This is a genomic window from Collinsella sp. CLA-ER-H2, from assembly GCF_040092405.1.
Classification (GTDB): Bacteria; Actinomycetota; Coriobacteriia; order Coriobacteriales; family Coriobacteriaceae; genus Collinsella.
In genome coordinates this window covers 1-57,671 of sequence record NZ_JBBNLO010000003.1, presented here as the reverse complement: position 1 = coordinate 57,671, position 57,671 = coordinate 1, and the positions used below count along the sequence as shown (strand labels likewise).

At 60.7% G+C, this 57,671-nt stretch carries 41 protein-coding genes (1 of these 41 running past the window's edge); 8 read left to right on the top strand and 33 right to left on the bottom strand.

Features of this window, described 5'->3' with window-relative positions; all coding sequences use genetic code 11:
- The 3 genes from AAAX59_RS01595 to AAAX59_RS01585 form a co-directional block, all read right to left on the bottom strand.
- Positions 1-641, bottom strand: partial view of a hypothetical protein gene (locus tag AAAX59_RS01595; protein ID WP_349070212.1) — the 5' portion only. The gene continues 397 nt to the left of window position 1, outside the view; the window shows 641 of its 1,038 coding nt (coding positions 1-641); it begins with the start codon at positions 639-641; the stop codon falls past the left edge of the window.
- 213 nt (positions 642-854) lie between these two features.
- The gene (locus AAAX59_RS01590; RefSeq protein ID WP_349070211.1) at positions 855-2,753 is read right to left on the bottom strand and encodes an ABC transporter ATP-binding protein; all 1,899 of its coding nucleotides are present in this window, start codon (positions 2,751-2,753) and stop codon (positions 855-857) included.
- Positions 2,746-4,566 carry an ABC transporter ATP-binding protein gene (locus AAAX59_RS01585; RefSeq protein WP_349070210.1) on the bottom strand — a complete coding sequence of 607 codons (1,821 nt, stop codon included), beginning with the start codon at positions 4,564-4,566 and terminating at the stop codon, positions 2,746-2,748. Before AAAX59_RS01585 ends, AAAX59_RS01590 begins: the two co-directional genes overlap by 8 nt.
- Before the next feature lie 260 nt (positions 4,567-4,826).
- Here AAAX59_RS01585 and AAAX59_RS01580 point away from each other — a divergent pair, with 260 nt between their 5' ends.
- Positions 4,827-6,173 carry an MATE family efflux transporter gene (locus AAAX59_RS01580; protein ID WP_349070208.1) on the top strand — a complete coding sequence of 449 codons (1,347 nt, stop codon included), beginning with the start codon at positions 4,827-4,829 and terminating at the stop codon, positions 6,171-6,173.
- Between the two features lie 86 nt (positions 6,174-6,259).
- Here AAAX59_RS01580 and AAAX59_RS01575 read toward each other — a convergent pair whose 3' ends face one another.
- The 6 genes from AAAX59_RS01575 to AAAX59_RS01550 all read right to left on the bottom strand — a co-directional run bounded on the left by AAAX59_RS01575 (position 6,260) and on the right by AAAX59_RS01550 (position 13,992).
- The gene (locus AAAX59_RS01575) at positions 6,260-6,439 is read right to left on the bottom strand and encodes a hypothetical protein (protein WP_118270446.1); all 180 of its coding nucleotides are present in this window, start codon (positions 6,437-6,439) and stop codon (positions 6,260-6,262) included.
- Complete coding sequence (gene ligA, locus AAAX59_RS01570; RefSeq protein ID WP_349070207.1) at positions 6,439-8,667, bottom strand: NAD-dependent DNA ligase LigA; 2,229 nt, start codon at positions 8,665-8,667, stop codon at positions 6,439-6,441. The genes AAAX59_RS01575 and ligA overlap by 1 nt, the downstream gene beginning before the upstream one ends.
- A 448-nt stretch (positions 8,668-9,115) precedes the next feature.
- Entirely contained in the window at positions 9,116-10,576 is a 1,461-nt protein-coding gene (locus tag AAAX59_RS01565; protein WP_349070206.1) for a trypsin-like peptidase domain-containing protein, read from the bottom strand.
- 208 nt (positions 10,577-10,784) lie between these two features.
- Positions 10,785-11,447, bottom strand: a complete 663-nt coding sequence (locus AAAX59_RS01560) for a response regulator transcription factor (RefSeq protein WP_349070204.1) — start codon at positions 11,445-11,447, stop codon at positions 10,785-10,787.
- A gap of 50 nt (positions 11,448-11,497) precedes the next feature.
- The gene (locus AAAX59_RS01555; protein WP_349070202.1) at positions 11,498-12,835 is read right to left on the bottom strand and encodes a glutamine synthetase family protein; all 1,338 of its coding nucleotides are present in this window, start codon (positions 12,833-12,835) and stop codon (positions 11,498-11,500) included.
- Between the two features lie 134 nt (positions 12,836-12,969).
- Positions 12,970-13,992, bottom strand: coding sequence for a LacI family DNA-binding transcriptional regulator (locus AAAX59_RS01550; RefSeq protein WP_349070200.1), 1,023 nt, complete (start codon positions 13,990-13,992; stop codon positions 12,970-12,972).
- Between the two features lie 235 nt (positions 13,993-14,227).
- On the opposite strand from AAAX59_RS01550, the gene AAAX59_RS01545 reads away from it, so the two are divergent.
- A complete protein-coding gene (locus AAAX59_RS01545; protein ID WP_195644606.1) occupies positions 14,228-15,262 on the top strand; it encodes a sugar kinase in 1,035 nt (344 codons plus the stop codon).
- 254 nt (positions 15,263-15,516) lie between these two features.
- Positions 15,517-16,158: a bifunctional 4-hydroxy-2-oxoglutarate aldolase/2-dehydro-3-deoxy-phosphogluconate aldolase gene (gene eda / locus AAAX59_RS01540; protein ID WP_117855327.1), complete on the top strand. Its 642-nt coding sequence runs from the start codon at positions 15,517-15,519 to the stop codon at positions 16,156-16,158.
- Between the two features lie 379 nt (positions 16,159-16,537).
- Here eda and AAAX59_RS01535 read toward each other — a convergent pair whose 3' ends face one another.
- Positions 16,538-17,269, bottom strand: a complete 732-nt coding sequence (locus AAAX59_RS01535; protein ID WP_349070198.1) for a GntR family transcriptional regulator — start codon at positions 17,267-17,269, stop codon at positions 16,538-16,540.
- 429 nt (positions 17,270-17,698) lie between these two features.
- On the opposite strand from AAAX59_RS01535, the gene AAAX59_RS01530 reads away from it, so the two are divergent.
- Both AAAX59_RS01530 and AAAX59_RS01525 read left to right on the top strand, forming a co-directional pair.
- Positions 17,699-18,508 carry a gluconate 5-dehydrogenase gene (locus AAAX59_RS01530; RefSeq protein WP_273375631.1) on the top strand — a complete coding sequence of 270 codons (810 nt, stop codon included), beginning with the start codon at positions 17,699-17,701 and terminating at the stop codon, positions 18,506-18,508.
- Positions 18,509-18,774: 266 nt separating this feature from the next.
- On the top strand, positions 18,775-19,416 hold the full coding sequence (locus AAAX59_RS01525; protein ID WP_161155664.1) for an RpiB/LacA/LacB family sugar-phosphate isomerase: 642 nt from the start codon (positions 18,775-18,777) through the stop codon (positions 19,414-19,416).
- Positions 19,417-19,554: 138 nt separating this feature from the next.
- Here the strand turns inward: AAAX59_RS01525 and AAAX59_RS01520 are convergent, their stop codons facing one another.
- The 4 genes from AAAX59_RS01520 to kdpA all read right to left on the bottom strand — a co-directional run bounded on the left by AAAX59_RS01520 (position 19,555) and on the right by kdpA (position 26,252).
- The gene (locus AAAX59_RS01520) at positions 19,555-21,504 is read right to left on the bottom strand and encodes an NAD(P)/FAD-dependent oxidoreductase (RefSeq protein ID WP_349070197.1); all 1,950 of its coding nucleotides are present in this window, start codon (positions 21,502-21,504) and stop codon (positions 19,555-19,557) included.
- A gap of 245 nt (positions 21,505-21,749) precedes the next feature.
- A complete protein-coding gene (gene kdpC / locus AAAX59_RS01515; protein ID WP_349070195.1) occupies positions 21,750-22,340 on the bottom strand; it encodes a potassium-transporting ATPase subunit KdpC in 591 nt (196 codons plus the stop codon).
- A gap of 12 nt (positions 22,341-22,352) precedes the next feature.
- Positions 22,353-24,413: a potassium-transporting ATPase subunit KdpB gene (gene kdpB, locus AAAX59_RS01510; protein WP_349070194.1), complete on the bottom strand. Its 2,061-nt coding sequence runs from the start codon at positions 24,411-24,413 to the stop codon at positions 22,353-22,355.
- A gap of 15 nt (positions 24,414-24,428) precedes the next feature.
- A complete protein-coding gene (kdpA, locus tag AAAX59_RS01505) occupies positions 24,429-26,252 on the bottom strand; it encodes a potassium-transporting ATPase subunit KdpA (RefSeq protein WP_349070192.1) in 1,824 nt (607 codons plus the stop codon).
- Positions 26,253-26,585: 333 nt separating this feature from the next.
- Between kdpA and AAAX59_RS01500 the strand changes: the two genes are divergently transcribed.
- Both AAAX59_RS01500 and AAAX59_RS01495 read left to right on the top strand, forming a co-directional pair.
- Positions 26,586-29,321 carry a sensor histidine kinase KdpD gene (locus AAAX59_RS01500; RefSeq protein ID WP_349070191.1) on the top strand — a complete coding sequence of 912 codons (2,736 nt, stop codon included), beginning with the start codon at positions 26,586-26,588 and terminating at the stop codon, positions 29,319-29,321.
- Positions 29,314-30,018 (top strand): response regulator transcription factor, encoded by a 705-nt coding sequence (locus AAAX59_RS01495; RefSeq protein ID WP_349070189.1) that lies wholly within the window; start codon positions 29,314-29,316, stop codon positions 30,016-30,018. Before AAAX59_RS01500 ends, AAAX59_RS01495 begins: the two co-directional genes overlap by 8 nt.
- A 97-nt stretch (positions 30,019-30,115) precedes the next feature.
- Here AAAX59_RS01495 and AAAX59_RS01490 read toward each other — a convergent pair whose 3' ends face one another.
- The 19 genes from AAAX59_RS01490 to AAAX59_RS01400 form a co-directional block, all read right to left on the bottom strand.
- Positions 30,116-31,333: an FAD-dependent oxidoreductase gene (locus tag AAAX59_RS01490; protein WP_349070187.1), complete on the bottom strand. Its 1,218-nt coding sequence runs from the start codon at positions 31,331-31,333 to the stop codon at positions 30,116-30,118.
- A 51-nt stretch (positions 31,334-31,384) separates the two neighbouring features.
- A complete protein-coding gene (locus tag AAAX59_RS01485) occupies positions 31,385-32,290 on the bottom strand; it encodes a sugar phosphate isomerase/epimerase family protein (RefSeq protein WP_349070186.1) in 906 nt (301 codons plus the stop codon).
- A gap of 1 nt (position 32,291) precedes the next feature.
- Positions 32,292-33,530: a glycoside hydrolase family 88 protein gene (locus AAAX59_RS01480; protein ID WP_099432661.1), complete on the bottom strand. Its 1,239-nt coding sequence runs from the start codon at positions 33,528-33,530 to the stop codon at positions 32,292-32,294.
- Between the two features lie 107 nt (positions 33,531-33,637).
- The gene (locus AAAX59_RS01475) at positions 33,638-34,306 is read right to left on the bottom strand and encodes an SGNH/GDSL hydrolase family protein (RefSeq protein ID WP_273375620.1); all 669 of its coding nucleotides are present in this window, start codon (positions 34,304-34,306) and stop codon (positions 33,638-33,640) included.
- A gap of 68 nt (positions 34,307-34,374) precedes the next feature.
- Positions 34,375-36,540, bottom strand: a complete 2,166-nt coding sequence (locus tag AAAX59_RS01470; RefSeq protein WP_349070185.1) for a pectinesterase family protein — start codon at positions 36,538-36,540, stop codon at positions 34,375-34,377.
- A gap of 131 nt (positions 36,541-36,671) precedes the next feature.
- Positions 36,672-38,267 carry a glycoside hydrolase family 28 protein gene (locus tag AAAX59_RS01465; RefSeq protein ID WP_349070183.1) on the bottom strand — a complete coding sequence of 532 codons (1,596 nt, stop codon included), beginning with the start codon at positions 38,265-38,267 and terminating at the stop codon, positions 36,672-36,674.
- A gap of 114 nt (positions 38,268-38,381) precedes the next feature.
- On the bottom strand, positions 38,382-39,941 hold the full coding sequence (locus AAAX59_RS01460) for an MFS transporter (protein WP_157758022.1): 1,560 nt from the start codon (positions 39,939-39,941) through the stop codon (positions 38,382-38,384).
- A gap of 379 nt (positions 39,942-40,320) precedes the next feature.
- Positions 40,321-41,805, bottom strand: a complete 1,485-nt coding sequence (locus AAAX59_RS01455) for an altronate dehydratase family protein (protein ID WP_117817686.1) — start codon at positions 41,803-41,805, stop codon at positions 40,321-40,323.
- 78 nt (positions 41,806-41,883) lie between these two features.
- Complete coding sequence (locus tag AAAX59_RS01450; protein ID WP_349070182.1) at positions 41,884-43,398, bottom strand: tagaturonate reductase; 1,515 nt, start codon at positions 43,396-43,398, stop codon at positions 41,884-41,886.
- A gap of 96 nt (positions 43,399-43,494) precedes the next feature.
- Positions 43,495-44,922 carry a glucuronate isomerase gene (uxaC, locus tag AAAX59_RS01445; protein ID WP_349070181.1) on the bottom strand — a complete coding sequence of 476 codons (1,428 nt, stop codon included), beginning with the start codon at positions 44,920-44,922 and terminating at the stop codon, positions 43,495-43,497.
- Positions 44,923-45,381: 459 nt separating this feature from the next.
- Positions 45,382-46,461, bottom strand: a complete 1,080-nt coding sequence (locus tag AAAX59_RS01440; RefSeq protein WP_055309672.1) for a substrate-binding domain-containing protein — start codon at positions 46,459-46,461, stop codon at positions 45,382-45,384.
- A 144-nt stretch (positions 46,462-46,605) separates the two neighbouring features.
- Positions 46,606-46,806, bottom strand: a complete 201-nt coding sequence (locus AAAX59_RS01435) for a hypothetical protein (RefSeq protein ID WP_006234772.1) — start codon at positions 46,804-46,806, stop codon at positions 46,606-46,608.
- Between the two features lie 204 nt (positions 46,807-47,010).
- Positions 47,011-49,338: a ferrous iron transporter B gene (locus AAAX59_RS01430; protein WP_349070179.1), complete on the bottom strand. Its 2,328-nt coding sequence runs from the start codon at positions 49,336-49,338 to the stop codon at positions 47,011-47,013.
- Positions 49,339-49,461: 123 nt separating this feature from the next.
- A complete protein-coding gene (locus AAAX59_RS01425; protein WP_006234774.1) occupies positions 49,462-49,683 on the bottom strand; it encodes a FeoA family protein in 222 nt (73 codons plus the stop codon).
- 39 nt (positions 49,684-49,722) lie between these two features.
- Positions 49,723-49,965, bottom strand: coding sequence for a FeoA family protein (locus AAAX59_RS01420; RefSeq protein ID WP_022094360.1), 243 nt, complete (start codon positions 49,963-49,965; stop codon positions 49,723-49,725).
- Between the two features lie 188 nt (positions 49,966-50,153).
- A complete protein-coding gene (locus AAAX59_RS01415) occupies positions 50,154-50,402 on the bottom strand; it encodes an HPr family phosphocarrier protein (RefSeq protein WP_158558725.1) in 249 nt (82 codons plus the stop codon).
- A gap of 422 nt (positions 50,403-50,824) precedes the next feature.
- Complete coding sequence (locus tag AAAX59_RS01410) at positions 50,825-52,288, bottom strand: amino acid permease (protein ID WP_349070177.1); 1,464 nt, start codon at positions 52,286-52,288, stop codon at positions 50,825-50,827.
- Between the two features lie 153 nt (positions 52,289-52,441).
- Positions 52,442-52,897 (bottom strand): hypothetical protein, encoded by a 456-nt coding sequence (locus tag AAAX59_RS01405; protein WP_349070175.1) that lies wholly within the window; start codon positions 52,895-52,897, stop codon positions 52,442-52,444.
- Positions 52,898-52,900: 3 nt separating this feature from the next.
- Complete coding sequence (locus tag AAAX59_RS01400; RefSeq protein WP_349070174.1) at positions 52,901-55,909, bottom strand: glycoside hydrolase family 2 TIM barrel-domain containing protein; 3,009 nt, start codon at positions 55,907-55,909, stop codon at positions 52,901-52,903.
- 375 nt (positions 55,910-56,284) lie between these two features.
- Between AAAX59_RS01400 and AAAX59_RS01395 the strand changes: the two genes are divergently transcribed.
- Positions 56,285-57,301, top strand: coding sequence for a LacI family DNA-binding transcriptional regulator (locus AAAX59_RS01395; protein ID WP_349070173.1), 1,017 nt, complete (start codon positions 56,285-56,287; stop codon positions 57,299-57,301).
- Positions 57,302-57,671: the final 370 nt, after the last annotated feature.

The following is a 57,671-nucleotide window of genomic DNA, read 5'->3' as shown; positions in this document are numbered from 1 at the left end:
ACGACCATGATTGCGGTGGCAGTCTCCATGGGCGACCGCGCGCCATCGTGCACGCGTTTGAGCACGGCAGTCGCACGTGTAGCCCCCTGACGAGATCGGTTCTCATCGCAATAGGCGACCAAGTCGGCAACGGTATACCTCTGCCCCATCTCGATATAATCGCCTGTCGCCAGATGATTCAAATGGTATCGGGCGCAGATTTCATACCCATATTCCAGCTGTTCGGGTTCACTCATCCACGAACCCGCCTGTACGAAGCACATGGCCTCATCAACCACCAGAAGGCCTTCTGCTACCTCGATAAGATGATCCGAGGGTATGGGCGCCCCAAACACATGGCGTCGGAGACCCGCCGGCCGAGAGCGTTCAAAATCGAAGCTGACCAGCGTGTCGATACGATCGAGCTCCTCATGCGGAATGCCAAGTGAGACCAGGTAGTCGGTAACGATCCCGACCGCCGCAGATATTCTCAGCCCCTTGGCATCGAGTCCCAATTTGGGCAGGCCCGCAGTCGGCTCCGCTTCGCCGGCAATCGAGTCCTCATCGTATAGACTGCTTGCTCGCGAGAGCGGCTCGGACGGTCGCGCCACGTTGTGGTACAGCCAGGCAGTCTTATGGGACAGGACGATCGGCAGGTCCATGAGCCCTCCAATGGGTCGGATAACCAACCTTATTCCCCTGCTCGCGGATTCGCACACCTTCGCATGCAAGTTAGCGATTCCACCTGATCGGATGACAGAAAAACCGTCCCAGCATTCGATGCTTTTTCTCAAAATCGAGAAAAACGTCGAATGTTGGGACGGTTTGAAGCGGGGTGAGGAGCATGGAGAGCCAAAGCACCGTGCTCAAACGGGTTAATCCAGCTCCTTTAAGCCATGCGCCAACTGCCAGTACTCGCCGTGTTGGGCTAGGAGCTCCTCGTGGGTGCCGCGTTCGATGATGCGACCGTGCTCGAGGACCATGATCGCGTCGGCGTCGCGGACGGTGGACAGGCGGTGCGCGATCATAAACGTGGTGCGGCCGCGCATGATGCGGTCCATGCCGCGCTCGATGAGCTTTTCGGTGCGCGTGTCGATGGAGCTTGTGGCCTCGTCCAGGATGAGTACCGGCGGATCGGCAACGGCCACGCGCGCGATGGCGAGCAGCTGGCGCTGGCCCTGCGACAGGTTGGCACCGTCGGCCGTGACCGGCGTGTCGTAGCCTTGCGGCAGGCGGCGAATAAACGAGTCGGCGCAGGCGGCCTCGGCGGCGGCGCGCACTTCCTCGTCGGTCGCGTCGAGCTTGCCAAAGCGAATGTTCTGCGCAATGGTGCCGCTAAACAGGTGCGTATCCTGCAGCACAATGCCGAGCGACCCGCGCAGGCTAGCCTTGGCGATGTGCTTGACGTCGATGCCGTCGTACGTGATCTCGCCGTCATCGACCTCGTAGAAGCGGTTGATGAGGTTAGTGATGGTCGTCTTTCCGGCGCCCGTCGAGCCCACAAACGCGATCTTTTGCCCCGGCTTGGCAAACAGGTTGAGGTCCGTGAGCACACGGGTGCCCGGCACGTAGGAAAAGTCCACGGCATGGAAGCGCACGTCGCCGGCAAGCGGGACCAAGCCGCACGTGAGCTCGGTACCGTCGGCAGCCACCGCGCGGCCCGACCCATCAACGGCAGCCACATCATGCAGGTGCCCGTACGAGCCCACGCCCTGGCCCTCGGGAATCTTCCACGCCCACGCGGCATCGCCCGTCTGCACCAGCTCCACGCAGCCCTCGTCAACCTCGGGCTTAAGATCCATGGCAGCAAACAGGCGCTCGGCACCGGCCAACGCGTTGAGCAAGAAGTTGCCCAGCTGCGTGAACTGGTTGATGGGCATGGCAGCCTGGCGTACAAAGACCAGGTAACTTGCAAGCGCGCCCACGTCGACGAGCCCCTTGATGCAGAGTATGCCGCCTGCCACCGCAACGATCGCATAATTGACGTAGCCAATCACGACGGTCATGGGCACCATGGAGTTGGCATAGCTCACAGCGGCGGTGCCGGTGCGGCGAAGCTCGTCGTTGCGGCAGGTGAAACCGGCGACATTCGCCGCCTCGTGATTAAAGACCTTGATGACCTTTTGGCCCGAGACCATCTCTTCGATATATCCGTCCAGGTCGCCAAGCGATGCCTGCTGGGCGGCAAAGAAGCGCTTAGAGCGCGCGCCCGAGTAGCGCGCATACAGCACAATGGCCGCATCGCACACGAGCGTGATAATCGTGAGCTGCCAGTTAAGGATGATGAGCATGGCCGTGGTGCCCACAACCTGAATGGCGGCCTGAATCACGTTGGCAAAGCTGTTGTTGAGCGCCTCGGAGACGGTGTCAACGTCGTTGGTGAAAAAGCTCATGATGTCGCCCGAGCGCGTGCTGTCAAAATAACTGAGCGGCAGCGTCTGGATGTGCGCGAACAGGTCGCGGCGAATATCGGACACCACGCGTTGGGCCGCGCGCACCATGATCTGTGAGTAGCCCAGGGCCGAGAGCACGCCCGCGGCGTAGATGATCGCCGTCAGGATGACCTGTTTGGCGAGCAGTTCCTCCCCGCCCGTGGCCAAACCGTTAACGATGGGGCGCACCATGTAGGTGCCGGCGAGGCTCGCGATGGCGGCGACGGAGGCGAGCACGCCCACCGCGAGCAACGAGAACTTGGCATGCCCCATGTAGGAGAGCAGGCGGCGCACCGTGCGCTTGAGGTCGGCCGGGCGTGCTTGGGCTGCGGTCTTAGGCATGGCGCTCACCCCCTTCCAAGGGCGATCCGCTGGGAACGGAGGAAAACGGATCATTCGCGCAGCCATCGTCGCTGGCGTCCGCGTTCCCCGTAAACTCCATCTGCGAGGCGTAAATCTCCTGGTAGATGTTGTCATCCGCCAGCAGTTCCTCGTGCGTGCCCACGCCGTGGACACGACCGTCGTCCAACACCACAATGCGATCGGCATCCATGACGCTCGCGATGCGCTGGGCGATGATGAGCACGGTCGTATCGGGAATCTGCGCGATGTGCTCGCGAATCTTAGCGTCGGTCGCCATATCGACCGCGCTGGTGGAGTCATCAAAAATGAGCACGCGCGGATGCTTGAGCAGCGTGCGCGCGATGCACAGGCGTTGCTTCTGGCCACCCGAAACACCGGCGCCGCCTTGGCCCAACTCGCCGTCCAACCCGCCGATGCGATCAAGGAACTCGTCCACGCACGCCGCGCGGCAAGCCGCGAGGAGCTCATCGTCCGACGCCTGCGGATTGCCCCACTGCAGGTTCTCGCGCACGGTGCCCGTGAACAGCACATTCTTTTGCAACACAATGCCCACGGCATCGCGTAGGGTCGCGAGGTCGTAGTCGCTCACATCGTGTCCGCCCACAAGCACGGCGCCCTCGGTGGCGTCGTACAAGCGCGCAATCAGCTGCACAAGCGAGCTCTTGCCCGAGCCCGTGCCGCCGAGGATGCCCACCGTCGAGCCGCTCTCGATGCGAAGGTCGATATGCTCGAGCACATCCTCGGCTGCATCCGCGCGGTATTTAAAGGAAACGTCGCGAAACTCGATACTGCCGTCCGCTGGCTCCGCAGTCGCGAGGTCTCCCGCAGGGTTGGCGATAAAGGGCTCCTCATCGAGCACCTCTGCGATACGGCCCACACTCGTGAGAGCGCGCGTGAGCAGCAAAAACACGTTGGAAATCATCATGAGCGAGTTCATAATCAGCAGCACGTAGCTCATAAAGCCCGTGAGCGAGCCCACGCCCAAGCGGCCTTCGATGATCATGCGGCCGCCAATCCACAAGATCGAGAGCGCAGCCACGTACATCGAGAGTTGGAACACCGGCAGGTTGAGCACAGCGGTGCCAAAGGTCTTGGTCGCCGTGCCAGCGAGCTCGGTATTGACGGTGTCGAACTTGTCGCACTCGTGCTCGGCGCGCACGTAAGCCTTCACGGCGCGCACGGCGGTAAGGTCCTCTTGCACCACGCCGTTGAGGTGGTCCATCGAGGTCTGGAGTTGGCGGTAGAGCGGGCTCACGCGCACGGTAATGATACCGAGCACGATGGCGAGCATCGGCAGAATGACGGCAAAGACCGCCGCGAGCTCGCGCGAGAGCACAAAAGCGTAGACGAGGCCCATGACCAGATTTACCGGCCCGCGCACCATGGGGCGGAAGCCGTTACCTACGGCGTTTTGAATCACGGTGATGTCGGTGGTCATGCGAGTGACAAGCGAGCTGGCGTCGTAGTTGTCCAGATTGCCAAAAGCGAGCGTCTGGATCTTGCGATACTCGGCCTCGCGCAGGTTAGCGCCCAGCCCCGAGGCAACGCGGGCGGACGTGCGTGCATAACCCAAGCCAAGTACCAGCGAACATGCGGCGCATACCAGCATATACGTGCCCTGCAACAGCATGTAGTTGATGTCGCCCGCGGGCACGCCCACATCGATGATATTTGCCATGATGACCGGGATAAACAGCTCGAGCGCCGTCTCGGCAGTCACAAAGAACACGCCGAGCATGGCGTCGCGGCGGTATGCCCCCAGATAGGAAAACAAAATCTTGAGATTGCGCACGCAGGTTCATCCCCCATCAAACGTTGTTCGCAAACCCACGTATTATGGCGCGCCGTGCGGCGGTGTCAAGTGTTCCGAAATCGATTTCTGCAAGGCTAGTGCAGGCGCTAAGCTCGCAAGGTGCATCTCTGTATTCAATTGGAAATGAACGCGAGCGCGACTTTTTTCGCCCCGCTGCCAACATAAACCTTGACTCAACAATCGTTGTAGGGTTTTCACTACACTGGTAGCAAAACGAACCCAGCCAGAAAGCCCCGCCCATGGAACACGACCTCACACGCGGCAATGTCCTCAAGACCATCGCGGTCTTTACCCTGCCCTATATGCTCTCGTACTTTTTACAGATGCTCTACGGCATGGCCGACCTGTACATGATGGGGCAGTTTAGCGGCGCCGCCGGCATCACCGCCGTGGGCAATGGCGCGCAGACGCTCTATATCATTACCGTAACGCTCGTGGGCCTGGCCATGGGAACGACAGTTATCGTCGGCCACGCCGTGGGTTCGCGTCGGTTTGACCGCGCCGAGACCGCCATCGGCAACACCATCACGCTCTTTATGGGTGTCTCGGTGGTGCTGGCCGCTATCTTGCTCGCACTGTGCCCGCAGATCGTGGCGCTCATTGGCACGCCGGCCGAGGCGGTCGAAGGAACCGCCGCCTACCTGCGTATCTGCTTTATGGGCATTCCCTTTATCGCCGCGTACAACATCCTCTCGGCCATCTTTCGCGGCCTAGGCGATTCGCGCTCGCCCATGTACGTGATTGGCGTGGCATGCATCATCAACATCGCGCTCGACTTTCTGTTTATCGGCCACATGGGGCTCGGCCCCGTAGGCGCGGCGCTCGGTACGGTGACCGCGCAGACGGCCAGCGTTGCCCTCGCGCTCGTGTGGCTCAAGAGCCGCCGTACGCACATTCACCTCAAACGCAGCGACCTGCGCCCCCAGCCCGAGGTGCTCGGCAGCATTCTTAAAATCGGCGTGCCCGTGGCTGTGCAGGACGGCTGCATCCAGGTGGCGTTTATGTTTATCACCGTCATCGCCAACCACCGCGGCCTGGTTGATGCCGCCGCCGTGGGCTTGGTCGAGAAGATGATCAGCTTTTTGTTTATCGTGCCGAGTTCCATGGGCGCTACCGTCAGCGCGCTCACGGCGCAAAACGCCGGCGCGGGCAAGGGCGACCGCGCGCGTCAGGTGCTCAAGGATGCCATGACCATCTCGGTGGTGTACGGTTGCCTAATCACGGTGCTGATGTGGCTGGTGGCACCGGCGTTTATCGGCTTTTTTGCCAAGGACCCCGCGGTGGTCGCCGCCGGTACTGGCTATATGCACAGTTATATTTTCGACGCGATTTTTGCCGGCATCCACATTTGCTTTAGCGGCTTTTTCGCTGCATACGGCAAGAGCTACATCGGCTTTGCGCACAACGTGCTGGCCGTGGCGCTCATTCGCGTGCCCGGCGCATGGCTGCTGTCGAATGCCTATTCCGACACGCTGTTTCCCATGGGCATCGCCTCGCCGTGCGGATCGATTCTGTCGGCGGTCATCTGCGTGATTGCATTTACCATGCTCAACCGCCGTGGGGCTTTTGACAAACTGGTAGCGTAGCGGGGCGACGCAAAATCGCCCTGATCGACGACATCATCAGCGACGACCCAGCAACCTACGTGACGCAGATCACGGTGCCGGTCTCTCTAGGCTAGACCGAGCCTCGCCTCTAACTCGGTCAACGCCTCAAAGGCATCGCGAGATGCACCCGCCGCGCGCTCGCGCTCGGCAACGCAAATTCGCATCATTAAGCGCTCTTTTGCCTGCACTTGGGAATGCCTCGCGCGCCCTTCCGCCTGCGAGCAATTGCGATTCTCGATATCCATTACGCCTCCGGCACCTCACCGGTCGCCAGGATCTGCTCGAGTGCGTCCTCATCCAGCACGGGCACGCCCAGCTGCTCGGCCTTGGTGAGCTTGGAGCCCGCTTTGGGGCCGGCGACCAGATAGCTCGTCTTCTTTGACACACTGCCCGAAACCTTGGCGCCGAGCACCTTGAGCGCCGCGCCCGCCTCGTCGCGCGTACGGTTGACGAGCGTGCCGGTGAGCACGAAGGTCAGACCCGCGAGTGGCTGTGCGTCGGCGAGCTCGCCTGCCACGCCGGCATCGGCTGCGGCTTGCGCGTGTGCGGCACCCAGGTCGACCTCGAGCGACAGGCCCGCCTGACGCAGGCGCTCCAGCACGGCAAGGTTTTCGGGCACGGCCAGGAACTGCTTGACGCTCGCCGCAATCTTGGGACCGATGCCCTCGCACTCGGCGATGTCCTCTTCGCTCGCCAAGATGAGCTTGTCAATCGACAGGAATCGCTCGGCAATGACCTCGCCCACGCTCTTACCTACGTGGCGGATGCCCAGGGCAAACAGCACGCGGCCGAGCGGCTGACTCTTGGACTTGTTGAGCTCGGCGATGATTTTCTCGGCCGTCTTGAGACCCACCGGAATGGGATCGCCCTTCTTGACGCCCTTTTTGCTGTTGGAGCTGGCATAGGTGCGCCCCGTGTCCAGGCCTGCGATGTCGTCGACCGTGAGCTGGTAGAAGTCCGCGACATCGTGGATCAGGCCGGCGGCGATCATCTTGTCGACGATCTCGTCGCCCAGGCCGTCGACGTCCATGCAGCCGCGGCTCACCCAGTGGAGCAGGCGCTCCTTGAGCTGCGCGGGGCAGTCGATGGACACGCAGCGGTAGGCCACCTCGCCATCCTCGTGGACCACGGGGCTGCCGCACACGGGGCAGACCTCGGGCATGTGCCAGTCGACCGAATCGGCCGGGCGCTTGTCGAGGACCGGGCCCACGACCTCCGGGATTACGTCGCCTGCCTTGTGCACGATGATGGTATCGCCCTCGCGCACGTTTTTGCGACGGATCTCGTCGATGTTATGCAGCGTGGCGCGCGCGATGGTGGAGCCGGCGACCGTCACCGGGTCGAACTCGGCGACCGGTGTGAGCACACCGGTGCGGCCCACCTGGATGCGAATTTCGCGCAGGACGGTCTGCTTTTCCTCGGGCGGGAACTTAAAGGCAATGGCCCAGCGCGGCGCGCGGGCGGTAAAGCCCAGGTCGAGCTGCTGCTGAAAGCTATCGACCTTTACGACCACGCCGTCGATGTCGTAATCGAGGTCACCGCGGTGCTCGAGCGCCTGGGCGCAGAACTCGTGGACCTCGGCCGGCGTGGCGCAACGTGCCACGTTGGGGTTGACGCTAAAGCCGGCACTGCGCAGCCAATCGAGGAACTCGCGCTGGCTGTGGACGTGCAGCGGGTCGGTATCGGCGATGGCATAGATAAAGGTGGCCAGGTCGCGGCGCGCCGTGACCTTGGGATCCTTTTGGCGCAGGCTGCCGGCGGCGGCGTTGCGCGGGTTGGCGAAGGGGTCGCGGCCCTCGGCATCGGCCTCTTCATTCAGACGAACAAAGCTGCCCTTGGGCATATAGACCTCGCCGCGCACCTCAATGGTGCGCTCGCGGTCGGCACCCATGTGGACAAGCGCCGGCTCGGACAGGTGCATGGGAACATCCTTGATGGTGCGCACGTTGAGCGACACGTCCTCGCCCGTGGTGCCATCGCCGCGTGTAGCTGCACGTACGAAGGTGCCGTTTTGGTAGGTAAGGGCCACGCCCAGGCCGTCGATCTTGAGCTCGCAGGTATAGGTGACGCTACCGGCGCCGAGCGCATCCTCGGTGCGTTGGAGCCACGCGTCGAGCTCGTCCACGTCCATGGCATCGTCCATGGAATACATGCGTGCCATGTGCGTTACCGGCGTAAACTGCTCGCTCACGTAGCCGCCCACGCGCTGGGTATAGCTGTCGGGCGTCACCAGGTCGGGATAGGCCGCCTCGAGCTCCTGCAGCTCAACGAGCATTTTGTCGAAGGCGGCGTCCGTGATCTCGGGTGCATCGAGCATGTAGTAGCGATAGGCGTGGTAATCGAGCTCGTGGCGCAGCTCGGCCGCGCGCGCTGCCGCCTGGGCATGGGCGTCGGTCGGTGTAGCGGTATCCGTGCTCGCGGGCGTTTCGGTATCGATGTCCACGCCGTCACCAAACAGGCTCGATTGCTCCATAGCGGCACTCCTTCGCTCGATTTCAAACGGATACTAGAGTACCACCGGTCACGATGGGGCCGAATAACCCTTTCGAACCGCACCGAATCGGCAGCCGCCAGACTGGGGTGGACAGTTAGTTCAGATACGTATAAATCCTAGAACTGAATCAGGCACGAACACCTCTGTTTCGACTAATTTTGACTCCTCGAGACCATGTAAACGTCCCACTCTCCCTTCCAAACACCCATCCGAGCCCCATCCCAATCAATAATTGCTCAAAACGCATCCCAAGCTGCCCCAGATTTATACGTATCTGAACTAACTGTCCAGACCATTACGAACCAGGCCTCTTGCCAGCCACAAGTGATCCGTTTTCCTCCGTCCCCAACGGATCAATAAGAAAAGAGGAGCTGTCCCGTGCATGGCGGGACAGCCCCTCTGGCATCAGTATGTGCGAAATGGCTCGTTAGTAGCCTTGGCCGTAGCCTTGACCCTGGCCCTGCTGGCCCAGCAGCTCCTCCAGGTACTGGCGCAGCTGCTCGTCGGTAATACCGCCGTTGCCGGTGTCGGTCGAACTGTCGTCCTGCTGCTGGTTCTGCAACTCCTCATCGGAGCCCAGCTCGACGGTGACCTTCTTCTCTTCCTTGCCGCGCATGAGCGTGATCTCGACCTTCTCGCCCACCTCGTGGCTGCGCAGCGCGATGATCAGGCCATCGGCGCTCGTAATCTCGTCGTCGCCCAGCTTGGTAATGACATCGCCCTCTTGGATGCCGGCCTTGGCGGCGGGACCGTCCTCGGCGACGCTCTCCACGTACGCACCACTATCGGTGCTCAGCTTGTTGGTGCGAGCGTTAAGCGCATTGACGCTCGAAAGCGTAGCGCCCATGTACGGATGCACCGGTGTCTTGCCGTCGATAATCTGGTCGGCAATGTTCTTGGCGTAGTTAACCGGAATGGCAAAGCCCACGCCCGAGCTGGAGCCCGAATAGCTCTCGATAAGCGAGTTGATACCCACGAGCTCGCCGTTGTCGTTGACGAGCGCGCCACCGGAATTGCCCGGGTTGATGGCGGCATCGGTCTGGATCATGTTGGCGTAGATAGTGTTACCGCTGGTAGAGCTCATGGCCGTGGAGCGATACAGCGCCGACACAATGCCCGTGGAGACAGACTGCTCGTTGCCGAACGGCGAGCCGATTGCCATAACCCACTCGCCAACGTTGAGCTTGGAGGAGTCGCCGATCTCAATCGGCGTGAGCTTGGAGGCGTCGGCGTCCTTGAGCTTGATGACGGCCAGGTCGCTCGAGGCGTCGTTGCCCACGAACTCGGCCTCATAGGTGGTGCCGTCGTCCATGGTCACCACGTACTGGTCGTAACCATCGACCACGTGGTTGTTGGTGAGGATGTGGCCCTCGGTATCGAGCACAACGCCCGAACCGACGCTGCCCGAGCTGTCCGACTCGTCGGCAGACTGCGAAAGCGAGCCATTCTGGCTGCCGCTCGAAGTGGCAGTAATGGAAACCACGGAGGGCAATGCCTTGGCAGAAACGGCCTCGGCCAGCGTGGTGTCCTCGGAGTCGATCGTAATCTTTTGCGTCGACGAACCCGAAGCACCCGCCGTCACGGCATTCTTGCCGCCACCGATATTGAGCGTACCGCTCATAATGAGCGCAATGACCAGCAGGGCGCCGCAGGCACAGCCGGCGAGTGCCGTAATAAAAATCGGCAGCTTTTTGGTCTTGGTCTTGACCACTGTGTGCTTGTTCACGACCTGCGCACCGCCCAGCGGCTTGCCGGTCTGCGTGTCGTAGGCCTGCACGTAGGGAATGTTGCTACCGGCAGGCGTCGACTCCACCTGCACGCGCGGCTGCTGCTGGGTCTCGCCGGCGTTGCCCGCATCCTGGGGACGCTGGGAATCGTACTCGCTCATGGCTGCGATCCTTTCGTCAAATAACCAAAGGCCCGCCAAACATATGGCGGGCCATCATTGTTCACGTTGAGTTGTACCCCAATATGCGGGCGCAAGTGTATGAGAACGCAATCTTTTAGGAAGGCTTAAGTTCTGTTGCAGGCCCGAAAGGAACCCGCACCTGCGTCAATACCACCACGAAGGTGCGTGTCCCCTTTGTGGCGGAAATCTAGTCCTTAAACAGATAGCCCACGCCGCGGACGGTGGTGATGTGTGCCGCGATCTGCGGGCCCACCTTGGAGCGGATACGTCGAATGTGCACGTCAACGGTGCGCGTGCCGCCGCAGTACTCAAAGCCCCACACGCGGTGCAGCAGCACCTCGCGGCTGTAGGCGCGGTTGGGGTGCGTTGCCAAAAAGCTCAGCAGCGAGTACTCCATCAGCGTCAGGTCGATAGGCTCGTTATCGAGTGTCACCTGGTAGGTTGCCAGGTTAATCTCGAGGTTATCGATATTGAGCACATCGTCGGCGGCGACGGTCTCCTCCTCGCCCATCAGACGCTGCGCTCGAGCCTTAAGCTCGTTGGGCGTCGCCGTGGGGCATACAAAGTCGGCATGCGCGTGATTAGGCAGGCGCAAGGTAGCGAGCGCCTCGTCGTCGACGATCACCAGCATGGGAACGCCGCCGCGATCGTCGAGCCATTTGGCAATCTGATCGATGCGGTCGCTGCGGATGCCATCGGAATCGAGGATCAGCAGGTCAAAGTCGTGCGCCGCAGTCGGCGAATCGGGGGTTGCCAGGCTCACCTCGACACCCAGGGTGGTCGTCAAGCTGCGGGCAAACTCGTGGAAGCGCGTCGTGCGCGCCATGAACAGGGCACTCTTTTCGGACATATCGGCCTCCAAGGAAATGAGCTCAATCGTACTGGAACGAGTCAGCGCGATTAGGAGTTCGCCAGGTAGTGCTTGATCTCCCACTCGGTAATCGTGGACTCAAACTTATGCCACTCGTCGCGCTTCTTTTTGAGGAAGAAGCTGTGGATGTGCTCGCCGAGGGCATCCTTCATAAACTGCGAGTCCTCAAACACGTCGAGCGCCTCTTTGAGCGAACGCGGCAGCGGCGTGTAGCCGGCCTCGACCATCTGACGGTCGGTAAGCTTGAGCGTCTCGGCCGTGGCCTCGGGCGGGAGCTCCAGCTTGCGCTCGATGCCGTCCAGACCAGCCGCAAGCGTGACGGCGTTGACCAGGTACGGATTGGCCATGGGATCGGGGCTGCGCAGCTCGATGCGCGTGGACAGCTGCTTGCCGGGCTTGTAGACCGGGATGCGGACCATGCTCGCGCGGTTGCGCAGGCCCCACGTGGCGTACTGCGGCACGGAGTCGCCACCTGTGGTGATGCGCTTGTACGAGTTGACCGTGGGGTTGGTGATGGCGCTGATCTCGCGCGCGTGCGCCAGGATGCCGGCCATATAGTGCTTGGCGATATCGGAGAGATGGTACTTCTCGTCGTCCTCGCCCCAAAAGACGTTGTTGCCGTCGTGGTCGAACAGCGACTGATGCAAAAACATGGCGCTGCCGTCCTCACCCGCCAACGGCTTGGGCATAAAGGATGCGTGGCAACCGCTCTCGTAGGCCTGCTGCTTAATGATGAGTTTGGCCGTGGTGATGGCGTCGGACATGCTAAGGGCCTCGGCGTGGCGCAGGCTCATACCGTGCTGCGAGCGGCCGGCGGCGTGAAAGGTGTACTCCACGGGCACGGACATCTTCTCGAGCGTGAGGACCGTGTTACGACGCAGGTCGCGGGCGGCATCGCTCACCGAAAGATCGAAGTAGCCCACGTTGTCGAGCGGCTCGGGGGTGTGCTCGTCGGGGAAGTAGTAATACTCCAGCTCGGCGCCCACGTTAAGCAGATAGCCAGCCTTCTCGGCCTTGCGGAACATGCGGCGCAGGGCATCGCGCGGGTCGCCGGCAAAGGGCTTGCAATCGGGAGTGCACACGTCGCAGAACACACGGGCGACGCCGTTGTGGCTCGGGCGCCACGGCAGAATCTGGAAGGTCGAAGCATCGGGAAACGCCAGCATGTCGGCTTCCTCGGGCGTGGCAAAACCCTCGATGGCCGAGCCGTCAAAGCCGATACCCTCCTCAAAAGCGACCTCGAGGTCCTCGGGGCTAATGGCAAAGTTCTTGAGGCGGCCGAGAATGTCAACAAACCACAGACGCACAAAGCGGATGTCACGCTGCTCTACAGAGCGGAGTACGTAATCGATGTTCTGCTGGTTCATGTCGCTCCCCTTTCTTTCGGGCGGGTTTCGACTGGTCTATATCGCAGATACTATCGCAGAAAAATGTTTCCGCAGGGTTAAAGCGTATCAAGCGCTCAAAAAACGTGCGCGAACAGGCCGTTGCGAACGAGCGACTAGCGAGAGGTCGAGGCGCGGTGTTCGATGTGGCCGGGGATCTCGATGCGTTTGGGCGCCAGCTTTGCGGCCTCGCCCACGGTGGTGGTAACGACGTCGATGCGCTCGGACAGGCGCTCGACTACGCGCTCGGCAATGGTAAGGGTGTCTTGCGCTGCCGTGGTCACACCGCCAAAGAGCACATGGTTCCAGGGGTAGTCGTCAAACGTCGCGATTTTGAGCCCCGCCGGCAGCGAGGGACCAAGCTGCGCCAGCGCCTCGGTCAGGCGCAGGAAGACCAGGCCGTTGACAGCAATGAGGCCGAGCTTTTTGCCTGCATAGCCGCGGATGGTCTCGTCCAAGCGGCCGACGCCCGAGGCGCCACCGTCGGCCAGAGTGACGACCTCACCCGCAAGGCCGCGTCGCGAAAGTTCGTCGGCAAAGGCCTCGGCACGCTCGCGACGCACGGGGCTGTCGTCGCTTGCCTCGGTGAGCAGGCACAGGCGCTCGCTGCCAGCGGCGGCGAGCTCGTCTACCAAGCCGGCGACCAGCTCACGGTTGTTAGATGTCACTAGATCGACACCGCCGTCGGCAACGTCGCGGTCGAGCAGCACGACGGGCAGACGTCCCGCTGCCGCGGCGATCGCCTCGTCATTGCCTCCGCAGGTGTTGACGACCAGGCCGTCCACGCCAGCATCGATAAGTCTGGTGAGCGACTCTGCCTCCTTGGCGGGGTCGTTGCCGCTAATGGCCGTCATGAGCGAGCAGCCGCGCGCGGCGGCGCTGGCGGAAAGCCCTTCGAGCATGGCGCTGGAGAACGGGTTAGCAATGTCGGCCAAGATCACGCCGATGAGGTTGGTACGCGAGCTGCGCAGATTGCGCGCGGCGGCACGTGGACGATAGCCGGTGCGCTCGATAACTGCCGCGATGCGAGCACGGGTTTCCTCGGTCATCTGCCCGGGGCGGTTGTTGAGATAGCGCGAGACCGTGGCCGGGCTCACGCCCGCCTCGGCAGCAATGTCCTTAATCCTCATCTGCGCCATAGCGCACCCCGTTTCCCAATTGTCGGCAGTCTGAGCCATTTTAGGCATTTTTTTAAAAATCTCGCTTGCAAAACGCTGTAGGTGAGTATACTACAACTCGAAACGAAACCGATTTCGTAAACCGATTTCGGCAAGCGTTGGCACGGAGGTGCAAAGATGCACCCTACCGTCTTGGCACCTCCGTGCCAACGCCATATCAAAGGTGTACGCACGAGCAAGAAGGAGCTGCGCGACCATGGGTAAAACGGTTCTTACCTTCGGCGAGATCATGATGAGGCTCTCGCCCAAAGACCATCTGCGCATTGAGCAGGCGACCGAGTTTGATGTCCGCTACGGCGGCGCCGAGGCCAACACCGCGCTTTCCCTGGCCTACCAGGGTGACAAGGCAGCTTACGTCTCCGTTGTCCCGGCCAACCGTCTGGGCGAGTGCGCCCTGCGTTCGCTGAAGGTCTACGACGTCGATACCTCGCGCGTCGTGCGCCAGGGCGACCGTCTTGGCTCCTATGTGTTTGAGGTCGGCGCCTCGCAGCGCGGCAACGGCTGCGTCTACGACCGCAAGTACTCTGCCATCAACATGGCCAAGCGCGACGTCTTTGACTGGGACGAGATCCTCAAGGGTGTCGATGTCTTTTACTTCTCCGGCGTGACGCCCGCCGTCTCCGACGAGATGGCCGCCGCCTGCAAGGATGCCCTCACCGCCTGCCGCGCCAAAGGCATCACCACCGTGTGCGACGTGAACTATCGCGGCAAGATGTGGTCGCCCGAGAAGTCGCAGGCCACCATGAAGGAACTCCTGCCGCTCGTTGACATCTGCATTGCCAACGACGAGGACGCTCCTGCCGGCCTCGGTATGACCTGCGTCTCCGGCTCCCTTGCCCACGGCATCGAGGAGCGCGACACCTACGTCGAGATGGCCCGTCAGATCTGCGCCGAGTACGGTTGCAAGAAGGTCGCCTCGGTCGTCCGCAACATCTCCTGCGTCGAGCGCTCCATTTGGATGGGCATGCTCTTTGACGCCGAGAGCGGCGAGCACTGGTTCTCCCCTGCTCACGACGTGCACGTGCTCGAGGGCGTTGCCGCCGGCGACGCTTTCAACGCCGGCCTCGTCCATGCCCTCATCAACGACTTTGACCCGCAAGACGCCGTCAACTACGCCATCGCGGCCTCGATCCTCAAGCTCACTATCAAGGGCGATTCCAACCTGGTAACCGCAGACGAGATCGCAGCCGTGGCATCCGCCGCCGACGGTGGCACCCGCGTCGCCCGTTAATTCGTTCCCCATTCCGCGGACTGCAGCTTTCCATACCCATACCTCTGCAGCCCGCTCCCCGATTTCTCCGGTCGGGCAAAACTACCAGTCCCATTCCGGTTTTGCCCGGCATTCCCTACACGACTGGTCGCGTAGCCGGTTTTGGAATTGCTTGGACCCCAAGCAGTGCCTCCGATAACCAATCCAAAACCGGCTCATGACCAGCACATTTGGCAATCACGCGCCCGTGCGCGCCTCACATCGAAAGGAACACTATGTTCGATCAGTTCTACACCACGCTTGAATCCCTGGGCATCGTGCCGGTCGTCGTGCTCGATAAGGTCGAGGACGCCGCACCGCTCGCCCATGCCCTTATGGCAGCCGGCATGAAGTCCGCCGAGGTCACCTTCCGCACTGCCTGCGCCGCCGAGTGCATCGCCGCTATGGCCGAGGCCGAGCCCGAGATGTGCGTCGGCGCCGGCACTGTCCTGACCGTCGAGCAGGTTGAGCAGGCCCGCACCGCCGGTGCCAAGTTCATCGTCTCGCCGGGTTACAACGAGGACGTCGTGAAGCACTGCATCGACATCGACCTGCCCGTCCTTCCCGGCACCGTGACCCCCTCCGAGGTCACTGCTGCCGAGAATCTGGGCCTCAAGGTCACCAAATTCTTCCCCGCGGCTCAGTATGGCGGCCTCAACACCATCAAGGCCCTCGCTGCTCCGTTTGTCGGCCATCGCTTTATGCCCACCGGCGGCGTGAACACTGCCAACGTCGAGGAGTACCTGAGCTCCAGCGCCATCATCGCCTGTGGTGGCACCTGGATGGTCAAGCCGGCCCTGTTCGCCGACGGCGACTTTTCCAAGGTCGAGCAGATCGCCCGCGAGGCCATGGACGTCGTCAAGAAGGTCCGCGGCTAGGTTTAGCTCTCTATCGTGAAAGGGGGCGTGTCCTAGACCTCGCCCCCTTTCTTTTAAAGCGGCTCGGAAGCGCGCCGTTTCCGTCACGAACAAGAACCGAAACCGTCTTGTATGCTGATAGAACGTGACGGAAGCGACACGCCCCCAAGCCGCTTTGCTTTCCCGGTCAATCAACCGACTCAACATAATCCAGTCCACCAAAACAGCTGCGGCGCCGTCTGGAGGAATGGACCCTTGCTTCCGGTCTTTTCCTCCAAGCGGCGCCGCAGCCTTTTCATGCCCCGATTGCACCCCCGCACTTGCGATGAAATACGGACTGCTTACGTCGTCAAAGCCGCAAAACAGTCCCTATTTCACCGCAACTAATGTAGGGAACGAGTTAGATGGCCGAGTCTTTGGACAGCTCAAAGTAGTCGGGATGCAAGGCGATAACCGGGCCCTGCTCCTCGGGCATCAGATGCAGGTGCGTCTCTGCCAGGTAGCTCGCCGTGTCGGTATCGCCCTTTTTAATGGCCTCGAGAATCCGGCGATGCTGCCGACGAATCGGCTCCCAATCCAGATCCTGCGACACCATACGCAACCAGTTGTATCGCTCAAAATGCGTGTTGACGCTCTTCATCCAATCCCACAACATGTGGCGGCCGGCAATCTCAAAACATGTCTCATGAAACAGGTTGTCCAGATCAAAAAAGCGACGCGTTTCGCTGTGGTCGAGCGACTCGGACTCGGCAAGAATCTGCTCGAGCCGATGCTTTTGCTCGGGCGTGGCGGCAGAGCAGCATTTAATGAGCACACTTCTCTCGAGTTTCTCGCGCAAGAAACAGGCGTTCTCGGCGCGCTCCATGCTGATTTTTGAGACATAGGTGCCGCTTTTGGGACGCGTTTCCACCAGCTCTTGCTCGCGCAGGCGCACAAAGGACTCGCGAATGGGCGTGCGCCCGATTCCCGTCACCTTTTCCAGACCAATCGCCGAAAGGCGCGTGCCGGGCTTGAGCTCGGCATAGATGATCTTGGAGCGCAATGCGTTGTATGCCTGATCTTGCAGGCTCTGATAATGCTGGTGCTGTTCCATAAAGCCCTCGAATGAAGCCCACGGTTTGTCGATTTTCATCACGTAATACTAGCGCATCCCCCATCCCCACAGTTGCGGTGAAATGGGGGCGCTGACACCCATGCACAACTTAGGTGGCTTTGACGTGACCAGACGTGACCGCCGCTATCTCGGCGCTGATCTTAGGCAACGTCGCCGGCATCGCCAGCAAGTTGTTCACCCGGCACTTTGTGCGCGCCGCATTTGAAAAGTAGCACTACACGCGGGGCCAACGGGCAGCCCATGCTCACTTGTCTCTCGAGCTTGCCCTCCTCGATCAGGACAATCGTGCCGTCCGCACAGCAGGGCGAGTTCACCGTTTACCTTTTAAAAGTGAACGTTCACCTATTTTTCGGAGAATGGGAGGGTTTATTACCCTACTTCACATATACTGAGCTTGTACGAAAAGCAAGACTTATATAGATGAACGTTTCTTTTGGAAGGATTGCTATGTCTGATCTTATGGACAGCTTCCGCCTGGACGGCAAGGTCGCGCTCGTGACCGGCGCCACCTATGGCATCGGCATGGCCATTGCCGAGGCGCTCGGAGAGGCAGGCGCCAAGATTGCCTTTAACGCCCGTCACGCCGACAAGGTTGCCGAAGCCGAGAAGCACTACCGTGAGCTGGGCTTTGATGCTCACGGCTATGTTGCCGACGTCACCGACGAGGCCGTCGTCGCCGAGCTCGTTGCCAAGATCGAAGCCGATTTTGGCACCACGCCCGACATCCTGGTCAACAACGCCGGCGTCATCCAGCGCACCCCGATGCTCGACATGAGCGCCGAGGACTTCCGTCGCGTCGTCGACATTGACCTCAATGCGCCGTTTATCGTGTCCAAGGCCTGCCTGCCGGGCATGATCGCCAAGGGTCACGGCAAGATCATCAACATCTGCTCCATGATGAGCGAGCTCGGCCGCGAGACCATCGCCGGCTATGCCGCCGCCAAGGGCGGACTCAAGATGCTCACCAAGAACATCTGCTCCGAGTTTGGCGAGGCCAATATCCAGTGCAACGGCATTGGGCCGGGCTACATCGCTACCCCGCAGACCGCACCGCTGCGCGAGACGCAACCCGATGGCAGCCGTCACCCGTTTGACCAGTTCATCATCGCCAAGACGCCCGCAGCCCGTTGGGGCACGCCCGAGGACCTGAAGGGCCCCGCCGTGTTCCTGGCTTCCGACGCATCGAACTTCGTCAACGGGCACATTCTGTACGTGGACGGCGGCATTCTGGCCTACATCGGCAAACAGCCGCAATAGGCTGCGGCCGCGCGGAGCACGGCACCTTGGCGCTCAAACCGTCGCTCGCGTACCGAAGTACGCTTCGCTCCTCTTTCACGCCAATCTGCCGCACTCCGCGCGCCCTCGCCACCGTCACGCACCAGCCAACACAGGCGCTTCGGTTTGTGCGGAACTCGCGACAGACTTAACTGCCGACCGCCCGCATAGCTCATCGCGGGTTGGCTTTGCCGCCGCCCGCGCACAGAAACAAAAAACTGGAAGATTAAGTTGAAAGGTTAACTCAAATGAAGATCGCTCTGATTAATGAGAATTCTCAGAACTCCAAGAACCCTATGATCGAGGCTGCCCTTAAGAAGGTTGTCGAGCCCATGGGGCACACCGTTTTTAACTATGGCATGTATGCCGACGCCGACTCCAAGCCCCTCACCTACGTGCAGAACGGCATTCTTGCCGCCGTGCTGCTCAACTCCGGCGCTGCCGACTACGTCGTGACCGGTTGCGGCACCGGCGAGGGCGCCATGCTCGCCTGCAACTCCTTCCCCGGCGTGCTGTGCGGCCATGTTGCCGACCCGCTGGATGCCTACACCTTTGCCCAGGTCAACGATGGCAACGCCGTCGCCATGCCCTTCGCCCTCAAGAACGGCTGGGGCCAGGAGCTCAACCTCGAGTACACCTTCGAGAAGCTCTTTGGCTTTGGCTCGGGCAACGGCTACCCCGCCGAGCGCGTTGAGCCCGAGCAGCGCAACAAGAAGATCCTCGACGGCGTGCGCGCTGTGACCATGCGTCCGCTCGTCGACGTCCTGGGCGAGATCGATCAGGATCTGGTGAAGGGCGCCCTCGCTGGTGAGCACTTCCAGGAGTACTTCTTTGCCAACGCCACCGACGAGGCCATCATCGCCAAGGTCAAGGAGATCTTGAGCCTGTAATAAGGCCCACGGGGCGCACCGACCCCCAACAAACCGCCAGACAAAAGGCGCCGCGACGATCCATGTGTCGCGGCGCCTTTTTAGATTGGCTATCGCTTGAGTCACCGCAAGGCGGCCGCTCCCCTATTTGCCAAGAGCCTACAGCTCGCAGGCGACCTTGTAGCCGTCGCCGATGGCATCACGGATGTTGCCGCACTTCTGGGCATCGCCCAGCACGTGGGTGGCAACGCCGGCAGCGGCAAGGTCATCGGCCAGCTTGGTATTGGGGCGGTAGCCCATGGCAAGCACCAGCGTATCGGCACCGGTGATGGTGTGGACCTCACCGTCCTTCTCGTAGCTGATGGTATCCTCGGTAATCTCGGTCACCTTAGCCTCGGTCAGCACGTGGACGCCCTTGGAGAGCATGCGCGTGATGAGCACCGCGCGACCGGCGCCGCCCTCGTTAGCGGCGAGCGTCTTGGTCATCTCGATGACGGTGACATCGCGGTTGGCCGGCGACAGATCGTTGACCAACGGGGCCAAGTAATCGGCCGTCTCGCAGCCAACGGTGCCGCCGCCCACAATGACAATCTTCTTGCCCGGGAAAGCCTTGCCGCCCAGCAGGTCATCAGCCGTCATGACCTGCTTAAAGCCCTGCATAAAGGCCGGGGCGATGGGTTCGGCGCCATAGGCCAGGACAACCTCGTAACCCGCGTAGTCGCGCTGGATGTCCTCGGCGGTCAGCTCGGTACCAAAGACGCATGTGACGCCGGCCTCGGCCAGGCGACGGTACTGATACTTGATCACGCGCGTGAGCTCCTGCTTTGCCGGCGGAACGGCCGCGATGCGCATCTCGCCGCCCGGCTCGTCCTGCTTATCCACGAGCACCACGTTGTGGCCGCGCTTGGCGGCAATGTAGGCTGCCTCCATGCCCGCAGGACCGGCGCCCACAACGAGCACGTTCTTGGCCTCGGCGGCAGGCTCATAGCCGGCCTCGTCGCGCTCCACGTCCGGGTTGACGGTGCAGGAGATGCGCTTGCCAAACATGATGCCGTTCAGGCAGCGCAGGCAGCCGATGCAGGGACGGATCTCGTCGGCGTTGCCGGCAGCCGCCTTGTTGCAGAACTCGGCATCGCACAGATTGGCACGGCCCATCATGCAGATGTCGGCGGCGCCGTCCTCGATCAGTTCCTCGGCGATCCATGCCTCGTTAATGCGGCCGACCGTGGCAACGGGAATGTTGACGTGCTTTTTGATCTCGCGCGAGCAGGCGGCGTGCGAGGCCTGCTGCGTACCGGCGGCGGGAATGGCGGAGCCGCGCTTGATGGTAGTGCCGCCCGACACGTGGATCATGTCGACGCCGGCCTTCTCCAAGCGACGCGAGACATAGATCATGTCGTTGAGGGTCAGGCCGCCATCGGTGTACTCGTCGCCCGAGATACGGACGTCGATGATAAAGTCCTTGCCGCAGCGCTCGCGAATCTCGGCGATGACCTCGAGCAGGAAGCGCATGCGGGCGTCGAGCGAGCCACCGTACTCGTCGGTGCGCTTGTTATAGAGCGGGGTCAAAAAGCCGCCGAGCATGCCGTGGGCGTGTGCCGCATGGACCTCGACGCCGTCGACACCGGCCTTCTGCATGCGCACAGCAGCGTCACCAAACTGATGCGTGAGCTCGTGGATCTCATCGACCGTGATGGGGCGCGGCGCCTCGCGGGCATAGGACGGGCCCACAAAGGACGGAGCGATCAGGCGCGGCGTGCCCGGAATGTTAAAGGCCATGTAGGCGGGGTGGAAAAGCTGCGGCATGATCTTGCAGCCATACTCGTGGACGGCCGCGGCGAGCTTTTCCCAGCCAGGGATAAACGTGTCGTCGTAGCAGCACATGTCACCCGGCAGATAGGTATAGGTGGGCTCGACCGTCACGACCTCGGTGATGATCAGGCCAACGCCGCCCTTGGCACGGGCACGGTAATGATCGACCAAGTCGTCGGTCACATAGCCATGATCGGCCAGGTTCGTGGACACCGGCGGCATAAAGACGCGGTTCTTGACCTCGGTCGTACCGACCTTGATCGGGCTAAAGAGCATCGGGTAGGCGGAAGACTCCATACAGGGTTCCTTTCGTTTGAGCCGCTCGGCGGCAGTTGCTAACGTACTTATCGTATCAGCAACTGCGCTGTACCCGACCGTACACGCTCCCCCGGCTTTTACTCAGCCCACAAAAAGTTGCGGTGGAATACGGAGTAGATAAAGCCTTTGACAGCCAAAACAGTCCGTATTCCACCGCAACTGATGGGCGGGGTGGAGTTAGAGGCCCAGGTAGGCAGTCATGCCCTCATCCGCCACTCCCTCACCTACAGCGCGCCGTCCAGCATAAGATTCACCTTGAGCACGTTGACCGTGGGCTCGCCGAACACGCCGAGGAAACGGCCCTTGGTGCACGCGGCGATGATGTCGCGCACCTCGTCCTCACTTTTGCCCGTGGCCTTGGCAAGGCGCGGAACCTGGTACTCGGCGGCATCCGGAGAGATCTCCGGGTCGAGGCCGGACCCCGAACACGTCACCAGATCGACGGGCACAGCGTCCATATCGGCATCGGGGTTGGCGGCGCAGATCTTCTTCACGCGCGCATCTATCAGCTGCCGATACTCCTCACTCGCCGGGGACAGGTTGGACGGGGCACCATACGCCATGAGCTCGCCGTCTTCGCCTTCGACAATTGATACGTTCTGGATACGACCCCACATGTGGGCTTCGTCATCGAAGTTCTGGCCGATGAGCTCGGAACCCACAACCTTGCCGTCGACCGTAATGAGCGATCCGTTCACCTGGTACGGAAACGCAAGCTGCGCGACGCCGGTCACCACGAGCGTGTATCCCAGGCCGCAGACGATGGTAAACAGCACGAACACGCCAAGTGCGCGCGATGCGATACCTTTGGACATACAAACCTCCGTCTACATCATGCCAATGCCGAACAAGGCCAGCAGCATGTCGATAATTTTGATGAATACGAACGGCGCCACGATACCGCCCAGACCCCACACCAGCAGGTTGTGGGTCAGCAGCTGGCCGGACGAAAGCTCGCGGTACTTCACGCCTTTCAGGGCGGCAGGAATCAGCGCGACGATGACCAGCGCGTTGTAGATAATGGCGGACAGCACGGCAGACAACGGGCTGGTGAGCCCCAGGATGTTGAGGGCGTCCAACCCGGGGTAGATCGGCGAGAATAGCGCCGGGATGATGGCGAAATACTTGGCGACGTCGTTGGCGACCGAGAAGGTCGTGAGCGAGCCGCGAGTCATGAGCAGTTGCTTGCCGATACGCACGACCTCGATGAGCTTGGTGGGGCTGGAGTCGAGGTCGACCATGTTGCCGGCCTCCTTGGCAGCCTGGGTTCCCGTGTTCATGGCCACGGCGACGTCCGCCTGCGCGAGCGCCGGTGCATCGTTGGTGCCATCGCCGGTCATGGCGACCAGGTGACCCTCGCGCTGGAACTCGCGGATCTTCTCGAGCTTGCCCTCGGGGGTGGCCTCGGCCAGGAAGTCGTCCACGCCCGCCTCGGCGGCGATGGCGGCCGCCGTGAGCGGGTTATCGCCCGTCACCATAATGGTCTTGATACCCATGCGGCGCAGGTCGGCGAACTTCTCCTTCACGCCGGACTTGATGATGTCCTTAAGGTAGACGACACCCAGCACACGTCGGTCCTTTGCCACGACCAACGGGGTGCCGCCCACCTTCGCAATGCGTTCGACGGCCTCGTCGCACTCCTTCGAGAACACTCCTCCGGCAGCCTCCACATAAGCGCGAACGGAATCGGCCGCACCCTTGCGGATCTCATTGCCCTCGTAGTTCACGCCGGACATACGCGTTGCCGCGGTGAACGGGATGAACTCCATGCCCTTATCCTCGAGTGTGCGGCCGCGCAGCCCAAACTGCTCCTTGGCGAGCACGACGATGGAGCGGCCCTCGGGGGTCTCATCCGCCAGAGAAGACAGCTGCGCGGCATCGGCGAGTTCTGCCGGATCGACACCGTCGACCGGAATGAACTCAGCGGCCTGGCGGTTGCCCAAGGTGATGGTACCGGTCTTATCGAGCATGAGGATGTCGACGTCGCCGGCGGCCTCGATGGCGCGGCCGGACATGGCCAGCACGTTGGCCTCGTTCAGTCGGCTCATGCCGGCGATGCCAATGGCGGACAGCAGCGCACCAATGGTGGTGGGCGCCAGACAGACGAGCAAGGCAACGAGCGTGGTCACAGCGGTGGGGTTCGCCATACCGTTGAGCCCTGCAGAGAAATTCGAGTAGCAGTACAGTGCGAGCGTCACGAGGATGAAGATGACGGACAGAGCAACCAGAAAGATCTCGAGCGCGACCTCGTTGGGGGTCTTCTTGCGGGCGGCGCCCTCGACCATGGCGATCATCTTATCCAGGAAGCTCTGGCCAGGCTCGCTGGTGATTTTCACCACAATCCAATCGGAAAGCACGGTGGTGCCGCCAGTGACGGCAGAACGGTCGCCGCCAGCCTCGCGAACCACGGGTGCAGACTCGCCGGTAATGGCCGACTCATCAACGGAGGCAGCGCCCTCGATGACATCGCCGTCTCCCGGAATCTGCTCGCCGGCGCGCACGACCACCAGATCCCCGCGTGAGAGCTCGGTACCGGGAACGACCGTGAAGCGGTCCTTATCCTCGACGGACTCGATGCGATGGGCCTCGACGTCCTTTTTCGCCGCGCGCAGGGAGTCTGCCTGCGCCTTACCGCGGCCCTCGGCAAGTGCCTCGGCACAATTTGAAAAGAGGTCGGTCAGCCAGAGAATGACGGCAATGGCGATCACATAGTACGTGGGGACGCCGGCGTCCTGTACCCCAAAAATAGAGGCGATGGCCAGAATGGAGGTCATGGCGGCCGACAGCCACACCAAGAACATGACCGGGTTTTGGACCTGGACACGGGGGTCAAGCTTGGCAAATGAATCGCGCACCGCGCGGCTCATCATGTCTTTTTGCATAGCCATAAATCTGCGACTCCTTTACGCAACCATCTGGAAGAATTCGGCAACGGGACCAAGCGCCAACGCCGGGAAGAAGCTCAGGGCGCCAATCAGCAGAACGACGAATACCAGCAGAAACACGAACATGGCATTGGTGGTGGAAAGCGTGCCGGCGCTCTCGGCGACCTTGCCCTTCCCGGCCAGCGAGCCCGCGATGGCGAGCGTGCCCACAATCGGCAGGAACCGTGCGAACAGCATCTCGATACCCAGCAGCACGTTGATCCACGGGATGTTGCAGTTCATGCCGGCGAATGAGGAGCCGTTGTTGCCGCCAGCCGAAGTAAGGGTGTACAGGACCTCGGAGAAGCCATGCGCCCCGCCGTTGGTGAGTTGGTCGACAAGACCGGGCACCATGCAGGCGATAGCGGAGCTCACCAGAATGGCGAACGGAGTGGCGAGACACAGAACCACCGCCCAGCGCATCTCGGTCGGCTCGATCTTCTTGCCCAGGAACTCGGGCGTGCGGCCGACCATAAGGCCGGCGATAAACACCGTGAGGATGGCGAAGCCGATCATGCCGTACAGGCCGCAGCCCACGCCGCCGAACACCACCTCGCCCAGCGCTATCTGGAGCATCTGGACAAACCCGCCGAGCGGGGTGTAGGAGTCGTGCATGGAGTTGACCGAGCCGTTGGAAGCAGCCGTCGTGAAAGCGGACCAGGTGGAAGAGGAGGCGATGCCAAAGCGGCTCTCCTTGCCCTCCATATTGCCGCCGGCCTGGCCATCGGTCATCTCGATGTTGACCGCGCCGCCATCTGCCAGCTGCGGGGTGCCCGCATGTTCGTTGACGGCGATGATGCCGGTGAAGATCACCAGCAGGATGAACATGGCGGCAAAGATAGCCTTGCCCTGCTTGGTGTTCTTGACGCCGATACCGAAGGCGAAGCAGCAGGCGACCGGGATCAGCAGCAGGCTGGTCATCTCGATGATGTTGGTGAAGGCACTGGGGTTCTCATACGGATGGGCGGAGTTCACGCCGAAGAAGCCGCCGCCGTTGGTGCCGGACTGCTTGATGGCGACCTGAGGAGCCGCGGGACCCTGGGGCAGGAACTGCTCGGTGACCACGCGCGCGCCCTCGACAACCTTGCCGTCGACCTTGACCGTGTCGCCCTCGATCTGGGCGCCGTCAATGACGCTCCAGCCGCCGTCTGCATTAGGCTGGACAGCGACGGGCTCTACGAGCTCAGCCTTCTGAGCCGGCTGGAAGTTGGAGATGACGCCACCGGCAGCCAGGCAGATGCCGAACACGAGGTTCAGCGGGATGAGCACATACAGGACGGTGCGGATGAGGTCGACCCAGAAGGAACCCAGACCCTGCTCCTTGACCTGACGGAAGCCGCGGATCAGCGCGAACATGACCGCGATACCGGTGCCAGCGGAAACGAAGTTCTGCACGGTGAGGCCCATGAACTGCACAAAGTAGGACAGGGTGGTCTCACCGGAATAGGATTGCCAATTGGTGTTGGTTATGAAGGAAGCGGCCGTATTGAACGACAGGTCCCACGACACACCCGGCAGGTGCTGGGGATTGCCTGGCAAGAAGGACTGAAGCGCCTGGAGTGCCACAAGAGCCACAAGGCCGATCCCCGAAAAGACCAGCACGCTCGCCAGATAGCGCCTACACCCCATCTGCTCTGCCGCGTCGATGCGAAGCAGACGATAGACGCCACGCTCCACAGGAGCAATCACAGGCGACAGGAACGTATGCTCACCATCCATGATATGGGCCATGAATCGACCGAGCGGAACGGCCAGGACGACGAGCACGGCAAAGTACAAGATGTACTGAATCGCAGCGTCCATAGTTTACGAATCACTCCTCATCAGAATGTAGATGTAATAGATAAAGAGTCCAATGCAGACGACTCCGATAATGGGAATAAGGATGTCCATTACCGCCCCTTTCACGCGCGGTCCGATGTCTCGGACGCCTGCTCTCGCAAGCGTCTGGGGACAGTAAACGCTTCTAGGGATTAAAGAGGCGTGAGGGCTGGGGCTCACGACCTTAAGATGCCGTAAAGATGCAGGTAGAAAGCACTATTGCGGCTGCAGTGCGCCTATACTCGACCTCGCGAGCATACAGTGGCGTCCTCGCCGCGTATGCACGCATGGACAACGCTTCAGAAAGGCTACGCTATGCAGCGCGACGCATCGGACACTCGCGTCAATCCAGACCTCATCCTCAAGGCAATTGAGAAAGACGAGGTCGCCGATGACGCTCGAACCAGCCGGGGACACCTCAAGATTTTCTTTGGCTACGCTGCTGGCGCAGGCAAAACCTATGCGATGCTTCAAGCCGCCCACGCCGCCAAGCGGCGAGGTGTCGACGTCGTCGCGGGATACATCGAGCCGCACGAACGTCCGGCAACTGCCCATCTTGCACAAGGGCTTGAGAACGTGCCCTGTAAACTCATCGAGCACAACGGCATTGCGCTCAGCGAGTTCGACCTAGATGCGGCTATTGAGCGCGCCCCTCAGCTCATCCTTGTCGACGAGCTCGCCCATACGAATGCGCCGGGGTCTCGCCACGACAAACGCTATCAAGACGTCGAGGAACTTCTACATGCGGGCATCGACGTCTATACGACCGTGAATGTTCAGCATATCGAGAGCCTAAACGACATGGTTGCATCCATCACCGGCGTTGTCGTGAGCGAACGAATCCCCGACCGTATCTTCGATGATGCCGACCAGGTCGAGCTCGTCGACATAGAGCCCGAAGACCTACTTGAGCGCCTTCGCGCCGGCCTCGTCTACCGTCCCGCACAAGCCGACCGAGCGCAACAGCATTTTTTTACCGTCGAGAACCTCACCGCACTCCGAGAAATCGCGCTGCGCCGCTGCGCCGATCGCACCGGCTACCTCACAGACGCCGCACGCGTGCTGGGAAACCGTGACTACTACACCAGGGAGCGTATCTTAGTCTGCGTCTCCCCGGCGCCGACTAATCCCCGCATCGTCCGTGCCGCCGCACGCATGGCGAAAGCGTTTCGCAGCGAGCTCGTCGCCCTGTTCGTAGAGAGCCCGCGCGCGCAGGCCATGAGCGATAATGAGCGCGCCAAGCTTGCAGCCAATATCGCCCTAGCCGAACAGCTCGGAGCACATATGGAAACCGTCTATGGCGACGACATCGCGTTTCAGATCTCCGAGTTCGCGCGCCTGTCGGGTATTTCGAAGATCGTCATGGGGCGCACGGGCGAGCGTAGCAGCGTCCGTCAGGCCCTCTTCGGCCGCAAATCTCTCGTAGAACAGCTCATAACATTCGCCCCGAACCTCGACATTTACATCATTCCAGACCAGTCGACTCCGCCCTCCCGACCCGAAGGACGCCGTCGTGCGCTCGCCCTGCAGCCGCCCAGCAGCCGTGACGTGCTTCGCACGCTGGCCCTCTCTCTTGTCGCCACGGCGATCGGCACGGCTTTCCGCCATCTGGGTTTTGCCGATTCCAGCATCATATCCCTCTATATCCTCACGGCCCTGCTGACCGCCGTCACCACGACGGGGCGTATCTGCACGATCGTATCGAGCGTGCTCTCTGTAGTGCTTTACAACTTCTGCTTCGTCACGCCTCTGTTTTCGCTCGCCAGCTATGACCGAAGCTATCTGGTCACGTTCGGCATCATGTTCGCTACCGCTATGGTCGCCGGCGAGTTAACTGCGCGCATCGCCGACAACGCCCGTACCTCCGCCGAGAACGCATTCAAAACGCGCGTACTCCTCGAAACGAACCAGCTCTTGCAGCAAGCCCATAGCGCGGAGGAGTGCGCCCGCGTCACCATGAACCAACTCATCAAACTGCTTAAACTCGACGTGGTCTTCTACACCGCCGAACACGGCACGCTCGGCAAGGCACTCTATGAGTCCGCTGGCACCGAAAACCGATCCGCGTCGCTGCTCACCGATTACGAGCGCGCCGTTGCAACCTGGACCTACACCAACAACAAGCGCGCGGGCGCAAGCACGCGGACCCTGCCTGAGGCGCGCTGTCTCTACCTCGCGGTTCGCACCGGCGACAAGGTATTCGGTGTCATCGGCATCGCCCTGGAGGGGCGCGAGATCGAAGCCTTCGAGCATTCGATCGTCCTATCTATCGTAGGTGAATGCGCCTTGGCGCTCGAAAGCGACCGGGCGGCGCAAGAGCGCGAAGAAGCTGCGGTCTTGGCGAAAAACGAGCAGCTGCGCGCCAACCTTTTGCGCTCCATCGGCCACGATTTGAGGACACCCCTCACGGCTATATCCGGATCTGCGGCAATCCTTCGGAAGAGCGACGAGAAGCTCAGTCTCGAACAACGCTGCGATCTTGCCGATGCCATCTACGACGACTCCCTCTGGCTTATCGATACCGTGGAGAACCTCCTCGCCATCACACGCGTCGAGGACGGCACCATTCACCTCAACTTCACATCCGAGCTCATCGACGAGGTCATTGAGGCCGCCCTCAGCCATGTCGCCCAAGCATCGCATGGACGTACCGTCACCATCGAGCACACTGACGACATCCTGCTGGTACGCATCGACGTCCATCTCATCATGCAGGTGCTTACGAATCTCATCATGAACGCCTTCAAATACACGCCCGAGGACTCGACTGTCACCATCAGCGCACGTCGCGAGGGTGCGTTCGTCGTGGTGGACGTCGCAGACGATGGGCCGGGTGTGGCAGACTGCGACAAGCCTCATATCTTTGAGCGCTTCTTCACCTCAAGCAATACGCGGCCCGTGGATTCGCGTCGAAGCATCGGCCTTGGGCTGTCGCTCTGCCGCTCCATCGTGGAGGCGCATGGCGGCGTCATCGAAGCTCGCGACAACCACCCCCATGGGGCCGTCTTCCGTTTTACCCTGCCCGCCGAGGAGATCGAGATTCATGAATAATGCCGCTAAGCCACGCATCCTCCTGGTCGAAGATGACCTGACCGTTCAAAACCTCGTTTCGACTGCGCTTGACCTCCACGGCTACGTCGTGAGCAAGGTTTGCAACGGCCAGGCCGCCATCATGGATGCGGTGTCGCACGGCCCCAGCCTCATCATGCTCGACCTCGGCCTTCCCGACATTGACGGTATCGAGGTCATCACGAAGATCCGAAGCTGGTCGGCAGTCCCCATTATCGTCATTTCGGCGCGCTCCGAAGATTCCGACAAGATTGCAGCACTTGACGCAGGGGCAGACGACTACCTCACCAAGCCCTTTTCTGTGGATGAGTTGCTCGCGCGCGTCCGTGCGAATTTGAGGCGCTCCTCGATGGCGTCGAGCGAGTCGACAGAAGCGAGCACGTTCGACAACGGTCCGCTGCATATCGACTACGCCGCGGGATACGCGACGAAAGACGGACGCGAGCTCTCGCTCACCCCAACCGAGTACAAATTGCTCGTCCTTCTGGCGAAAAACATCGACAAGGTGCTCACCCACACCTTCATCACCCGCGAGATATGGGGCACGAGCTGGGACAGCGATCTGGCGAGCCTGCGCGTGTTCATGCGCACCCTGCGCAAGAAGATCGAGGCAGACCCCTCTCACCCCAAGATGATTCAGACGCACATGGGTGTCGGGTACCGCATGCAGCGTCTCTAGCCCACCCCACAAAAAAGTTGCGGTGGAATACGGAGTAGATGAGGCCTTTGACAGCCAAAACAGTCCGTATTTCACCGCAACTGATGGGTGGGATGGGTTAGAGGCCCAGGTAGCTGGTCATGCCTTCGACGGCGAGCTTGGCGCCGGCTACAGCATGGACCACAGTGAGCGGGCCGTTGACGACGTCGCCGGCGGCAAAGACGCCAGGCACGGTGGTCATGCCGTGCTCATCGACCGAAAGAAGACCGCGATGGTCGGTCTCCAGACCGCCCGTCGTAAGCACCAGTTTGTCCTTGGGCACCTGCGAGGCCGCAATCACAACCGTGTCGGCGGGCACATGGTCAAGTTCTTCCTCGTAGCCCACCACGTTGTCGTCCTCGTCAAAGATAGCCGTCTCGAACACCGGACCGTTATCGTCGATGGCGCAAATCGCCTTGCCGCGCACGATCTCGGCACCGTCAAGCTCGGTCAGCTCCACCTCGTCATCGATGGCCGAGATATGGCGCGATCGGGCATACACGGTAACCTTGCGAGCGCCCGAGCGCAGAGCCGTACGGGCAACATCCATGGCCACGTTGCCAGCGCCGATAACCGCCACGTTCTGACCGATCGCCACGCTCGTGGGATCGACCAGGTAATCGATACCAAACAGTACGTTGCCACGCGACTCGCCGGGAATACCCAGCTTGCGGGCGCGCCAGGTACCGGTACCGACAAAGACCGCATCGTAGCCGTCGCGCAGCAGGTCGTCGATATGCAGCGCGCCGCCAATGGTGGTCGAGGGACGGACGCGTACGCCAAGCGAGCACATCACGTGACGGTACTTTTGCACGAGCGCGCGGGGCAGGCGAAACTCGGGGATGCCGTACTCCAGCACGCCGCCGATCTCGGGGCGCTGTTCAAACACCGTGACGGCACAGCCCAGCTGGGCCATCTTAATGGCCACGGTAATGCCGGCAGGACCGGAACCGACCACGGCAACCTGCTTGCCGCACGACGGCGCGGGCTTCCACTCCTTACGGTCCAAATATGCCGTCGAGATATAGTTCTCGATACTCGAAAAATGCACCGGTGCGCCCTTGCGGCCCTGAATGCACGCGCCCTCGCACTGGCCCGAATGGTTGCAGATCATGGAGCAGACCGCGCTCATGGGGTTGTTCTGGAACAGCAGCTCACCTGCCTCTTCCAGACGGCGCTGCTTAAACAGGTCGATGATCTGCGGGATAGGCGTCTGCACCGGACAGCCTTTAAGCTGACAGAACGCCTTTTTGCACCCAAGGCAGCGGTTCGCTTCCTCAACAATATGAATAGCCATCGGTACCCCTCTTGAACCTCTACGACAATCTCTTTCGCCCAGCCTGCTTTGTTACAGAATCACGTGCTCGCACATCACGCTGCGCCCCATGCGCAGCAGCTCGTCGCGCGAGCGCTCGACCGTGGACGGCGTGCTGTTCTCGATAACGGTCATAATGCCCGGTCGCGCGGCGGCTGCCCAGGCGGCAATGGCCTCAAAATCAAAGTTTCCGCACGTGCAGGCGCCGTGGCATACCAAACGAGAGCCCGAGCCATCGCACCAACCATCCTGGTCCTCGTTGTCTACGATCTCGTAGTCCTTGGCATGCAGCACGCGAATCTTGCTGCCGCACAAATGCAGCATGCGCGACACCTGCTCGGAAGCCTCACCGACGATCGTGGGATGCAGCAGCGACACCGGGTCGTAGATCACGCCGAGTGCGGTGCTCGAAACGCGCTCCAGAACCTCGCGGCAGCGCTCGGGCGTATTGACGATCTCGTTCCAGCCGGGCTCGACCAGAAGCTCGCCGCCCTCCTTTTCGGCCATCGAGCACACGCGTGCGAGCCCTTTGCAAAACGCATCGAGCGCAGCGGCCGAAAAACGGTCGTCGGCCATCTTGTTCTGCGCGTTGGGGCGCCCCGTCTCGGTCCCCACCGGACAGCCCCCAAGCCAGCGCGCGAACCTCAGGCACGCCTCATACTCGGCATAGGTATCGACCAGCTGATTCTGATCGGGCGTGGCCAGGTTTTTGTAGCAGCCGAGCACCGCCACCTGCACGCCGCTAGCGTCGAGCACCTCGCGCAGATGGTCGGCGAGTTCGCGCGTAAGGCCGGAACGGTTAATGCCAAAGGACTTGTAGAGCACTTTGCTCGGCAGCTGAATGCACGAGAAACCCAGTTTGCCCGCCATGCGAATGCGTTCCTCGACGGTCCCCTGCGGAAGGTCGTGTAAACGCACACCCGGAGTAATGGCCCCCACGCTATTCACGCCCCTTATGAGCATTGATGCCCGGCGTGTAGCCGCCAAACGGGTCGTCGATGGAGCACACGCCCGAAGGGGCGAGCGGATCGCGCTTACCGGCCAACTTGTCATGATGCATGGTCTCGATATAGGCGAGCACCAGCGGCGCCACGCCCTTCGCGTCGTTTTTGACGACGGGCTCGCTCATGTAGTAGCCAAACGTGCCCTCGCGGTGCGCGGTGTTGCCAAGACCCGCCACCAGGCAGATGTTGTCGAGCGCCAGCTGTCCGTCGCGCTCGGACAGGCACGTGTCGCAGATGCCGTCAAACGCACGGCGGCCGTACTGGTAGTAGCGCTCGCCCAGCACGCCCAGGCGCACGCCCTTCATGATGGCGTTGGCAAAGATGGCGCTGCCCGACTCCTCCAGATAGTTGGGGGCGATATTGGGCAGGTTGATGACCTGGTGCCACATGCCGGTCTTCTCGTCCTGATACGGCAGCATGGCATCGATCAGGTCGTGGAACATCTTGCGGATCTCGTCCTTCTCGGCCGACATCGAGGGCGGCATGAGCTCCCAGGTATCGATGAGCGCCATGGCGAACCAGCCCTCGGCGCGCAGCCAGAAGTTGGCCGAAAGGCCGGTGACGGGATCGCACCAGAACTGCTTGCGGCTCGCGTCGTAGGCGTGATAGTACAGGCCGTTGAGGGGGTTGCGCATCAAATCGTGCACCACTTGGAACATATGGAAGCTATCCGAGCAGGCACGGCGGTTGTGGAAGCTCAACTCGTACTGCATGTAGAACGGCTGCGCCATGTACATGCCGTCGAGCCAGATCTGGTTGGGGTAGACGGCCTTGTGCCAAAACACACCCTCTTTGGTACGCGGCTGGGTTTCGAGCTGACGATAGATGGTATCCATGGCGGCACGGTACTTGGGCTTGCCCACCAGGTCATAGAGCTTGTAGAGGGTTTTGCCCGCGTTGACGTTGTCGAGGTTGTACTCCTGGGGATCGTAATGCTTGATGGTGCCGTCATCCTGGACAAAGAAGTCGATATAGTCGTCGGCGAAGGTCAGGTAACGCTGCTCGCCGGTGATCTCGTACAGCTCGATGAGTGCCTTGATCATGCAGCCGTCAATGTAATTCCAGGTGTTCTCCTTGCCGGCGCGAAGCTTTTCGATATTCCAGGCCGGCGCCTGAGGCGTAGAGGTCTCGATCAACTGCTCGATATAACGGTCCAGAATCTGATTGCAACCCATTACTGTCCCCTCTGACGTTATTGATGGGTGAACGTTTCCCCTAGTGTAACGCGAACGGGGATTATAGGGTGAACGTTAACCCTATAATCCCCGTGAACGGCAAACTTTTAACGGCAAACGGCGGTGAGGCCCGCAGCGATGCGATGCGCCAGGCGCTCATAGCCGGCAGGGCTGTAATGCAGACCGTCCGGCATGTAGAGCTCGCGGTGCTCCGGCAAAAACGGGCTGATACCGCTTTGCGCATAGAGGTCGATCACCGGCACCGAGTAGCGGTCGCAAACCTCCAGCATCGCCTGCACATAGGCGTCTTGCGTCAGGCCCAGATGGTTGGCCTCGTTGCTTGCCGGGATATCCTTCTCGTGCTTTCCGCTCGTCTTGCACGGCGTCATAAACACCAGCTTTGCCTGAGGCGAGCGCGCCGTGATGGTGCGGATCAGGTAGTCGAGCGCACCGTAGAACTCGTGCACGTCCGTGCTGCCCAGCTCTCCCAGCGGCACGTTACGGCTAAAGTCGTTAACGCCGCCAAAGACGATGCAGATATCTGCCGTGTGATCGATGCCGTCCAAGCGCTCGACAAATGAATCGCTACGGTCGGCCTTGACGGCAATACGCGAACCCTTAATACCAAAGTTCTCGATCGTAGCGCCGCCCAGCAGCGCACCCAGGTGCGAAGTCCAGGAGATATCGTTGCCTCCCCCGCCGCATCCGTTATCGCCCCAGGTGGTCGAATCGCCAAAGCAGCAGATGGTCGATTCGCTCAAGTTTTTCGTTTCCATATTCTTCTCCTCACCCGCACACCGGCGGTCATACAGGTACATACCGTTCATTCGCAACATCCGAGGGGCTATGCGTGGGCGCATTCCGCAACTTGCGAATCGAGCCATTCGATATCCTCGGCAAGATGCGCCACGCCCAGGTGGTGTCCACCCGGGCAGACCTCGTGCAGAAGGTTTTCGTCCTTGCCCAGCAGCGCGTAGGCGTCGCGAACGATATCGAGCTGCTCGTCTACGTTCGCAAGCCCGCGGGCGCCGTTGAGATGGTCTTTCTCGCAGCTCTGAACCAAGAGCGGCCGTGGCGCGATAAGCGAGGCAATGTCGCCCATGTCGAGCAGACGCCAGAGTCCAGGCGTGTAATTGCAGCTGCAATTGCCGTTGAGGTGCAGTAGCGAATCATCAACGCCGTACAGATAGCCCGAGACAAACGCCTTGCGCACGCGCGGGTCGAGCGCGGACAGGTACAACGTCATGTAACCGCCGCCCGAAAAACCAAAGCAGCCCAGGTCGTCCATGGCAATGTCACCGCGTGTCTCCAAGTAATCAATCAAGCGCATGTTGTCCCAGGCGTTGAGGCCCGCGACCGAAAGACCCAGCGGCTCGGCCATACGTGCTTGATTCAGACACGTACCGCGCAGGTAGCTGTTCTCGTCGTCGCCCTGACCCTTCCAGTCACGACGGTATCCCCAACCACGCGCATCGGGGCAGACGGTCACATAACCCATGCGCGCCAAACGCAGACCGTAGTCGTAATTGAACTTACGCACGGCATCGTCGACCGCCGGCACGCCCGCAACGCCGGCTATGCTTGCAGCACCCGCCCCCTGGTGACCATGCGGGCAGATATAGCAGCGCTTGAGTCCCCGCTCGTCAAGCTTGGGGCGGGACGGCTCCAACAGGTAAAACGGCATCCACACATCGTGCTCAACCTGCAACACCGCATGAGTACGCACGATGCTGCCGGCAACCCGCACGCGATTGAGCTCACGAATCTCAATCGGGGCGCGGTCCATAAGCGAAAGACCCAAAATATCGTACAGACGAGTCCTGGTCGCAGCCTTCCATGCCTCAAAGTCTGTGGGAGTCTTGCCCGTAAATGCGGCCGAGCGCCCCTCGCGCTTCAGTCGGGCGCGCAGCGCAGGTTCGTCCTCGTAGTACGTCTCGATGTGCACGGTGCGGCCATTGGCAGATAGCCCGGCCGTCTCTACCGCATCACCGTCGCCGCCCTCGGGATCCCAACCATCCGTGCCGGCAAGCACTCGGTCACGCGCATAGCGTTCGGAATCCTGACCGGTCAGGCAATGCGCCCACGGCACCCAAGCGGCAGTATCACCCGCCGGGCCAAACAGGGCACCGCCGGCATACAGGGTGCCGTCATGTGCCGCTGGCTTATTCCAATCCCACCAACCCTCGAGTGAAATATGGGGGCCCAGCCAGCATTCGAGCAAAACAGTCTGGGCCCACTCGCGCCATGGACGACCCAGATAGACCGATCCGGGGGCAATGCCCTCATCGGCTGTAAACGAACAGCCATGAAACACAAATCCGTACGGCTCGCCCTGAGGCGTGGAGGCTGCCGTTACATACCCGTTGACATCCATATCGCGGTTGAGCGAGCGAATCTCACACCCCTCAAAGTAGGCACGCGCGCCGCCAAAGATAAAGTCGACATCGCCCTCGATCCGGCAACGTCGAAAATACTGCCGCCCCACGCGGCGCGGGGCGAACTGCTTGGGGCCTATAAAGCCGCCCGGCTTGGCCTCGCGCGGCGGCAGCGGCCCCAAAAAGAGCGTGTCCTGGTGTCCCTTAATGCAGCAGGCATCGACAACCAGGCGGTCACCATCGGCATACAGGGCAATCGCCTGGCCGACCTCGCGCCCATCACCGGCGTTGTTTTCGATTGTTAGACCCGCAAGCGTCACGTCGTCGGCATCGACCAGCACCGTGTACGTACGGAAGGTGCCGAGTCTTCCATCCTGGCCGCTACCATCTTCCGAAGGCATCTTGGCACCCAGGCCTCCCACGATACGCACGCTGTCGGCCGTCTCGCCCTCGAGCGTCACATGCGGACGACGAATTTCGACCCGTTCGCGGTACTCACCCGGCGCCACCAGCACGCGCACCGGCACGGTCGCATCGGGCACACACCGCTCCGCCGCCTCGAGCGCCGCCGAAATGCTGCGATACGCGCCTTCGCGTTCGAGCGATACCTCAAAGAGCTGTTCTTTACCACTCATCTGTCATTACGCTTTCTGTCACAGAACACCCACCATGCAATACCGGCACCTATAGATTGCGTGCGACAGCCGGGCAGACCCGACCGTCGCACGCCTCAACATGCCGTATTCACTTGTGCAGGAGCACTACCCTACGCGCGGATAACCTTGTCGACGTTTTGCAGCTGCAGCTCGTCGCCATCCTGACCCTCGATGCGCACGTTCTGCAGGTCGAGGACTTTCACGTTCTGCGCGATGATGCCCTGGCGCACCATGGGCTCCACGCCGCAGGCCATGGCCGGCACAAAGGGCTCGGCATCGGCGGCAAAGGTCACATGGACATCCTGGAACGTCAGGCGCGTCACCTTGCTCTCGGGAAGGCCCGTGATATAGGCCGCGGCCGCATGGCAGTTGTTGGCCTCGATATCGCAAAACGTCGTGGCGCCAAAGCCGGGCGTACGGTCGTCGACGGGCAGCGCCTCGCGAGACTGCACGTAGTCGGTCTTGCCGTCCCTGTCGCAGAAGTAGAACGAGTTGACCACGAAGGGCGTGAGCACCTTATCCATGCGAATGTGCTCGAAGGTGATGCCCTCGTTGACGGCGTCCTTGCCGCGTCCGCGGCGTGTCTTGACGCGCAGGCCGCGGTCGGTGCGCTCAAAGAGGCACTTGCTCACGGTGAGGTCCTTGATGCCGCCGGCGGCCTCGGATCCCAGCACCACGGCGCCGTGGCCGTCGTGCATGTAGCAGTGCGAGATCAGCACGTCGTGCGTGGCGGGACGAAGCTCGGGCTCGATGCCCAGTTTGCCGCTCTTGATGGCGATGCAGTCGTCGCCCACCGAGAACTGACAGCCAAGGATGCGGACAAAACCGCAGCTCTCGGGATCGAAACCGTCGGTGTTGTGGGAGTTCTTGGGACCCTCGATGGACAGGCACAGGGCATCGACGTGCTCGCACAGAATGGGATGGATATTCCACGCCGGGCTGTTGCGCACGGTAAAGCCGGCAAGGCTCACGTTTTCGCACTCGGACAGGAAAATCATGCGCGGGCGGGCGACCTCGCGGCCCTCCTCGGGACGGAAGATGTTCTTAAAGTCCTTGTTCCACCAGTTGTCCTCGGCAAAATCGGTCTGGCCGTCGATGGCGCCGCGGCCATAGATGCACACGTCGTGCACGCTCAGGCCCGTAAAGGTCGAACAGTAGGTCGAAAAGCTCTCGCCTTCCCAGCGGCCCAGGGGCAGCATGTCGGTGCCAGCATACCCGGCGCCCTCATCGCCCGTGACCGTGCCCGGAATGTAGGCAAGCGCCGCGCGGTCGTGACGGGCCAGCAGCACCGCGCCCTCGGCAAGCTCGATGTTGATATTGCTCTTAAGGAAGAGGGACTTGATGCGGTAGTTGCCGGCGGGGATCAGCACGCGCCCGCCCTTGGGGCAGGCCATGATGGCAGCCTGAATGTTGGTGGTGTCATCGTGCTCGGCATCGCCCTTGGCGCCGCAGTCGCGAACGTTGATGGTAAAGGGCTCCGCCGGCGTGGTGACGCCTACGCTCAACTCGCGCTCGCCGCAGACAAAGCGGATCAGGTTGCGCTTGCCGGGGGTCAGGCCATCGACATAGGTCTCGACCGTATTCGTGGTACCGGCGGGCTCATCGTTGACAAAGATCTCCCACGTATCGGCACAGGTAAAGTAGCCGCCATCGTCGAGCTCGATAACGGCCGCGCGGGCATTGCGCCAGATAACGTTCGTCTCCATGGGTCTCTCCCTCAAATGTAATCAGAAGTTCATACTACTCGTTTTTAAAAAAGGGCCGTACCCGCCGGTGGATCTCCGGTGGCACGGCCCTGTGGTTTGGACGATGCGCCTGCCCTACTCGGCGGGAATTACGCTGCCGTCCTGGAAGCCAACATTGTTGTGTGCAAAGCAGTCCTCGTACTTAAAGCCGGAGAGCTCCTCGCAAAGCGCCTTGACCTCGGGCTTGACGTCGGCCATCTTGCCACCCTCCTTGACACGGTGGATCTCGTCGCAAAGGATGTCGCACTGCTCCTTGTCGATCTTGATGCCGCGGGCAAGGACGGCCGCGAGCAGGAAGAAGCCGGCGCAGCCGATGAGCATGTAGCCGCAGATGTACAGAGGCACGGTGGCGGGCTGGGTCACGGCGTCGCTGTTGCCGGCGGTCTGAATGAAGCCGGAGGCAGCAAGGACGATAGCCCATACGTTGACGGCAACAGCCTGGGCAATCTGCTGGCAGAGCTGCTGAGCGGAGCTGTAGATGCCCTCGCGGCGACGCAGGGTGATGAGCTCATCGACATCGGGGATGTAGTTGAGCAGAACATCGGGCAGATACTGGAAGCCAACGTAGAAGAACTTCCAGATGGCGAAGATGATGGGGTAGGCAATCATGGCGATGGCGACCGTGGAGGTGCCGTTGATCTGACCAAAGGCGAAGTAGTTGTAGGCGATGATGCACGCAGCGCAACCGACGTTGGCCAGGTACCAAGACTTGTGGAAGCCCTTCTTGGCCATGAGGGCGACCCAGATGGCGGTGCAGACGATAGCGACGACCTTGCCGGGCATCTCCATCACGGACTCGTAGGACTTAGGAATCTGCAGACAGTAGACGATGAAGAAGGACAGGCACGCAGACCAGCAGGCAGCGGCGAGCTTCGTGGAGACCTGCGCATACAGGACCTTGCGGAAGGACTTGTTGCGGAAGGTAGAGATAACGTCGATGAAAAACTTCTTGATACCCTCGCCGACGCTCTCAATCTTCTCCTGAGCGACCTCCTCGGGGGTGTGCTCCCACGTGGACAGGTACACGCACAGCAGCGAGATTGCCATGACCGAAGCATTGATCGTAGCGATGATGAAGTAGCTGAACGGGTTGGTCTCGCCGAAGGTGCCAAAGCCAAAGCCGACGAGTGCTGCCATAAGGAAGCCGGCGGCGTTACCAAAGAGGTGCTTGTAGCCGGTGAGGTACGTACGCTCCTTGAAGTCGTCGGTCATCTCGATGGTAAGCGGCGACAGGTTGGCGGTGCAGAACGTGTACGCGACGTTGTAGATCAGGTACAACACAAAGTAGTACGGGAAACCAAACGGCGTAGCCACAAAGATGAGCGGCTCGGCGACCATCATCGGGATAGCCAGCAAGATCCAGAAACGGCGGCGGCCAAAGATGCGGCCAATCTTAGTAGCGTAGAAGTTATCGGCCACAAAGCCCATGAGCGGGCACAGAATGGCGTTGAGATAGATGGCGAACGAGCTGATCAGCGCAGCCTCGCCTGCGGACAGACCGCACTCCGTGGACAGGAACAGCACCATGTAGCTGTGCGTAAAGCTCAGGGCACCGGAGTTGAGCATGCCGCCCATACCAAAGCCCAAGCGCGTCCAGAATGTGATCTTGCGCTTTTTACCGATCTTGTTAGTCATCGAGCTCCCTCTCTTTTCTCGATTGTCTTGTAACAAGACATTGGAGTCCATACCGATGTCTGTCTGCATATCGCCCACTCGTAGGGTGAACGTTTAGCTAGATTATGCGCGATTGCATATGATAGGTGAACGTTCACTTGTATATTATCCTTGAACGGTCGTTTTTTGCCGTTAAACGGACATCTGACTTGAAAAAAATCACGATTACATGGGTATTGAGTGGGTTTAAATTTGAGGTCGATTAGGTGAACGTTTATTGTTTTCGCCGCTCCCGTACCCTCAGGAAGACACGCCCGAACAGACAGAACAAACATGGCCCCGCCGGGAACACTCCCGACGGGGCCATGGTCAATAGCGCCCTATGCGAACCCATTTACCGCTACAGGCAGACGCCATCCTTCCAAATGCTGATCTCGTGGCAGCCGCGACGCTCGGCACTCGTAAGCTTGCCGCTCGCCGTTTCCAGCACCAGCTGGTACAGGTCGTGGGCAGCCTCGTCGAGCGTACGCTCGCCCGTGGCGACCACGCCGGCGTTAAAGTCCATCCAGTTGGCCTTGTGGTCGCACAGACGCTGGTTGGTGAACACCTTGAGGGTAGGCGCCGGTGCGCCAAACGGCGTGCCGCGGCCGGTCGAGAACAGGATTACGTGGCAGCCGGCAGCCGTCAGGGCCGTGGTGGATACCATGTCGTTGCCCGGACCGCACAGCATGTTCAGGCCATGCTTGGTAGCCTGACCGGCATACGGCAGTACGTCGACGATGGGGGCAGATCCGCCCTTTTGCACGCAGCCGCAGCTCTTGTCCTCGAGCGTGGTAATGCCGCCGTCCTTGTTGCCGGGGCTCGGGTTCTCATAGACGACCTCGCCGTGGCTGATAAAGTAGTCCTTAAAGCCGTTGAGCATGTCGGCAGCTGCGTTAAAGACGTCCTGGCTCTCACAGCGATCGAGCAGAATGCTCTCCGCGCCAAACATCTCGGGAACCTCGGTGAGCACCGACGTGCCGCCGCGGGCGACAACCATATCGCTCACGCGACCGATCGTGGGGTTGGCGGTAATGCCCGAAAGACCGTCAGAGCCGCCGCACTTAAGGCCAATGACCAGCTCGGAGGCAGGAATGGGCTCACGCTTGGCCTGCTTGGCCAGGTCGGCAAGCTCGGACAGAATCTTGTGACCCTCGACCTGCTCGTCGGCTACATCCTGGCAGGCGAGGAATCGAACGCGCTCGCGATCGAAGTCACCGAGCTCGTCGAGTACCTGCTGGTGCGTGCAGTTTTCGCAACCGAGGGACAGGAACAGCACACCCGCAGCGTTTGCGTGACGCGAGAGCGCCACCAGCAGACGGCGCGTCTGGGCATGGTCGGCACCGGTCTGCGAGCAGCCAAAGGGATGCGGGAAGTAGTAAACGCCCTCCAGCGAGCCCTCGACCAGATCCTGAGCCTGCTCGCACATGGCACGTGCGACCTCGTTGACGCAGCCGACCGTGGGGATGATCCACAGCTCGTTGCGCGTGGCGGCGCGGCCGTCAGCGCGGCGGAAACCCATAAAGGTCTCGGGCTCAACCGGCTCAACGACCGGATGCGTCGGGTTGTAAGCGTACTCGACCTCGCCCGAAAGGTTGGTCTTGACGTTATGCGTATGAAGCCACTGACCGGGCTGGATGTCGCCCGTCACGTGACCGATAGGAAGACCGTACTTGACGACGTCCTCCCCCGCCGCAATGGCACGCACGGCCATCTTGTGGCCCTGCGGAATATCCTCCGCGGCAACGACCTCGCCCACCCCGGGAACCGCGACGGCGGTGCCCTTGGCAAGCGGCGACAGCGCGACGATCACGTTGTCGGCCGGATTGATCTGGATAGTATTCATTACAAAGAGTCCTAACCCTACAGGTTGAGCAGAAGTCAGCGGACGCCCGCCAGTTGCCCGGCGGGCGCACAGAAGGATTTAGGCCTGGGCGTTGGCGAAGGCCTGCTTGGCGCCCTCGACGCGCACGACGGCAAGCGCGTTGACGACAAACTCCTCAAGGCCGGCAATCTGCGTAAGGTCCTCGCCCCACATCTGCTCGTTGGTGAGCACGTCGTGCACCAGCTGGGCATCGTCGGCGCCGGCATGGGCGGCGTAGAAGTCGAGCACGAAGGCGTCGTCCTGAGCGGTGTACTCGGTGCCGTCGGAGCGACGCAGGTGCAGGCCGTCGCCCTCGCGGGACACGAGCTCCTGCGTGTAGAAGGAGATGAGCGTAGCGAGGCTCGTCGCCAGGCACTTGGGCAGGTTGCCGGTCTCGGCAACGTAGTCCTTGAGCGTGGGCAGGTCACGAGCGCGCCACTTAGCCGTGGAGTTGAGGCAGATGGAGAGCAGCGCATGATCAATAAACGGGTTGTCGAAGCGGTTTTCGACGGCGGCGGCAAAGGCCTTGTAGTCCTCGACATCCAAGTCGGCGGCAAGCGTCGGAATGACCTCGTCGTAGAGCATGGTGTTCATGAAGCCGCGAATGGTCTCGTCATGCATGCAGTCGCGCACGATATCAAAGCCGGCAACCCAGGAACCCGGAACGAAGGCGGTATGGGCACCGTTGAGGATGCGGACCTTGCGCTTTTTGTACGGGGTGACGTCGGGAGTCACAAAGACACCCGGCAGGCCGGCCTTCACGAAGGGCAGACGCTCCTTGAGCGACTCATCGCCCTGGATGCCCCACATCTGGAAGGGCTCGCGCACGGCCAGGAAAGGATCCTCGTAGCCCAGGCGCTCGGCCACGGCAGCGGCCTCCTTGGGGTCGCGGATGCGGCCGGGGACGATAGTGTCGACGAGCGTGGTGCAGACGGTGCAGTCGTTGGCCATCCACTGCGCAAACTCGTCCTCCCAGCCCCAGTCGCTCACGTACTGGTTCATGATGCGCAGCAGCTCCTCGCCGTTGTGATCGATGAGCTCACAGGCGAGCACGATGACGCCCGGCTTGCCGGCGGCCCAGCGGGTGTGGAGCACCTGGGCAAGCTTGGCGGGGAAGCTCGCGGGCGGCATGTCGTCGGCCTTGCAGGACGGATCGTAGGCGATACCGGCCTCGGTGGTGTTGGAGACGATAATCTCCAAATCGTCGGAGACGGCGACCTCCATCATGGCGCGGTAGTCGTCCTCGCGATACGGATTGAGGCAGCGGCTGCAGGCGCTGATCACACGGGACTCGTCGACCGTGTTGCCGCTCTCCTTGCCGCGCACCAGCACGGTGTACAGGTCATCCTGAGCGTTAATGCCGTCGGCAAAGCCAAAGGCACCGCTGATGGGCTGGACCATGACAACCTTGCCGTTCCAGCCGGTTGCCTCGTTGCCCATGTCAAAGAAGCGGTCGACGAAGGCGCGCAGGAAATTGCCCTCGCCAAACTGCAGAACCTTCTCGGGCGCGTCCTTGGGCAGCAGGTAGCCCTTGTAGCCGATCTTCTCGAGCGTCTCGTAGCTGATGTTCTCCATCGATGTCTCTCCTTAGATTGCTGTTAGCGTGCAGGCAAAACGGGGGCGCCGCGTGTGGCAACGGCGCTCCCGAGTTCGGTGTGATTCGATGCGGGTTTAGGCCTCGACGGTATCCAGGTCAAAGCCAAAGTAGCGGACCGCGTTGTTGTAGCTAATGTCGCGCACGATGGCTCCCAGCAGCTCCATGTCGGCCGGATACTTGCCCTGCTCGACCCACTCGCCGATCACGCCGCACAGCACGCGACGGAAGTACTCATGACGCGGGTAGGACAGGAAGGAGCGGGAATCGGTAAGCATGCCCACAAAGTTGCCCAGCACGCCCTCGTTAGCCAGAGCCGTGAGCTGCTCGCGCATACCGATCTCGTTGTCGTTGAACCACCAGGCAGAGCCGTTCTGGATCTTACCGGCGGTCGGAGCCTCCTGGAAGCAGCCCATCACGGTATCGATCATGGTGTTGTCGATGGGGTTCAGGCTGTACAGAATGGTCTTGGGCAGACCCGTGGCCTCCTGGATGGAGTTGAGGAAATCGGCCAGCTGGTCGGACGGCGTGTAGTTGGAAATGCAGTCGTAGCCGGTGTCGGGACCGAGCTTGGCGAACATAGCGCGGTTGTTGTCACGCTTGCAGCCAAAGTGCAGCTGCATGGCCCAGCCAAGGCGGACATACTCGCCGGCGACGAACTGCATAAAGGCCGTCTTGTACTTGAGGACCTCGTCCTCGGCAAGCGGCTCGGCGGCAAGGCCCTTGGCAAAGATAGTCTCGATCTCGTCGGCGGTAGCCGGAACGTACATAACGTAGTCGAGCGCGTGGTCGGAAGCGCGGCAGCCCAGCTCGTGGGCAACGTCGTAGCGCTTGGAGATGGCAGCCTTCATGCCCTCGAAGTCGCTGATCTCAACGCCAGCAACCTCGGAGAGATGCTTGCAGTAGTCGGCGAACTCCTGGCCACGCTCGATGCGCAGGGCGGCATCGGGACGCATGGCGGGAACGACCTGAACGTCAAAGCTATCGTCGGCGGCAATCTTCTTGTGCCACTCAAAGCTGTCGGCGGGGTCATCGGTAGTGCAGATCATGCGGACGTTGGACTGCTTGATCAGGTTGCGGCAGGTAAAGCTGGCCTCAGCGAGCTTGGCGTTGGCAAGGTCCCAGACCTCCTGAGCGGTTTTGCCGTTCAGGACGCCCTCATAGCCAAAGTAACGCTTAAGCTCCAGGTGGCTCCACTCAAAGACGGGGTTGCCCACGCAACGGCCCAGGGTCTCGGCCCACTTCTGGAACTTCTCGCGAGCAGGGGCATCGCCGGTAATGAAGCGCTCGTCGACGCCGTTGGCACGCATCAGGCGCCACTTGTAGTGGTCACCGCCCAGCCAAACCTCGGTGATGTTCTCAAAACGCTTGTCGTCCCAGATCTCCTTGGGAGAAATGTGGCAGTGGTAGTCAACGATGGGCATGCCCTCGGCAAAGTTGTGGAACAGCTCCTCACCGGTTTTGGTGCTCAGCAGGAAATCCTGATCGTCCATGAAGTTTTTCATCAAACAACCCCTTTGTTGGCGGAGCGGGCGCACGATGCGCTCGTTATCCTCTAGGTGAACGTTCACTATACTAATTCATTGCGACTTAAAAGGTGAACGTTCACCTAACCACCATGGGGTGAACGGTCGATTTTGCCCGTTCAACGGTTACTGGAGCCGTGACTTGTATGTATTGCGAATTGGCGGGCGTCCCCGAATACCGAACTTGAGCGCTTTGGCCAGGTGGGTCATGTTCCGCCGTGCATTTTTGGGAGTATTCAGCATCGGAGCGCACCGCGCACCGTCTTCGAAGCCCTATCTGATGCTCATATTGCGCCCAATCGGCATAAAAAGTGCCCCCGATGGCAAATTACGCCATCGGGGGCACTTAAAACAGTCGTTCTGCACCTCATTCAGGGCATGCCAATGCTGAATACTCCCAAAAATGCACGTCGCAAGAGGGGGTACCTGCTCAATCGGCTAAATACCCGCAAGTTCGCAGTAGCGGTCGACATTGCTGGCAAATACCATCTCGACAGCACCCTTCTGGACGGGCACCGTCGGGGTCCTTCCCCACAGCAGATAATCGCCCAGCGTCTTAGCGCCGCGATACGCCAGGCTCGTCGGGTCCTTATAGACAATATTGGTAAAGATACCGCGGCGCAAGGCCAGAGCACTTTCGGGAAACAGGTCGTTGCCGATCACCATGACCTGACCGGCCTTGCCGGTCGAGACGAGCGCGTCGGCAACCACTTCGGAACCAACGGCAAAAACGCTACAGATAAGTTCGGGGGCGTCCGGCGCACTCAAGCGCTTTTCGAGCTCATGCTCGAGTTGTTTGACTTGCGCATGGGCACCTGCAAGATCCTCAACCTGCCATGGAATATCACGTTCGCGCAGGTAATTGTGGAAGGCGCGGGCGGTTAGATAGTGCGAATCGGTATATGGGTCGCCTGTCAAAAGGAGCACGCGGGCGTCGGCCCCAGAAGCATGGACCAGGTTTGCCGCCTGCTCGGCCATAAGGCTGCCTGCCGTCGAATAATCGGCCAAGCTCGCACCCAAACGATTCAAATGCGGACGGTCGCCGTCGACAAGCTCAATCGTCACACCCGCCTCGGCGATCTGCCCCAAAAGCTCAGTCGCACGATCGTCGCCCGGCGCATAGGCGAGCAAGCCATCAATCTTCTCGCCCACCTGCAGACGCTCGTCGATTTGCTCGAGTGCATCAGCGTAGCCGCCCACGCCAAATTCAACGCGCTCAACCGTAATGCCCCGGTCGATGACCTCCTGTTCAAAGCGATTGCAGCCTTCCCACAGGTAACGGAAAAAGTACGCTCCCTCGCGCGATGCGCGGGGCAGGCAAAACACCAGATTGATATCCTTGCGGCGCAGGCTTGAGGCACTTGTGTTGCGGTGATAGCCCATGGCCTCGGCCTTAGCGTTCACCTTGGCGCGCACGGATTCGCTCACGCCGGCCTTTCCCGTCAGAGCCTTGTGCACGGTATTGATGGAAACGCCAAGCTCGGCGGCTATGTCCTTCATGGTTACGCGAGCGCTCATGCGGTTACTCCGTTATAGATAAGTTGCCAATTAATAGTCCAGTTAACGATACCCCAAAAATACTCTTCGACTCGCCGTACTCTCCCTCAAATGCACAAAGCGCCCCGCGAACGGATGCCCGCGGAGCGCTTGGATGTCCGGACCTTATTTGATACCGCGACCCAAGTCTTCGGCGATTTTGTCTACGCCCTTAAGTGCAGCGCACGTCTTTTTGTTGGAGCAATGCCCCGTGCAAACGCCACCCTGAGCGCAGTCGGCGCAGGTGCCCTTGCGGTAGATGCGCACGCACACGGCGACAAACGCAACGCCGATAACAGCCAGTACAACAATATCGATAGGTGCCATAGCAAGCCTCCTCTAGTTAACCAGCACTTACTTTACCCCATTCTCCACCTACCAAATAGGGACAGGTTTATTTTGGTCGGTTTTATCTGCGGAAACGCCACATCTTACTTCTGGAGCAAAGCAATCTGTCCCCCATTGCGTCAAAAAGCCCGAGTGTCGCTGGGACACCCGGGCTCGTGGAAAGGGGCTGATCCTTATTCGGACTTAAGCGGAAACTGCGGCGGAAGCGGTGTTGGTCTCGTCCTCGTCGGTCCAAGCGTGCTTGGGCATGGGGCGGAAGATCTGGAAGAGCATCGCAACCAGCAGAACGATGGCTACAACCGTCCAGATACCAAACTGGCCAAGGACAAGCAGGTTGTAGAACTGGTTGATGAACAGGCCGATGACCCAAGCGAAGGCGCACTCGTAGCCGATGGCAATCGCGGTCCACTTGCCGGAGTCCATCTGGTTGCGGATAGTGCCCATGGCGGCAAAGCACGGAGCGCACAGCAGGTTGAAGGCGCCGAAGGCAACGCAAGCGCCCATGGTGGGGAACATGCCGGCAAACGCAGTCCACAGGCTCGGGTCGGTCTCGCCCGCGTCGGCGACGGACAGCAGCGAGCCGGCGGTGGCGACGACGTTCTCCTTGGCGACGAGGCCAGAGACAGTCAGCGCGGTGGCCTGCCAGGTGCTAAAGCCGAGCGGGGCGAAGATCCAAGCGACCAGGTTGCCCAGCATGGCAAGCACGGAGTAGTCCATAAACTCCTCGGGGATGCCGTCCATCGCAGGCAGGAAGCCAAAGGAACCGTTATAGCTACCAAAGTTGGAGAGGAACCAAACGACGACGGTGGACGCAAAGATGACCGTGCCGGCCTTCTTGATAAAGGCCCAGCAGCGCTCCCACACGTGCAGCGCCCAGGAACGGATCGCCGGGAAGTGGTAGGCAGGAAGCTCCATGACAAACGGGGTCGGACGGCCGGCGAAGAGCTTGGTCTTCTTGAGCATGAGGCCCGAGGCGATGACGGCAAAGACGCCCAGGAAGTAGAAGAGCGGGCTGATCCATGCGGCCGTGGTGGAAGAATCGCCAATGATGGAGCCCATGAGCAGGGCGATGATCGGCAGCTTGGCGCCGCAGGGGATGAACGTGGTGGTCATGACCGTCATGCGGCGGTCCTTCTCGTTCTCGATGGTCTTGGTGGCCATGACGCCGGGGACGCCGCAGCCCGAGGACACGAGCATGGGGATGAACGACTTACCGGACAGGCCAAAGCGGCGGAACACGCGGTCCATGATGAAGGCGACGCGGGCCATGTAGCCGCAGTCCTCCAGGAAGGACAGCATCACGAACAGCAGGAACATCTGCGGCACAAAGCCGAAGATGGCGCCCAGGCCGCCAACGATACCGTCGCAGACCAGCGAATCGACCAGGCCACCGTCCTCGGTGCCACCCGCCACGAGGGCATCGTGCACCATGGTGGTGATACCCGGGACATAGGGGCCGTACTGTGCCGGGTCGACCGAGTCGGCGTCGTCACCCGCGGCCTCGACAGCCGCGTCGTAAGCGTCGCGGCCCTGACCGAGCACGTACCAGCCGTCGGTGCCGAAGAGCTGGTCGTTGGTGAAGTCCGTCACCGTGCCACCCAAGGTGGAAACGGCGATGTAGTACACGCAGAACATGATGACGACAAAAATCGGCAGGCCCAGGATACGGTTGGTAACCACGCGGTCGATCTTCTCGGAGGTGCTCATCTTGGCCGGGGCTTTGGTGAGGCACTCGTCGATGATGTGAGCGATCACGCCGTAGCGCTCACCGGTGATGATGGACTCGGCATCGTCGTCGCAGTCCTGCTCGCACTGGGCGACCAGCTCCTCCACGCGAGCGGCCTTCTCCTTGGTGAGGTTGATGAGTTTGCAGGCGTCTGCATCACGCTCGAACAGCTTGACGGCGTAATAGCGGCGCTTGTTGGCGGGAACGCTCGCCGGAAGGTTGTTCTCGATATGCGTCAGAACGTCCTCGATGGAGGAATCGAACTTGTGCTCCGGCACCTGGCCCTTGGAAGCTGCGGACTTCTTGACCTGCTCGAAGAGCTCCTTGATGCCCTTGTTCTTAAGAGCCGAGATCATCATGACCGGGCAGCCGAGCTTCTTGGAGAGCTTGTCCGTGTCGATCTTGTCGCCGTTCTTCTCGACCAAGTCGGCCATGTTGAGGGCAACAACCACGGGCAGGCCGGTCTCGATAACCTGAAGCGCCAGGTACAGGTTACGCTCGAGGTTGGTGGCATCGACCACCTGGACGACGACATCGGGCTCGCCGCTCATGAGGTAATCGCGCGAGCATTGCTCCTCGGGGCTGTAGGGGGAAAGCGAGTAGATGCCAGGGAGGTCCGTGATGGTAACGTTCTTGTCGCTTAGGAGCTTGGCTTCCTTTTTCTCAACCGTGACGCCGGGCCAGTTGCCAACGTAGCCGTTGGCGCCGGTGATCAGGTTGAAAAGCGTGGTCTTGCCGCAGTTGGGGTTACCCGCCAGCGCGACATGGATCTGAGAATCCGCCATTCAATCCTTCTTCCTTGTGTGCCTGCGCTGCTTTCTCCGCGCAGGCTGGATAATGTGCTTCAAAGATGCTGCATTAAGTTAGAAAAACCTAACTTTATCTGCAGAAATATACGTCGCAAGCCCTTACTGGACCTCGACGACGGCTGCCTCCTCCTTGCGGATGGAAAGCTCGTAGCCGCGCACGTTGATCTCGACCGGATCACCGAGCGGCGCAACCTTCACGACCTTGAACGAAGTGCCCTTGATGAGCCCCAGGTCCATAAGGTGGCGGCGAAGCGCACCCTCACCGTGAAGCTTGACGATGGTGGAGCTCTCGCCCACCTTAACGTCACCCAACGTCTTCATCCTCTTGTCCCCCTTTCGGTTTTTATGAAATGCTGCAGACTAACCGACGGTCATGATGTGCATGGCAACCTTGGAATCGATGCCAAAGCGTGCGCCCAGCACCGTGACGATGATATTGGCGCCACTCGAGCTCACCACGTGGATTTCGTTGCCCTCGACAAAGCCGAGGTCCTTGAGGTGGTGCTTCATGTCCTCATTGCCCTTTACACGAGACACGCGCACGGTTTCGCCCGCTTTTACCATCGAAAGCGGCATGGCCGGCATCTGCGGTCCGCAAGACATGAGTTGCTCCTAACGTCAGTTCGTCCTCAACATCGACGCGTAAAAAGTTAACCACGTCTATGTTCGCTATAGTAAACTAGCACGTGGTTAACTTTTTGGAAAGGGTCCCCATTCAGATTTCGAAAAAGTTTCCTATACGAAACAAAAAGGCGCGGCAAAGGACCATCCTTTACCGCGCCCTATCATGCTTAGAGCGAGAGATTTCTGATCGATGTGACACAGGAGGCCTCATCCACGCCCGAAACGCGGAACACGATGTCCTCGCCACATTCGCCACAGAGTGCCATGAGCCCTATAACGTCGCGGCCATCGACATGACGATTGCCAATCGAAACCGACACGTCACTACGATGCTTGGCGATAATGTCATAAAGCAGCGCAACCGGGCGGGCATGCAATCCCAACGGATCTTTAATCGTCTTCGTAAATTCGACCATGTCCCCTCCCACGACATCGCACATTCGGCCGGCAACCCCAGCCACGTGGTAGCTATTGTAGCGTTAGATGCTTGTCGAGAGCTCCTCTGAGCACCTCGTGGGCAAAAAGTGGCAAATATGAGTACTGCCACCAATTTAGTAGCAGCAAAATCGAGAGCAAATTGCTTACTTTAAGCGATTCGAAGAGGTTGAAAGCCGTCAAACGCCCTTTAAAGGGGGTTAGATAAATTGATTTTGAGCCCATTTTCGCTCAGAGCAGGCCGAAAAATATGACACCTCTTTTGCAACAGTACTCATATTTGGCATTTTTTGCCCACAGAGTCCAAAATCCATGCCCCAAAACACAAAAGGAGGGGCCTCGTAAGGCCCCTCCCTAGGAAAGGGAATCGATTTATTCCACAGCCGTAGATTAATCCTAGCCGCTACTCCATCATATCGAGGACGGAAGGGCGAAACTCGTTCTCGGCGGCCTCGGGATCGGTCTCGCGCAGGCGGTTGATGTAGCGGTTGTACCACATCACGGCAAGGCCCAGGAAGACAACCACGCCGCCAACGTTGTAGACCAGCGTCAGCCACAGCGGCTGATCGAGCGGAATGGTGCCGCAGATAAGCACGAAGCAGAAGACCACAAGCAGGAATGCGGCAACGACCAGGCCAAAGCTGCGCGAGCCCATGCGGAAGCCACGGGGAGCAGCATCGAAGTTCTTGCGCAGCATAAAGTAGGCAAGCAGAATCAGCAGCGGCGGGAGCAGAGCGGTGGCAGCCGTCATGTTGGTGACAATCATGAGCAGGTCGTCGAGGTTACCGGAGCCCAGGGCCGGGATGATCAGGATGGGGACGACGATGGCGAACTGCAGCCAAGCGGCGCGGGCAGGAATGCCATGCTCGTTGAGCTCGACGATCTTGCTACCAAAGACGCCCTTGGGGATCTCGGTGAAGAAGACCTTGATGGGAGCGGAGGTCCACATCATGAGGGAACCCAGCGTAGCGGCGAGAAGGATCAAGCCGATGACGCGCGTGGACACTTCCATAGGAATGCCAAAGTGGGCAAAGACAGCGCCGAACACGTCGAAGATGCCGGTGGAGATGGCAACGCTGCCCTCGGGGATGAACAGGTTAACCAGCAGCGAAGCGCCTGCATACAGAAGGCCGATGGTCAGGCCGGCGATAACGACGGTGCGCACGAAGGCCTTGACGCCACCCTTAAGGTCGTTAAGGAACACGCCGACAGACTCAGCGGCGCCAACGCCCTGGATGATCCAGGCAAGCGTACCGAAGAAGCCCCACGCAGTTGCGAAGTTGCTCATGTCGGGAGCCATGTTAGCGGGAGTAGGAGCCGTAGCGAACTCAACGCCGCCAAGGGCAGCAGCCAGGGACAGCAGGATGAACACGGCGGTCAGGCCGAGAGCCGCGGTCGAACCGAAGGAGGAAATGGAGCCGATCCACTTAGCGCCCTTGGTCGAAACCCACGTGGCGATAGCAAAGACGACGATCTCGATAATGGTGATCCACAGCTGCGAAAGCTCGGCGTTGGCACCAAAGAACACGTAGCTCGCGTAGATGATGACGTTGGGCAGGACGGACGCAAAGAAGAACAGGTTAACGAACCAGTAGCTAAATGCCGTCAGGAACGCCCAGCGACCACCCATCGAGGTCTTAACCCATGCGTACACGCCCGACTCGGAGTCCTTGTTGAGGCCGACGAACTCGGCGGTAACCAGGGTATAGGGGACAAAGTACAAAAGCGTGGCGAAGAAGAACGACGGCGCAGCTGCCAAGCCGATGGCCGCGTTGTTGTTGATGATGTTCTTGATACCGAACACGGCGGCGACCGTCATGCCCAGCAGAGCGAACGAACCAATCGTTCCTCGTTTTTCAGAGCTCATAAGCCCTCCCAATCATCTATTAAATGTCATCCAAAACCGTCCGAGCTGCAAGTGCAATCGCGGACGGCGCACCTGCTAAGGGGAATGGGGAAAAGGGAGTCAACAAAGCCATCCCCCTTAACGGCGCGAAGCAAACGTCCAAACGGACGAATACTACTTGTTGGGGAAGGAATAACCTTCGACCGTCACGTGCAGTACCACGACGCGGGGATCCGAAGCCTCGGCGATAACACGGTAAGCCTCGTCGATCTCGACGACGGCAACGCCGCCGGCGGGAATCGTCACGGTCTCCCCCGCCCCCTCAAAGCGCTCGCGATCATCGATATCGCTGTAAGCGCGGGTGCAGGTGAGGCCTGCCTTGGGGGCAACCTCGACGGTCAGGTCGCCGTCGAGCGAAGCGAGCACGGCATGGTAGCGACGGTGACCGACCAGATCGGCGGTTGCGGCCTCGCGGGCATAGACCCACCAGTACACCAACGAGTCGCCGATGGAGTAAGCCACGTCGTGCTGTAGGTCGGCAACGCCATCGAGCGCCTGGCCGGTGCGCATCCACTTCTTGACGGACTTCATCTGAGCGTCGAAATCGGCGCGCGAGTTAAAGACATGCATGGCTTATGCCTCCTTAATGGGTGCCAGCGCCTGAGCCAGATCGGCAGACGTCAGCGGTCGCAGGGACACCTCAAAGCTGAAGCTCTCAAAACGGGTGCGATAGGAATCGAGCACCTCGGAACCCCAAGAGTTCGAGCCAAGGCCGAGCAACTGGTCGTTGATGTTGACCGTGACCGTATCGCCCTTGACAAGGTCGTAGACGTGCTTGGCGTTATCGATGGCCTCGCAGCTATAGGGCCATGCCGAGAACGAGAACGGGTTGGAAGCGGCGTCGCTCGGACGCGTCACGACCAGACCGTCACCGTGGCTAGAGCGCAGGGCAGCCCAGCGGGTACCTTCGCGGTTGGCGCAGTCCTGAGGCATAACGTAGGGCGTGAACATATCGTCGACCGTGGTGCGGTAATGACCGACCGGGTTGGCGCGCAGCGAGTCCGGATAGTTCTCGCCCGGGCCGTGGCCATACCACTCGACGGCGCGATCGCAACCGGGGACCTCGAAGGAGATGCCGATGCGCGGGATGATGTCCGAATAGTCACCGTAGGGCTCGCCGGAAACCTTGAGGTCAACGCGACCGCTCGGAAGCACGGTGTAGACAAGCTCGACGCGCATGCCGAACGCGCGGACGGGAGGAGCGATACGCTGGCTCACGGTAACGACGACCGCATTGCCGTCCTGCTTCCAAGAAACCTTGCGGGTAGACGTCTGCATCACATCGATGAAGTTGTCCTTCCACAGCGAGTCATACTCCTGGGCGTGGTTATCGACGAGCGGATGCCAAAAACCAACCTGGGGACCGGAGGCCATGACGTCGCGGCCGGATGCCTTCCACTCGCTCACGGTACCGTTTACCTTGCTGAAGGTCAGCTCGCCGTTGAGGGAGCGAATACGGATTTCCTGCTCGGTCTCCTCGACCGTAAGCTCAGGACGAACGGGGGCGGCGATGGCCGGCGCTGGATGGTTTGCGATGGCAAACTGGCTTGCGCCCAGCTGGAACATCGGCTCGCACCAGACGTGAGCGGCCATGGTGTAGGCGCGCACGGTCAGTAGGGTCTCGCCTACCGCGGCCTCATGAATCACCAGTGGCAGCTGGACGGACTCGCCGGGGGCAACCGCACCGGGCATGAGCGTCTTGCGGCTGACCACGTCGCCGTCCACCAGGGTCTCGGCCGACAGGCAGACATCCTCGAGAGTGGTGAACCAACGCTTGTTGGTGACGGTCAGCTCGCCCGCCTCGGTGTCATAAGCCATGCGAACCGGGCAGATGACCTGGCCATACTCAGTGAGGCCCGGGCTCGGCTGCTGCCAAGGGAACACCATGCCATCGATGCAGAAGTTGCTGTTGTTGGGGTAGTCGCCGTTGTCGCCGCCGTACATGTCGTAGGCAACGCCGTCCTCGGTCACAGCAGCCAAACCGTGGTCGCACCATTCCCAGATAAACTGGCCTTGGATGCAATCCCAGCGATCGAAGACCTCCTGATACTCGGACAGGCCTCCGGGGCCGTTGCCCATGGAGTGACCGTACTCGCAGTTGATGCGCGGCTTGGGGAATGGATGCTCACCAAAGTCGTTCATCTGCGACACGCGGGAGTACATGGTGGAGATAACGTCGACGGTATCGGCGTTGCGATCCTCCTCGTAGTGGACCGGACGACCGTCGAGCTCGTGAGCCTTGGCGTACATCGCGCGGATGTTGCAGCCATAGCCGCTCTCGTTGCCCGTCGACCACATAATGATGCAGGCGTGGTTGCGCTCCTGCATCACCAGGCGCTCAATGCGGTCGACGTAGGCCGGCTCCCATGCCGGGTCGTCGGTCACCAGGGCGATATTGCCGATATTCTCGAAGCCGTGGCTCTCCATATCGGTCTCGGCGACCAGCATGATGCCATACTCATCACACAGCTCGTAAAAGCGCGGGTCGTTGGCGTAATGGGACGTGCGCACCGCGTTGATGTTGTGTTGCTTCATGAGCTCCAGGTCGCGGCGCATGCGATCGAGGCCCACGGCGCGGCCCTTGTGATCGTCGTGATCGTGGCGGTTGACGCCATGCATCTTAAAGTAAGTGCCGTTGAGGTAGATATGATTGCCCTCGACCGTCACCTCGGCAAGACCCTGGCGATGCGGGACGTACTCGCTGACCTGATCACCGTCGTAGACCTCAAACGTAAGGTCATAGAGGAAGGGGTCCTCGGGATTCCAGAAGTGGGCATCGGTCACGCTGCACTCGGCATGGCCGTCGACGCACTCGCCCGTAGCCACCACGTTCTCGCCATCGCTGAGCGTAAACACGACGCGGGAAGCGCCCTCGGCCACCGTATCGAGCGTAATCAGAGCGGCATCGCCCTCGCGGTGCGTGCGGAACCTAAAGTCGACCAGGTGTGCGGCGGGACGCTGCATAAGGTACACATCGCGGAAGATGCCCGATGCCCACCACATGTCTTGGTCCTCGATATAGCTACCATCGCTGTACTGCAGAACCTTGACCGCAAACAGGTTGTCGCCCTCGACGAGCGCGTCGGTCACGTCGAACTCGGCAGACAGGCGCGAACCCTTGGTCATGCCGATAAACTGACCGTTGACGTACAGCTCGCCATAGCTCTCGATGCCGTCAAAGCGAATGATCTCGCGAGCGCCGGCAGGAACGGCGGGAAGGTTGACGATGCGCTGGTACACGCCCGTGGGATCGTCAGAGGGAACGAACGGCTGATCCACCGGGAACGGAAAACCCTCGTCGGTGTAGGCAAGGTTGCCATAGCCGTCCACCTGCCACAGGTGCGGAACCTCCACGTGATCCCACTCGGGCTTGTACGTGGAAAGCTCCTCATTAGAGACGGCAGCGGGGCCCTCAAAGAGGCGGAACTGCCACGAGCCGGACAGCTGGACAAACCCGCGCGACAGCTCGCGGCTGTACGTTGCAGCGAGGTCGGCGGTCTCGTAACCCATAAAGTACGCATGGGGTGCCAGGCGGTTCCTGTGGGTGAGCGCTTGGTTTTCCCAATCGTTAATGGCGTCCATGGTGATGCTCCTTCGTCATCGTAGTGATTCTTGTGCAACCGGTTGTCCATATCTTACGGGCGATGCAAAAAACTGTGCAACCGGTTGTCCGCTGAACGGTCGATTTGGTCGGGTTAACGGTGCAACCGGTTGTACAACCGCGACACTTATGTCACCCTGAGTATCGAAACTCAGCGCAAGACATCGTTCTCAAGCTCGTAGGCAACCGCCACGCCCGCTGATATCTCACCCATACGAGACGTATTCGATTGCGGCTTGGTTGCAAAACGACACCGGTCACCGGATATCATGAACGCTGTTCAGGCGCACTATAGTAAGCTGATCCGCACCAGCCCGTATCAGCGACAACATCGACCGCATTTTCCAGGAGACGCCATGACCCAACCAGTTCGCACCGCACCTACGCTTGCCGAGGTTGCCGCAGCTGCCGGCGTGTCGCGCTCCACGGCATCGCGCGCTCTCAACGATTCGCCCCGCATTAGCGAGGAAACCAAAAAGCGCGTCCGCGCGGCGGCCAAGGAAGTCAATTTTGTCCCCAACGCTCGTGGCCGAGCGCTCGCTGTCGGGCGCACGGAAATCATCGCCGTGCTCGTGACCGAGCCCCTGAGTGAACTCTTCAGCGACCCCACCTATAGCGAGTTTTTGAGCGGCATTACCGAGGAACTGTCGGAGTCGTCCTATCTGCCCGTTATCTTGCAGGCGTCTTCTACGCATGAGCGCAACCGCGCACGCGAGCACTTTGAGCGCCGCTCGTTCGACGCCGTGATCGACGTCTCCCCCTACAAGGGCAGCGAGCTGCTCGAGGTGCTGCGCGAGCTGGGCGTACCCACCGTGTTGTGCGGCCAGCTCGAGGGCCACCCCTATCGCGATGTGTTCTCGACAGTCTACTCTGACGACGAAGAGGGCGGACACTTTGCGGCACTCGCCATGAAGGAACGCGGGCGCAAAGATATCGTCGCCGTGTTGGGACCGCAAGACAACCCCGCCGTTGTCGACCGCCTGCGCGGCTACCGCGCCGTCTTGGGCGAAGACCTCCCAGACGCAAACGTTATCTATACCGGCTGGAACAACGGAGACGGCTATCAGGCCATGCACCAGATCCTCGCGCGCGAGATTGCTTTCGATGGCGTGCTCTGCGGATCGGACCATATCGCGGCTGGCGTCATCACCGCACTCAACGAGGCAGGCCTATCCGTTCCGGCGGATATTTCCGTCGTCGGCTTCGACGATCACGAGATTGCGACGCGCTGCGTCCCCGCGCTCACGACCGTCCGCCAGCCCCTGCGCGAAGAAGGCCACATGGCCGCCAACATTGCGCTCGACATGATCAAGGGTGCCGAGCCCACCACCTCCGTGATGCACATGCAGCTGATCCAGAGAGACTCGCTATAAGAAATTGGGGCAGGCTTTCCGCCAGACAGTTGTTACGGAAAGCCTGCCCCGTTTTGAGTGCTCATTCTGGGGCACAGTTTCCGTTAGACAGCTCAACCGGAAACTGTGCCCCATTATTTTGCCGAATTCTGGGTCGCGCTTTCCCAGAGGACCCCCTTTGGGAAAGCGCGACCCGTTCTGGACCCAGATTCCGGGACGCACTTTCCGCGACGCCCGGTCACCCCATGTCCTCACAATCTCGGCGCATCAAAACCACCCCTAAAAGGGGTGGTTTGCTCTTAGGGTATAACCCTTGGATTTCCGGCACGCGTCTAAAGGCGCCGGCCCTCACGGGGTTCGGGCCGCACTGCAGGTTGACCCGTGACGGGCC

What these genes read in the sequence shown, in the direction of transcription:
- AAAX59_RS01395 (WP_349070173.1), top strand. Translation starts at nt 56,285, where the DNA reads ATGACCCAACCAGTTCGCACCGCACCTACGCTTGCCGAGGTTGCCGCA.
- AAAX59_RS01455 (WP_117817686.1), bottom strand. Translation starts at nt 41,805, where the DNA reads ATGAATACTATCCAGATCAATCCGGCCGACAACGTGATCGTCGCGCTG.
- AAAX59_RS01420 (WP_022094360.1), bottom strand. Translation starts at nt 49,965, where the DNA reads ATGTCTTGCGGACCGCAGATGCCGGCCATGCCGCTTTCGATGGTAAAA.
- AAAX59_RS01555 (WP_349070202.1), bottom strand. Translation starts at nt 12,835, where the DNA reads ATGAACCAGCAGAACATCGATTACGTACTCCGCTCTGTAGAGCAGCGT.
- AAAX59_RS01590 (WP_349070211.1), bottom strand. Translation starts at nt 2,753, where the DNA reads ATGCCTAAGACCGCAGCCCAAGCACGCCCGGCCGACCTCAAGCGCACG.
- AAAX59_RS01565 (WP_349070206.1), bottom strand. Translation starts at nt 10,576, where the DNA reads ATGAGCGAGTACGATTCCCAGCGTCCCCAGGATGCGGGCAACGCCGGC.
- kdpC (WP_349070195.1), bottom strand. Translation starts at nt 22,340, where the DNA reads ATGTCCAAAGGTATCGCATCGCGCGCACTTGGCGTGTTCGTGCTGTTT.
- AAAX59_RS01465 (WP_349070183.1), bottom strand. Translation starts at nt 38,267, where the DNA reads ATGGAGACGAACGTTATCTGGCGCAATGCCCGCGCGGCCGTTATCGAG.
- eda (WP_117855327.1), top strand. Translation starts at nt 15,517, where the DNA reads ATGTTCGATCAGTTCTACACCACGCTTGAATCCCTGGGCATCGTGCCG.
- kdpA (WP_349070192.1), bottom strand. Translation starts at nt 26,252, where the DNA reads ATGGACGCTGCGATTCAGTACATCTTGTACTTTGCCGTGCTCGTCGTC.
- AAAX59_RS01470 (WP_349070185.1), bottom strand. Translation starts at nt 36,540, where the DNA reads ATGAGTGGTAAAGAACAGCTCTTTGAGGTATCGCTCGAACGCGAAGGC.
- AAAX59_RS01410 (WP_349070177.1), bottom strand. Translation starts at nt 52,288, where the DNA reads ATGAGCTCTGAAAAACGAGGAACGATTGGTTCGTTCGCTCTGCTGGGC.
- AAAX59_RS01440 (WP_055309672.1), bottom strand. Translation starts at nt 46,461, where the DNA reads ATGAGCGCTCGCGTAACCATGAAGGACATAGCCGCCGAGCTTGGCGTT.
- AAAX59_RS01545 (WP_195644606.1), top strand. Translation starts at nt 14,228, where the DNA reads ATGGGTAAAACGGTTCTTACCTTCGGCGAGATCATGATGAGGCTCTCG.
- AAAX59_RS01580 (WP_349070208.1), top strand. Translation starts at nt 4,827, where the DNA reads ATGGAACACGACCTCACACGCGGCAATGTCCTCAAGACCATCGCGGTC.
- AAAX59_RS01520 (WP_349070197.1), bottom strand. Translation starts at nt 21,504, where the DNA reads ATGGAGTCTTCCGCCTACCCGATGCTCTTTAGCCCGATCAAGGTCGGT.
- AAAX59_RS01480 (WP_099432661.1), bottom strand. Translation starts at nt 33,530, where the DNA reads ATGGGTTGCAATCAGATTCTGGACCGTTATATCGAGCAGTTGATCGAG.
- AAAX59_RS01450 (WP_349070182.1), bottom strand. Translation starts at nt 43,398, where the DNA reads ATGGAGAACATCAGCTACGAGACGCTCGAGAAGATCGGCTACAAGGGC.
- AAAX59_RS01415 (WP_158558725.1), bottom strand. Translation starts at nt 50,402, where the DNA reads ATGGTCGAATTTACGAAGACGATTAAAGATCCGTTGGGATTGCATGCC.
- AAAX59_RS01435 (WP_006234772.1), bottom strand. Translation starts at nt 46,806, where the DNA reads ATGGCACCTATCGATATTGTTGTACTGGCTGTTATCGGCGTTGCGTTT.
- AAAX59_RS01525 (WP_161155664.1), top strand. Translation starts at nt 18,775, where the DNA reads ATGAAGATCGCTCTGATTAATGAGAATTCTCAGAACTCCAAGAACCCT.
- AAAX59_RS01405 (WP_349070175.1), bottom strand. Translation starts at nt 52,897, where the DNA reads ATGCATGTCTTTAACTCGCGCGCCGATTTCGACGCTCAGATGAAGTCC.
- AAAX59_RS01500 (WP_349070191.1), top strand. Translation starts at nt 26,586, where the DNA reads ATGCAGCGCGACGCATCGGACACTCGCGTCAATCCAGACCTCATCCTC.
- AAAX59_RS01560 (WP_349070204.1), bottom strand. Translation starts at nt 11,447, where the DNA reads ATGTCCGAAAAGAGTGCCCTGTTCATGGCGCGCACGACGCGCTTCCAC.
- AAAX59_RS01535 (WP_349070198.1), bottom strand. Translation starts at nt 17,269, where the DNA reads ATGAAAATCGACAAACCGTGGGCTTCATTCGAGGGCTTTATGGAACAG.
- uxaC (WP_349070181.1), bottom strand. Translation starts at nt 44,922, where the DNA reads ATGAAAAACTTCATGGACGATCAGGATTTCCTGCTGAGCACCAAAACC.
- AAAX59_RS01475 (WP_273375620.1), bottom strand. Translation starts at nt 34,306, where the DNA reads ATGGAAACGAAAAACTTGAGCGAATCGACCATCTGCTGCTTTGGCGAT.
- AAAX59_RS01490 (WP_349070187.1), bottom strand. Translation starts at nt 31,333, where the DNA reads ATGGCTATTCATATTGTTGAGGAAGCGAACCGCTGCCTTGGGTGCAAA.
- ligA (WP_349070207.1), bottom strand. Translation starts at nt 8,667, where the DNA reads ATGGAGCAATCGAGCCTGTTTGGTGACGGCGTGGACATCGATACCGAA.
- AAAX59_RS01495 (WP_349070189.1), top strand. Translation starts at nt 29,314, where the DNA reads ATGAATAATGCCGCTAAGCCACGCATCCTCCTGGTCGAAGATGACCTG.
- AAAX59_RS01575 (WP_118270446.1), bottom strand. Translation starts at nt 6,439, where the DNA reads ATGGATATCGAGAATCGCAATTGCTCGCAGGCGGAAGGGCGCGCGAGG.
- AAAX59_RS01530 (WP_273375631.1), top strand. Translation starts at nt 17,699, where the DNA reads ATGTCTGATCTTATGGACAGCTTCCGCCTGGACGGCAAGGTCGCGCTC.
- AAAX59_RS01430 (WP_349070179.1), bottom strand. Translation starts at nt 49,338, where the DNA reads ATGGCGGATTCTCAGATCCATGTCGCGCTGGCGGGTAACCCCAACTGC.
- kdpB (WP_349070194.1), bottom strand. Translation starts at nt 24,413, where the DNA reads ATGGCTATGCAAAAAGACATGATGAGCCGCGCGGTGCGCGATTCATTT.
- AAAX59_RS01460 (WP_157758022.1), bottom strand. Translation starts at nt 39,941, where the DNA reads ATGACTAACAAGATCGGTAAAAAGCGCAAGATCACATTCTGGACGCGC.
- AAAX59_RS01550 (WP_349070200.1), bottom strand. Translation starts at nt 13,992, where the DNA reads ATGGCGCAGATGAGGATTAAGGACATTGCTGCCGAGGCGGGCGTGAGC.
- AAAX59_RS01400 (WP_349070174.1), bottom strand. Translation starts at nt 55,909, where the DNA reads ATGGACGCCATTAACGATTGGGAAAACCAAGCGCTCACCCACAGGAAC.
- AAAX59_RS01425 (WP_006234774.1), bottom strand. Translation starts at nt 49,683, where the DNA reads ATGAAGACGTTGGGTGACGTTAAGGTGGGCGAGAGCTCCACCATCGTC.